The following is a 57671-nucleotide window of genomic DNA, read 5'->3' as shown; positions in this document are numbered from 1 at the left end:
GGACGACCGCCCCGTCCCGCGACACCGCGATCCGGCTCACGAACTGGAAGTCCGGGGTCTGGGTGGCCGTGATGGGGGCCCAGGCGACCGCGTCGGTGGTGCGGAAGATGCCGTTGCCCCGGATCGCGTCGAGGTTGTGGAAGGCCTCGCCCGTCCCCACGTACATCGTGGCCGCGTCGGACGGGTCCACGGCGATGCAGCCGCAGGAGAGGTTCTCCAGGAAGTCGTCGACCGGTGCCCATTGGGCACCGCCGTCCTCGGTGTGCCACACCCCGCCGCCGGCGCTCACGGCCCAGATGCTGTCCGGGTCGGCCGGGTCGATCACGATGCCGCGGGTCCGTCCGCCGATGTTCCCCGGGCCGAGCCACACCCAGTTGGACAGTTGCATGCCGGCCGTCGGGGCCGGTCCGGCCCGGCGAGTCCGGCCGTTCAGACCGGTCGGCACACCGGCGGTCATGGGCGGCGCCTCGCGACCCAGCAGGCTCTCCACCTGCACGTAGGCCTCGCCCAGACCGTGCGGCCGGACGTTCCCGTCGTCACTGCGCTCCTGCTTGACCCGGAAGAGCCCGCGGGCGGTGGGCAGGTCGGGGAAGTCGAGGCGCAGCAGGGCCCGTCGTACCGCGGTCTCGGGCAGGGCCGCGAGCGTCTCGTTCGTGGTGCCCCGGAAACGGCACAGCGCCTGCACCTGCGCGACGCTGATGTTCTTCGACTGGGCGACTTCTTCGGTTGAGATGGCCATGATGGCACCCCCGATCGGGGTGGGATGGTGCGGTGGGGACGAGAGGGCGTCTAGGGCCGGAGCCTGGGCGCCCGCCTCGGGGTCGCGCGGTCCAGTTCCACCTCCCAAGCGAGCGTGCCGGTGCGGGGATCAACGGCTCTGAGGACGACGGCGCCGGAGTCGGGGCGGAGGAGGAGGTCCATGCGTCTGTCGCCGACCAGGCTCCGGTCCAGTACGGCGGACTGCCGGTCGGAAGAAGCCGCCGGAGGTGCGGGAGCCGGCACCTCGGCGTCGGCCGTCTCCGGGAGCGCCTCTGCCTCCGCCCCGGCTTCCGCCCAGGCCCCCGCTCCGGCTTCCGCCCACGCCTCGGCCCCGGCCTCCACCTCGGGGAGCACTTCCAGCGAAGGGGTGCCGGCCAGAGTGACCCTCACAGCTCCGTGCGCCACGCGCCGGGACTCCTCCAAGACGCGTGCGCTCGGTGCGGCACCCCCGCGGTACCAGGTCCGGGCGACCCAGCGGAGCACCACGGCGTCGTCGGCCACGTCGGACCGCAAGGTGAAGGCGCGGGTGTCGTCGAGGGTGCAACGCGCCCACGGCGGCAGGCCGACGGGCTCCGAGGTCCAGCGGTCCTCGCCGGTCGCGGCGTCGAGCACCACGACCACGAGCGTCGGCGACGGGCTGATCCGCAGGGTCACGACGGAACCGGCGAGCAGTGCGCACGGTCGCAGGCTGGGCCCGTGGCGCCACAGCAGGGCGCCGGTCTCCAGGTCCAGCGCCATCAGCGCACCTTCGTGATCGTGCACGACGGCCTGCCGGCCGCGCGCATCGGCCACGCCACGCGGAACTCTCGCCATCCGGACCCCCCAGGTGGGCGTCGCAGGAACGCGGATGCTGTGTCACGGGCCGGGACGTGAGGCGTGCGGGCCGCCCGACGCGACCGAGTGCGACCGAGGACGCAGGCCCGGCCGTGGGGCGCCGCAGTGCACTTTCATCGTCCCTCCGACCGGGGAGGGCGGCAAATGGATCTGCCCTGCCGTCCCGTCGGTTGACGCATACACCATCCGGGCGGGACACCCGCGTGTGTCCGCGTGTGTCCGCCGTGCGCATCACGGCGCCGGCACCGCGCTCTCCGCCCGCTTCAGCGCGGTGCGCGCACCGCGCTCGCTGCCGAGCCCGATCGTCGTGACCCGCTGACTCCGGTCGAGCACGCCGGTCCCCGACCGGTCCCGAGAATGATCAAGGACCGGTTTCGGATGCTTCCGAAACCGGCCCTGATCTGCGACTGTCTCCAGTCGGGACGACAGGATTTGAACCTGCGACCCCTTGACCCCCAGTCAAGTGCGCTACCAAGCTGCGCCACGTCCCGGCGTACTCACACGCGGCGAACCGCGCGATCACGCGTAGAGAACTTTACCCCACCCGCCGGGCCACTCCTACGCGGGCACGGACGAGGCACAATCGGCCCATGGACAGCCCTGCCGACAGCCCCCGACACAGCGCAGACCCGCTCCGCCCGGTGGACGCGCGCGACCGCGACGGCGAGGGGCGCGCTCGTAACGCCCGGCCCCGGGACGGGCTCGGACGCCCCCTGCCGTACGGCGCGGACGGCGTCCCCCGCCAGCCGGAAGGCGTCGTGCGCGCCCCCGGGGAGACGGTCACCGAGGCGCAGCGGCTGCTCGACGCGGGGCGGCCGTTCCACGCGCACGAGGTCTTCGAGGACGCCTGGAAGTCGGGCCCCGAGGAGGAACGGGAGCTGTGGCGGGGGATGGCCCAGCTGGCCGTGGGGCTCACGCACGCGGCCCGCGGCAACGTCACCGGCGGGGCGAGGCTGCTGCGGCGCGGGGCCGGGGCGGTGACGGAGTGGGCGGCTTCGGCGTCCGGGCAGGACCGCCCTCACGGGATGGATCTGGGGCGGATCGCCGGGTGGGCCCGGGAGCTGGCGCAGGACGTGGAGGGCGGCGCGCCCGTGGACGCGGGAGCGCGGGCGCCTCGGCTGCGGGGCTGAGATCCGCCGCCCGCGGGATCGGGGAGAGCCCGGCCCCGGGATTGGGGAGAACCCGGCCACAGGATTGGGGGGAGCCCGGCCACAGGATCGGGGAGAGCCCGGCCACAGGGCTGAGGAGAGCCCGGCCGGGGCGTTGTCAGTGGCGTACGGCAGACTCGTGGCGTGCGGAAGATTCATGTGATCGGTATCGGCGCGGGCGACCCCGACCAGCTGACCCTGCAGGCGGTCCGGGCGCTGCGGAGCACGGACGTGTTCTTCGTCCTGGACAAGGGCGAGGTGAAGTCCGACCTGGTGCGGCTGCGCCTCGACATGCTGGAGACGCACGTACCGGAGGGGACGTACCGGATCGTCGAGGCACGCGACCCCGAGCGGGACCGGAGCGCGGGCGGCACGGCGTACTCCCCCGCCGTCGAGGACTGGCGCAGCGCCCGTGCCGGCATCTACGAGCGGCTGATCGCCGAGGAACTCGGCGAGGACCAGAGCGGCGCGTTCCTGGTGTGGGGCGACCCGGCGCTCTACGACAGCACGCTGGGCATCCTGGAGGAGATCACGGAGCGCGGCGCGGTGGCGTTCGAGTACGACGTCGTGCCGGGTATCAGCAGCGTCTCCTCGCTCGTCGCCCGGCACCGCACCGGGCTGAACAGGGTGGCGCGCCCGGTGCAGATCACCACCGGGCGCCGGCTCTCGGAGGGCTTTCCGGAGGGCGTGGACGACGTCGTGGTGATGCTCGACGCCCACCAGGCCTTCCGGCAGTACGCGGATCAGGACATCGACATCTACTGGGGCGCCTACCTGGGCACCCCCGACGAGATCCTCGCCTCCGGTCCGATCGCCGAGGCCGCGCCCCGCATCGAGCGGCTGCGCGCACAGGCGCGGGAGCGCAAGGGCTGGATCATGGACACGTATCTGCTGCGGCGCAACCCCGGCGACGGCTGACCGAACCGGCTGACCAGCCGGTCCGGCGGCTGTACCCGGGCGGACCGCCCCCGCATGCGTGGCCGGTGCACCGGTGTGATCGTGACCGTGTGACAGTCGCCGAGGAAACGCCACGGACCGCCGCCGCCCAGCCGCCCGTGCTGGACAGGCGCCGCCGCAACGTCGTCTTCGTCACGATCATGCTGGGCATGCTGCTGGCGGCCCTGGACCAGACCATCGTCGGCACCGCGCTGCCGACGATCGTGTCGGACCTGGGCGGCGGCGAGCACATGTCGTGGGTGGTGACCTCGTACCTGCTCGCGGAGACCGTGGCGACGGTGCTGGTCGGCAAGTTCGGCGACATGTTCGGCCGGAAGGTCGTCTTCCAGGTCTCGGCGATCGTGTTCATCACGGGCTCGTTCCTGTGCGGGCTGGCCACGACCATGCCGCTGCTGATCATCTGGCGGGCGATGCAGGGCATCGGCGCGGGCGGGCTGATGGTCACGTCCATGGCACTGATCGCGGACGTCATCCCGCTGCGGGAGCGCGGCAAGTACCAGGGCGCCATCGGCGCGGTGTTCGGGGTGGCGACCGTCATCGGGCCGTTGCTGGGCGGGCTGTTCACCGACCACCTGTCCTGGCGCTGGGCGTTCTACGTCAACGTGCCCATCGCGATCGTCGTCGTCATCGCCGCCGCCCGCACCATCCCGGTGGTGAAGTCGGCCGCCCGGCCCGTCGTCGACTATCTGGGCATCGCACTGGTCGCGGTCGGCGCGAGCGCACTGATCCTGGCGACGAGCTGGGGCGGCAACGAGTACGCGTGGGGCTCGGCAGTGATCATCGGCCTGTTCGCCGGAGGGCTGATCGCACTCGGGCTGTTCTGCTGGGTGGAGACCCGGGCGGACGAACCGATGCTGCCGATGCGGCTGTTCCGCGACCCGGTGTTCACGGTCTGCTCGGTCCTCAGCTTCATCGTCGGCTTCGCGATGCTCGGCGCGCTGACGTATCTGCCGACCTACCTGCAGTACGTCGACGGCGACTCGGCCACCGTCTCGGGCGTCCGGACACTGCCGATGGTGGCCGGACTGCTGATCGCGTCGGTCTTCAGCGGCAGCGTGGTCAGCAGGACGGGGCGGTACCGGCTGTTCCCGATCGTGGGCACCCTGGTGATGGGCGTCGGCCTGTATCTGATGTCGCTCATGGACCCGTCCACGGGCGCCTGGCTGGAGTCGCTGTACATGTTCGTGCTCGGCACGGGCATCGGCCTGTCCATGCAGGTGCTGACCATCGCCGTGCAGAACACCGTCGACTACGCCGACCTCGGCACCGCGACCTCCGGCGTCACCTTCTTCCGCACGCTGGGCAGTTCCTTCGGCACCGCGGTCTTCGGCACGATCTACGCCAACGCGCTCGGCCCCAACCTGCGGGACGGCGTCACGACCGCCGCGGAGACCGGAGCCGCCGACCCGGACGTGATCAGCGGCGCGGCGACCAGTCCGGAGGGCGTGCACCGGCTGCCGCCGGACGCGTCGGCGCCGGTCATCGGCGCGTACGCGGACACCATCCAGACCGTGTTCCTGTGGACGGTGCCGGTCGCGGCGCTCGGCTTCCTCGTAGCCCTGTTCCTCAAGCAGGTCCAGCTGCGGGACAGCGCCCGCATGGGCTCCACCGACATGGGCGAGGGCTTCGCCTCACCGCACGACGCCAGCAGCAGACGGGCGCTGGAGGCCGCCGTCGGCAGGATCATCGGCAGTACGGAGCTGGACACCGCCCGCCGGATCATCGCGGACAGCGACACCCGGCTCGACATCGCCGGCGCCTGGGCCGTCATGCAGGTCGAGCTGTTCACCCGGCTGGTCGGGCACGCCAGCCTCGGCCTGATCGCCGCTCGCCGCCGGATGCCGCCGGAGGTCCTGCTGCCGGTCTTCGACCGCATGGTCGAGGAGGGCTTCCTGACCCGTCACGGCTCCCTGCTCTCCCACACCGACGCGGGCGCCCGCGAGGCGCTGGTCATCGGACGGGCCTGGACCGCCTGGCTGGAGGACCGGGTGGAGCAGGACGTCGGCCGCCCCTCGGACGCGGAACTGCGCGCCGCGCTCGACTCCATCGCGAAGCGCCTGCTGGTCGAGGACCTGGGCAACGGCCTGCCGGGCCGCGTGCGGCAGCCGGTCACGGTCCGCTGACACCCGGCCGGTCACTCACCCGCGGCTCTCGTGCGCGCTGCGACCCGGACCGGTCACGGTCCACCGTGGCCCGGACCCCGGTCACGGCCCAGTGTGGCCCGGACCCGGTCATGGTGCGCTGAGGCCCGGGCCGGTCACCGTCCGCCGGTTCCGAGCGGTCACGGTCACGGTCCGCCGAGGCCCAGACGCTCCAGTACCGCCGGCACGTCGGGCACCACCCGCACACCCTCCGGCAGCGGGGGCCTGCGAACCATCACCACCGGCAGCACCAGTTCCCGGGCAGCCGTGAGCTTGGCCGCGGTGGCCGCTCCCCCGCTGTCCTTGGTCACCAGGACGTCGATGCGGTGATCGCGCAGGAGGGCCGTCTCGTCGGCCACCGTGAACGGGCCGCGGGCCAGCACGACACGGGTGTCCGGCGGGAGGGGCGGCTCGGGGGGCTCCACCGAGCGAACGACGAAGTGGAGGCCGGTCAGGTGCGCGAAGGCGGCCAGACCCAGGCGGCCGGTGGTCAGGAACACGCGGCGGCCGAGGCTCGGGAGCCGGTCGGCCGCCTCGGCGAGGGAGGCGACCGGATGCCAGTGGTCACCGGGGCCGGCCTGCCAGCCGGGGCGGCGCAGGATCACCGCGGGGACGCCGGTGGCCGCCGCGGCGCGGACCGCGTTCGCCGTGATGGTACCGGCGAAGGGGTGGGTCGCGTCGACGAGGGCGTCCACGTGCTGCTCGCGCAGCCAGGCGGCCAGTCCTTCCGGTCCGCCGAAGCCGCCGGTCCGCACGTCACCGGCGAGGGGGCCCGGCCGGGTCACGCGTCCCGCGAGGGAGGTGGTGACGCGGACACCGGGACACGCGGTCAGGTCGCCGGCCAGCCGACGGGCCTCGGTGGTGCCGCCGAGGATCAGCACGTGGCGGGACGGGCGGGACGGGGACGGGCGGGACGGGGACGGCAGCGGGCTGGACGACGGGACCGGACAGGACATGCGTCGAGACTACGGGCCGTCAGTGCACCAGGAGCTGAAGGCCCCCCACCACCGTCGCCGCGATCACCAACCGCTCGAACAGGCGCTGGTTGATCCGGTTCACAGCCCATTTGCCGATGAACGCACCGGGCACCACGAACACCACGAGTGCGGCGTCGAGGACCAGCGAGTGGCCGTCGATCAGGCCGAGGCCGGCGCTGAAGGGCAGCTTGGAGACGTTGACGATCAGGAAGAAGAAGGCCGACGTGCCCAGGAATCCCAGCTTCCGGAAGCCCGCGGAGAGCAGGTACATCGACATCACCGGGCCGCCCGCGTTGGCGACCATCGTGGTGAAACCGCCGAGGACGCCGTACGAGCGGGCCTTCACGCGACCGGCCCGCGACATCGTCCCGTCCGGCTGTTCGGCCGGCTGCCCGGCCGCGTCGGCCTGCCGTCGGCGCCACACCGTCACCGCGGCCATGAGCAGCAGGATCACACCGATCGAGGTCCGTACGAGCGCGTCGTTCGCCCACACCAGGAACACGGTGCCGGCGGCCACGCCGGCCCCCACGGCCGGAAACAGCCGCCACAGCGTGGGCCAGTGCGCGTGGCGCCGGTACGTGAGGACGGCCAGGACGTCACCCGCGACCAGGACCGGCAGCAGGATGCCGGTGGAGGCACGGGCGGGCAGGATCGCCGCGAAGATCGCGAGATTGACCGTGTTGGCCCCGCTCACGGCGGTCTTGGAGAAGCCGACGAGGAAGGCGGCGAGGGCGAGGGCGGCGAACTCCCAGCCGGTGAGGTGCCAGTGCGTCATGATGTCCATTGCGGGCACTGATGCTATGCGGCACCCGACCGACGCCGTAAGCACCGTCTCGCCAAGTGGCCCCTCAGCCGACCGCGTACCGCACCCGCAGCTCCCGCTTCAGCACCTTCATGCTCGGGCCCAGCGGCAGCGCGTCCGTGAACTCCACGCGGCGCGGGTACTTGTACCTGCCGAGGTACCGCTTGGACCACTCGGTGACCTCGGCGGCGTCCGGCGTCGCACCGGGGGCGGGGACGACGACGGCGCACACCTCCTCGCCGTGCAGTTCGTCCGGGAGGCCGATGACGGCGACCTGCGCGACGGCGGGGTGGCGCATCAGCACCTCCTCGACCTCGCGCGGATAGACGTTGTAACCGCCGCGGATGATGATGTCCTTCTTCCGGTCGACGATCCTGAGGAACCCCTCGTCTTCCTTGGTGCCGAGGTCCCCGGTGCGGAACCAGCCGTCGACGAGCGCCTCGGCGGTGGCCTCGGGCCGGCCCAGGTAGCCGGAGAAGACGTTGTGGCCGCGCACGACGACCTCACCCAGCTCACCGGGCGGCAGCAGCTCGATGCCGTCCTCGGCCTCCGCGCGGGCGATCTCGACGTCCACGCCCCACAGCGGGTGGCCGATCGTGCCGGGTTTGGCACCGAACACCGGCTGGTTCACGGCCGCCGCCGGGGAGGTCTCCGACAGCCCGTACCCCTCGTAGATCTTGGCGCCGAAGGCCTCCTCGAACCGCTCCAGCACGGCGACCGGCAGCGAGGCGCCGCCGGAGACGCACACCCGCAGGCCGGGCAGGGCGTCGGCCCCGGCCGCCGCGGCGGCGAGTGCGACGAACATGGTCGGCACCCCGTGGAAGGTGTTGACCTTCTCCCTCACCATCAGTTCGATCGCGCGCGCCGCGTCGAAGCGCGGCAGCAGGACGAGGGTGGCACCCGCCCGCCAGGTGGAGTTCAGGGAGACGGTCTGGCCGAAGGCGTGGAACAGGGGGAGCGCGCCGAGCGCGACGTCGTCGGGCCGGATGTCGTTGGCGTCGAAGGCGTTGACGGTCGCGTTCATCACCAGGTTGAAGTGGCTGAGCACCGCGCCCTTGGGGACGCCCGTGGTGCCGCTGGTGTAGAAGACGACGGCCGGGTCGTCGGCGTCGCGGGTGACGTACGAGGGCAGCGGCTCGGCGTCGGCCGCGAGCTTGTCGAACTCGTCGCCGAGGGTGATCACCCGTACGCCCGCCTCCCGCGCCGCGGCCGCCCCGGTCTCCGCCTGCGCCGGGTGGCACAGCAGCAGCGTGGCGCCGCTGTCGCGCAGGACGTGCTCGACCTCGGCGGGTGACAGCAGCAGGTGAACCGGTACGACGACGCCACCGGTCGCGGCGATCGCGTAGTAGGCGACGGGGAAGTCGGCGGTGTTCGGCGCCATCAGCGCGACCCGGTCCCCCGGCCGGACGCCCAGGCCGGTGAGGGCGCCGGCCCGGGCCCGGGCCCGCTGCCACACCTCGGCGAAGGTGAGCCGCAGGTCGCCCTCGACCAGCGCCTCCTTGTCGGGACGGCGTCGGGCGTTCTCGGCGAGTACGGCGGCGACGGAGAGGGTTGCCATGGGGTGTTGCTCCGTTTCCTTGCTGCGGCTCTGCGGAGGTGGGTGGTGTGCGGCTGGCCGGTCCCCCTTGCGGTTCGGCCAGTCCCTGGTGCGGTTCGGCCAGTCCCTGGTGCCGTTCAGCCAGTCCCTAGTGCCGTTCGACGAGGACCGCGCTGCCCTGCCCCACGCCGACGCACATCGTGGCGAGCCCGCGGGCCGCTCCCGTGCGGCGCATGCGGTGGAGCAGGGTGGTCAGGATGCGGGCGCCGGAGCAGCCGAGCGGGTGGCCGAGCGCGATGGCACCTCCGCTGGGGTTGACCAGGTCCGGGTCGATGCCCAGCTGGTCCACGCAGGCGAGGGCCTGGGCGGCGAACGCCTCGTTGAACTCGGCCTCCGCGAGGTCGCCGACGTTCCAGCCGGCCCGGGCGAGGACCCTGCGGGTCGCGGGGACGGGGCCGATGCCCATGACGTCCGGGTGGACGCCCGCCGAGCCGCCGGCGACGTAGCGGCCGAGGGACTCCAGGCCCAGGTCGTCGAGGGCCTCCTCGCTGACCAGCAGGAGTCCGGCGGCGCCGTCGTTCATCGGGGAGGCGTTGCCCGCGGTGACCGTGCCGCCGGGGCGGAAGACGGGCTTCAGGCGGCCCAGCTTCTCCAGGGACGTGTCCTCGCGGACGCACTCGTCGGTGTCGACGACCACGCCGTCGGGACGCTCGACGGGGAGCAGCTCGTCGGTGAAATGCCCGTTTTTGCGGGCCTCGGCGGCCAGCCGGTGGCTGCGCAGGGCGAACGCGTCCTGGCGTTCGCGCGGGACGCCGTACCGCTCGGCGACCTCCTCGGCCGTCTCTCCCATGGCCAGCAGGCCGTGCAGGTCCTTCATCGCCGGATTGACCAGGCGCCAGCCGAGTCTGGTGTCGGCGGTCTCGATGCGGTGCGGCAGGGCCTCGTCGGGGCGGGGCAGCACGAAGGGGGCGCGGCTCATCGACTCCGAGCCGCCCGCGAGGACGATGTCGGCCTCGCCGGCGGCGATGGTGCGGGCGGCGGTGGTCACGGCCTCCAGACCGGAGGCGCACAGCCGGTTCACCGTGGCGCCGGGCACGGACTCGGGCAGGCCGGCGAGCAGGGCGGCCATGCGGGCGACGTTGCGGTTGTCCTCGCCCGCCTGGTTGGCGGCGCCCCAGTAGACGTCGTCGACGCGGGCGGGGTCGAGCGCGGGCACGTCGGCGACCAGGCCCCGGATCACGGTGGCGGCGAGGTCGTCGGGCCGCACGGTGGACAGGGCGCCGCGGAGCTTGCCGATCGGGGTGCGGCGGGCGGCCGCGAAGTGGACGGGACGCACGGGGGACTCCTGACCGTCACTCGGTCGCCGGGCGGCGAGCGAACACTTAATTAGCACTGCTAGTTTTGGACTATAGACCTCCGGGCGGCTCCCTGGGAAGATCCCCCGGTGACCTTCACCGACGCAGCCGGAGGAGACATGACCGAGCCCCGCGAACACGTCCTGACCGGAACCCGGGGACGCCTCACCACCCGCGAGTGGCCCGCCGAGCGGCCCACGTACGTGGCGCTGCTGGTACACGGCTACGGCGAGCACGTCGGCCGCTACGAAGAGGTGGCCGGCGTCCTGACGGAGCACGGTGCGGCCGTGTACGGCGCCGACCACACCGGGCACGGGCGGTCGGACGGCGAACGGGTGCTGATCGAGGACTTCGAGGACGTGGTCACCGACGTGCACGCCGTGGTCGAGCGGGCCCGCACGGCCCACCCGGACCTCCCGGTGGTCATGGTCGGGCATTCCATGGGCGGTCTGATCGCCTCCCGCTACGCCCAGCGCCACCCCGGCACGCTGACCGCGCTGGTGCTGTCCGGACCGGTCATCGGCGACTGGGAGCTGCCGCGCCGGCTCCTCGCCCTGGACGAGATCCCCGACACCCCGATCAGCCCGGCCTCGCTCTCCCGGGACCCGGCGGTCGGGGCGGCGTACGCGGCGGACCCGCTGGTGTGGCACGGCCCCATGAAACGGCCGACGGCCCAGGCGTTCGTACGGACCCTGGACACCGTGACCAAGGAAGGCGACGTCGGCCGGCTGCCGCTGCTGTGGGCGCACGGCGACGACGACCGGCTGGTACCGCTGCCCGGCAGCCGCGTCGGCGTCGAGCGGCTCAGCGGCGGAGACCTGACCGAGCGGATCTATCCGGGAGCCCGGCACGAGATCTTCAACGAGACGAACCGCGCGGAGGTGTTCGCCGACGTCACACGCTTCCTGGACGGCGTGCTCGCCCGCTGACCGGCCGGGGCGTTCACCCCGGCGCCCGGACGGAGCGTTTGCCCCCGGTGCCCCATGGGCACCCGCGCCCCCATGGAGTGGTTGCGCCGCGCCGCCCGTGTGGATGCGGAACCCTGACTGTTCCTCCCGGTGGGCCGGCAGGACCGGCCCGGCGGGACACCGAGGCCACCGAGCGTCCGCGCCCGTTGCCCGGTGCGCACCCGGTGCCGGGGCCCGCCCCGGTCCGGGGCAGACGTCGGGCATCCGGGAAGGCGCCGGCGCGGACGAGCGCGTCGCCCCGCTCCGTACGACCGCGCAGTACGCACATACGCACGACGAAAAGAGGGGCACCTCATGGCCGACGCCCTCGAACTCGACGCGCTGTGGGAGGACTTCCACCGCGTCGTGAACATGACCTCCGCGGAACTCTCGGACTGGCTCCGGGTACGCGACTCCGGCGAACTGACCGAGCCGGTGCCGGACGACGCCGGCTCGCCGCTCGGTCAGCACGTCCTCGCGATCCTGCAGAAGCGGCGCACGGACCTGACGGAGGACGACCTCCGGGCGATGCGCAAGGTCGTGGACCTCGTGACGTCGCAGACCGACCTGGAGAACGAGCCCCGGGCCGAGGACACTCGGCTGCGGCACCGGCTGATGACGGTCGGCCACGACCCGCTGAAACCGTAGCCGTGAGCCGTGACCAGCGGAGCGTCGTACGGGAACTCGTCGGCGCCCACGGGCGGACGTACGCCGAGGAGGCGGGCATCCGGCTGAAGGACACCCCGCAGCCGCTGTACCGGCTGCTGGTCCTCGCCCATCTGCTGAGCGCCCGCATCCGCGGCTCGGTCGCCGTGGCCTCCGCCCGCGCCCTGAGCGAGGCGGGGCTGCGCGACCCGCGCCGCATGGCCGACGCCGACTGGCAGGAGCGGGTGGACGCGCTGGGCCGGGGCGGCTACCGGCGCTACGACGAGCGCACGGCCGCCCAACTCGGCGAGGCCGCCGAACTGCTGACCGAGCGATGGGGCGGTGACCTGCGGCGACTGCGCGAGGAGGCGGACGGCGAGGTGCCCGAAGTGCGCCGTCTGCTCCAGGAGTTCCCCGGAGTGGGCCCGACGGGCGCGGACATCTTCCTGCGCGAGGTCCAGGGCGTCTGGCCGGAGGTGGCCCCCTATCTGGACCGCAAAGCCCTCCAAGGCGCGGAACGCCTCGGCCTGCCCGCGGACCCGGACCGGCTCGTCTCCCTGGCCGGGACGACGGAGCCCGCCGTCCTCGCGGCCGCGCTGGTACGCGCGGCGGTGGACAAGGAGGTCGGCCGGGACACCCTCGACCGCGCCGGCTGAACGCACCCACCACAGGACCGGCCCCCCGACGTCCGCGACGCACTCGCGGGCGCCGGCCCCGTCGGCGGAAACAGCGCCGCACCCCCGGACACCTGCACGAGCACACTCCACATGACCGACACCGCCTTCGCCCCGACGGCACGGCGGCTTTGATCACAAACACCCCAACTTGTCATGGTCACGATACGATCACGCCAGTCCTCCGGCTTGGCGAGCCGATCTTGAGCCTGATAGAGATTCGGGTCTGGCCGTCGTCCACCGTGTGGGAGCGGTGACATCGCCGGGGGGGCTTTTCCGAGGTCCGGTCATGCCGGACCTTTTCGCACGCGACTCTTCACGCTTCCGCCCGTGTTCGCACCGGCGCGCCCTTCCGCGGTTTCACCTGCCTCCACGCACACGGGCGGCGGGGAACCGACGAAGAGGGAGTGTGCATGGGCAGAACCGCCCGCGAGAAGGCGTTCAGATGGGGGACGGCGACCGCGGCCGCCCTGGCCACGGTCGTCACCATGGCACCGATGTCGTACGCCGGCGCGGCGGACGAGCCGACCCCGCAGCGGGTCGGCGGCGCTCCGAAGATCCCGGCGGGAGCGGTGCGCGCGGCGGACCCGGCGGCGGGTCAGGCGCTCGATCTCAGCGTGGTCCTGGAGCCGCGCGACCCGGCGGCGCTGAACCGATTCCTCGCCGAGGTATCCGACCCTGGATCCCCGAACTACCGCAAGTACCTCGGCACGGGCGAGTTCGCGGGCCGGTTCGGCGCGTCGCCGCAGACTGTCGCCCAGGTCCGCGCGGAGCTCGCGGCCCGAGGGCTCGAGGTCGGCACGCTGGAGCCCGACGGTCTCACCCTGCCCGTGCACGCGACGGTCGGCAAGGCCGCCGAGGCCTTCGCGACCGACTTCGACGGCTACCGGCTCAAGGACGGCGGGACCGGGTTCACCAACACCCGCGCCCCGCGGTTCGCCGGCGAGATCGCCGGTGACGTCCGGGCGGTGGTCGGCCTGAGCACGCTCGCGGGCTACGTACCGCGCAACTCCGGCGCCAAGGGCCCGGCCCGGCTGCAGACGGTTCCGGACGGCGCCCGCCAGCCCCGGCTGACCGGCACCACCGGCACGATGTGCGCCGACATCAAGAACCTGTACGGGACCGCCTCGGACGGCTCCCCGGCCGCGTACGACAAGCAGGACTACTGGAGCGCCCGGTCGCTGGCGGCCGCGTACAACATGGCGGACCAGCCCAACGTGCAGACAGGCACCACCGTCGCCGTCTACTCGCTGGAGAACTACGACCTGCGCGACATCAACAGTTACCAGGCCTGCCACGGCACCAAGGCCTCGGTCAGCTCCGTGCGGGTCAACGGCGGCCCCTCCGAGCCGTCCGGCATCGACACCGGTGTCGGCATGGAGACCGCGCTGGACGTGCAGACCGTCATCGGTCTCGTCCCGCAGGCCAAGGTCCTCGTCTACCAGGGCGAGAACACCTGGGACGACGCCACGGCCGTGCTGCGCCGGATCGTCACCGACAACCGCGCCAAGGTCGTCTCGATCAGCTGGGGCCTGTGCGAGGCGAACACGCCCACCGAGGTGATGGACGCCGAGAACCTGCTCTACCAGCAGGCCGCCGCGCAGGGCCAGACCGTCGTCGCCGCCTCCGGCGACAGCGGCTCCACGGGCTGCTACAACCCGTACTACGACGCGCCCAACGCCGACCGGCTGGTCACCGACTGGCCGTCGAGCTCGCCGTACGTCCTCGGGGTCGGCGGCACCACCATGCGCGGAGCCGTCACCGGCCAGACCACCTGGACCGGCTCGGGCGGCGGCGTCTCCCAGCGCGCCAGGCTCGCCTCCGGCAGCTTCCAGAACCGAACCGGTACCGGCTACGCCAACGTCTGCGCCGCCGGCTCGGGCGAGACCTGCCGTCAGGTCCCGGACGTGTCCGCGGTCGGCGACCCGGCCACCGGCTACCCGGTCGCCTTCGGTCGCACCAGCACCGGCGGGCAGTACTGGCACATCATCGGCGGCACCAGCGGCGCCGCTCCGGTGTGGGCCGCGCTGATGGCGCAGGCCGACCAGGACCTCGCCTGCCAGGCCAACGGCACCGTCGGCCACGCGCACAACGCGCTGTACCGGCTGCCGGCCACCGCGTTCCGGGACGTCACCACCGGCAACAACAACCTGACCGAGTCCGGCAACCACAGCGGCCAGTACCTGGCCGGCACCGGCTACGACCTCGCCACCGGGCTCGGCACGCCCAACGGCCGCGAGATCGTCAAGGGTCTGTGCGCCGCCGTCCCGCGCTCCGCGGCCAGTACGTTCAACGCGCTGACCCCGACCCGCGTCCTGGACACCCGCTACGGCCTCGGCCGCGCCGGCACCTCCCCGGTCGCCGCGAACGGCACGGTCAGGCTGAAGGTGACCGGCGCCGGCGGCGTCCCGGCCACCGGTGTCACCGCGGTCGTCGTCAACGTCACCGCCGCCTCGCCCACCGCGACCGGCCACCTCATCGCCTACCCGAGCGGCACCACCCGCCCCCAGTCGTCGAACATGAACTGGCTCAAGGGCGAGATCATCCCGAACCTGGTGACCGTCCCCGTCGGCAAGGACGGCTCGGTCAGCCTGTTCAACGCCTCCAGCGGCACCGTCCACTTCGTCGCGGACGTCGCCGGCTACTACTCCACCGAAGCCGGCGGCGGCACCTACCTGCCCAAGGGTCCGTCCCGCGTCCTCGACACCCGTAACGCCATCGGCGTGTCCACCAGGACGCCCGTCGCGGGCAGGGGCACCGTCTCCCTGAAGGTCGCGGGCGCCGGCGGCGTGCCGGCCGCGGGGGCGACCGCCGTGGTCCTCAACATCACCGCCACCGCACCGGCCTCCACCGGCCACCTGATCGCCTACCCGAACGGCGCGACCCGCACGGAGTCGTCGAACATCAACTGGCTCAAGGGGCAGACCCGTCCGAACATGGTCGTGCTGCCCATCGGCACCGACGGCAAGGTGAACCTGTTCAACGCCGGTTACGGCACCGTCCACTTCGTCGCGGACGTCGCCGGCTACTTCACGGCCGACACGACGGGCTCGTCCTTCCACACCGCGGGCCCGAGCAGACTGCTCGACACCCGCTACGCCCTCGGCACCGCCCGCAACACCCCGGTGCCCGGCGGCGCCACGCTGGTGCTGAACGTCGACGACGGCCACACCCTGGCGAAGGCCAAGGCCGTGGTCCTCAACGTCACCGTCACCGCCCCGACGTCCAGCGGCTTCCTGACCGTCTGGCCCGACGGGACCGCGCTGCCCAACGCCTCCAGCGTCAACTGGGTCAAGGGGCAGACCGTGGCCAACCTGGTGACCGTACCGGTCGTCAACGGAAAGATCGACTTCCGTCCGAACGCCGGCAGCGTGCATGTGATCGCCGACCTGTTCGGCTACTACATGTAGCGCCTCGGCGCACAGCCCAGGGCAAGGGCCCTGTCCCCGCCACCCTTCCGGCGGCGGGGACAGGGCCCTTGTCGTGGCCGGCCGGGCACCGCGACCGGTGGTCGCGCCGTCACCCGGTCGGCCCCGCGCACTGGTGGCCCCGAGGACGCGGTGATGCCCTTGGGGCACAGTGATACGTCCCTCAGGAGGCATCCGCGATGAGCCGTCGTCCGCCCCACCCCGTCCGTCTCCTCGCCTCCGCGCTCGCGGCCGGGGCGCTGCTGGCCACGGCGGCCTGCTCGGACGACGGCGCTCCGGGCGCCGCCCCCGACACCGCGGCCGGGGAGTCCGCCCGGGCCGCGGCGAAACAGGCTCCCACCGCGTCCCCGACCGGCTCCCCCACCGGGTCCCCGACCGGCTCCTCGACGGCCTCCCCGACCGCCGCCGCGGACCTCACCGAATCCGGCGCCAGGGCCGCCCTGCTCACCGAGGCCGACCTGGAGGGCGACTGGAACCAGGTCCAGGACGCGGACAAGTGGCGCGACCGGCTGCTCGTCGGCGAGGTCGACGTGTCCGACTTCCTCACGGCCAGGACCGACGCCGCCGACTGCCAGAGACTGCTGGACTCGCTCTACCGGGACGACCTGCTGGGCGAGCCGTCGGGTCCGTCGGCGCTCACCGGTTTCGAGCAGGGCGACTCCCGCCTGCTGGAGCAGGTCGCCGGCTACGACCGCGCCGGGCTCGACGACCGCCTGAAGTGGCTGGACTCCCTGCCGCAGAAGTGCGACCAGTTCACCGCGACCGACGACAACGGGGACAAGCGCACGGTCCAGGTGACCGAGTCCTCGGTGCCCGACGTGGGCGACGCCCGCGAGGGCCTGCACGTGACCGTCCAGGGCACCGCCGCCGACAACCCGGCCACCCTCACCCTCGACATCGCAGCCGTACGCGTCGGCACCTCCGCCCTCACCGTCACGGGCGGCGGCCTGGACGGCGGCGAGCTCGCGTACGTGGAACAGGGGGTGCGACAGGGCACCGAGCGCCTGAAAACCGTCCTGCACGGCGGAACCCCGTCCCCGCAGCCCACCGACCCGGACTGACGCCGGCTCCCCGGTGGACGACGGCTGAGGGGCGTGGGACGGGTCACAGTCCTGGAGCGCCGCCCGGGAAGCGGGAGCGGCTGAAAGTATGATCAAGCGATGTCTGACACGACCGAAACCACACCGGGCTGGCTGTCGACCGACGACCTCGAGATGGCACGCGCCCGCATGCCGATCCTGTACGTCGAGGCGGTGCCCGTGCGCGTCGACGACAGCGGCGAAGTCACCAGCGTCGGCCTGCTCCTGCGCATCGGGCCCGACGGAACGGTCAGCCGGACGCTGGTCTCCGGCCGGGTGCTGCACCACGAGCGGGTCCGGGACGCCCTGCTGCGTCACCTGGAGAAGGACCTCGGCCCGGTGGCGCTGCCCCGGGTGCCGTCCTCGCTCCAGCCGTTCACCGTGGCCGAGTACTTCCCCACGCACGGCGTCACGCCGTACCACGACCCCCGGCAGCACGCGGTCTCCCTCGCCTACGTCGTCCCGGTGACCGGCGACTGCAGGCCCCGTCAGGACGCGCTGGACCTCGTCTGGTTCAGCCCGCAGGAGGCCCTGTCACCGGCGGTGCAGAGCGAGATGCCGGGCGGGCACGGGGTGCTCCTGAAGCAGGCGCTGGCGCATGTGGGCTGCGTGGTCTGAGCGCTCGGTGGCTCGCCGGATGCCGGCCGGACGCCGGTGGCGCCACACCGCCGACCGGCCGAAGGCGGCCCGCGGAGCTACTCCTCGGGCCGCTCCCCGTCGCTCAACTGCGGGTCCAGATCGTCCCGGAGCAGCCCCCGGGACCCCGTCTGGCCGGTGCGGTAGGCGGAGCGGGCCACCAGGTGGGAGGCGACCGGGCCGGTGAGGAACTGGAAGAAGACGATGAGCGCGAGGGTGCCCAGGTCGATGCCGTGACGCAGATGCAGCGCCACCCCGGCGAGGACGAGGAGCGTCCCGAGGGTCTGCGGCTTGGTGGCGGCGTGGCTGCGGGAGAGCACGTCGGGGAAGCGGAGCATCCCGATCACACCGAGCAGGCACTGCAGGCAGCCGAGGAACAACAGGGCCGCCCCGGCCAGGTCGGCGGCCTCGGCCCAGCCGCTCACCGGTGGTCCTCCTTGCCGTCCGCCCGCACCGGGGGCCGGTCGCGTACGGCGATGAACCGGGCGATGCCCACGGAGCCCGTGAAGCCGAGGAAGGCGAGCACCAGCATCACGGGGAAGTAGAAGGAGTCTCCGTCGTGGGCGGCCTTGACGGCGATGCCGGCGATGATGAGCGCCGCCGCCACGTCCAGGGCGACCGCGCGGTCCAGCATCGAGGGCCCGTACCAGACGCGGTACAGCAGCAGGGCGCCGGCGACGAGGATCATCACCAGCGAGGCGACCAGCATGGCCTGTTCGACGGCGTGCAGGGTGGTCACGGGGAGGCGTCCCCTTCCGGTACGGGCCGGGCGGCGTGGGCGATGTCCTCGGCGGTGCCGAAGGCGCGGGCGACGAGTTCCTCCATGCGCCACACCGACCGCTGGGCGCTCTCGATCTCGCCGGGGTCGTCGGCGTCGAGGACGTGCAGGAACACGGTGGCCGTCGACCGGCGCACCTCGATCACCGAGCCGCCGGGGACGTTGGAGACGGCGACTGCGGTGGCCGTGAGCATGAGGTCGCTGCGCACCCGCAGCGGGACGGCGACGACCGCGGCGTGGTAGGGGCCCTTGGCGAAGATCTGCCGGGTGACCTCGACGCTGGAGGAGAACATGTCGTACAGCAGGTAGGCCGCGAGCCGCAGGATGCCCAGCGGGCGCAGCCGCAGGCCGAGGTCTACGGCGGGCAGCGGGAAGGCCAGGCACAGGCACACCGCGACGATGACGCCGTTGACGAGGTTGGCCCAGGACGGGGTGCCCCACAGCAGGATCCAGATGACCGTGAGCCAGGCGATGAGCGGCAGGTCGAGAACGCGTCTGCCGCCGCCGATACGGAACGACCAGCTGTAGGGGGAACGGTCGCGGTAGAGGTTGCTCATCGGCCGAGCACCGCCTCGATGTAGGGGGTGCGGGCGAGGAGTTCGGCGGCGGCCGCGTCGGTGAAGGTGGTGAGGGGGCCGCCGAGCACGGTGTAGAGCAGGCCGAGGGCGACGGCGGCGCCGGTCGCCACCAGCATCGGCCAGGGCAGCCGCTTGGTGGTGGTGATGGACTGTCCCAGGAAGCCGGCGGAGACCACGGCGCCCGCCGGTACCGGCAGGCCGCTCCCGGAGCCGGTCGCCTCCCCGTCCTCGTCGTCGCCGGAATCGTCGCCCGGCTCGTCGCCGGCGGACTCCAGGACCACGCCCTCGCCCTCGGCCCCCGGCGGCGCGTCGCGCCAGAACGCGAGGTTCCAGACCTTCGCCATGACGTAGAGGGTGAGCAGGCTGGTGGCGGCGGACCCCGCGACCAGCGCCCAGGCCCAGCCGCCGCCGTTGTCGACGCCCGCCCGCATCAGGCCGAGCTTGCCGATGAACCCGGAGAGCGGCGGGATGCCGGCGAGGTTCATGGCGGGCACGAAGAACAGCACGGCGAGCAGCGGCGCCGTCTTCGCCAGGCCGCCGAGGCGGGTGAGTTCCGTGGTGCCGCCCCGCCGCTCGACGAGCCCGGCGACGAGGAAGAGGGTGGTCTGCACGGTGATGTGGTGGGCCACGTACACGATCGCACCGGCGATCGAGCCGCGCCCGGCGAGCGCGATGCCGAAGACCATGTAGCCGATGTGGCTGATGAGGGTGAAGGACAGCACCCGCTTCAGGTCGGTCTGGGCGACCGCGCCGAGGATGCCGATGACCATGGAGGCGAGCGCGGCGAGCATCAGCAGGTCACCGAGGCGGTGGCCGGGGAAGAGCAGGGTCTGGGTGCGCAGCATCGAGTACACGCCGACCTTGGTCAGCAGACCGGCGAAGACCGCGGTGACCGGTGCGGGTGCGGTCGGGTAGGAGTCGGGCAGCCAGGCCGCGAGCGGGAACACCGCCGCCTTGATCGCGAAGACCGTCAGCAGCATGGCCTCCAGCAGGGTGCGCACCCCGACCGGGACTTCCTGCAGCCGCCCCGCGAGCTGCGCGAAGTTCACGGTCCCCGCGACCGAGTACGTCATGGCGATCGCGACCAGGAACAGCACCGAGGAGAACAGCGAGATGATCACGTACGTCGATCCGGCCCGGATACGGGTCGCGGTGCCGCCGATGGTGAGCAGGACGAAACTCGCGACGAGCATGATCTCGAAGCCGACGTAGAGGTTGACGAGGTCTCCGGCCAGGAAAGTGCAGGAGACGCCTGCCACGAGGATCAGGTAGGCGGGGTGGAAGACGCCGACCGGCGTCTGGTCGTCGCGGTCGGCCATGCCCTGGCCGAGCGAGTACAGGTTGACGAGCAGGGTGACGGCGCTGGACACGGTGAGCATCAGGCCCGCGAGCCGGTCGGCGACGAGGGTGATGCCGATCGGCGGCGCGAAGTCGCCGAGGTGCACGCTGAGCGGGCCGTGGCGGTCGGCGGCCACCATGAGGAGCACGGAGAGCACGAGGACCGCGCCGAGCACGGCGAGGGTGATGAAGCGCTGGAACCGCTGGAGCCGGGGGCCGATGGCGAGCTTCAGGCCCGTGACGCACAGGGGCAGCAGGACGGGGAGGGGGACGAGCGCGTTCACCTGGTTCCTTCCGTGCCGGCGCCCTCGGGGTCGTCGGGCTGGTCGGGCGGCGGGTGGCCGGAGTCCTCGCCGGGGTGGGAGTCGGGCTCGCGGCCGGACTCCTCGGGGTCGTTGGAGGGCCCGGCGACGCGGGCCGGTGCCGGTCCGGGCCGGCCCGCCGCGTCGGTGGAGCCCAGCTCCCGGCCTTGCCGGTAGTCCTCGGGGTCGGCGCCGAGGATGTCGTTCCACAGGTTCCCGGAGACGTCGTTGGCGCGGGCCTGGTAGGCGCGTTCCTCGCGGACCCGCCGGCGCAGCCGTTTGCGTGCGGCGCGGTAGCGGGCGCCCAGTTCGGGGTCGGTGCCGGGCTCGGCCCGGGCTTCGCGGTAGCGGTCGCGCAGTTCGCCGCGCCGGTCGAGGAACTCGGCGCGCAGGGCGACCAGCCGGTCCTCGGTGTCGTCGCTGATCTCGTCGGAACCGGTGACCTGGTGGCTGCGGTAGGCCATGGCGAGCAGGAACGCGGTGGTGGCGAGGGTGATGACGATCGCGGTGAGGGCGATGGCCTGGGGCAGCGGGTCGGTGACCCGGTTGCGGATGACGTGCGGGTAGAGGAGCGGCGCGTTGCCCGCCCTGCCCGTCGAGGCGAGGACCAGCAGGTTGACGCCGTTGCCGAGGACGACCGCGCCGAGCAGGATCCGGGTCAGCGACCGGGTCAGCAACAGGCTGGCGCCGACGGCGCTGAGGACGGCGGCCGCCACCAGGAGGGAGAGGCTCACGGTCATGCGGGGCCCGCCTCCGCGCGCGGGGCGCGCCGGCCGGCGGCTCGTTCGATCTGCCGGTCGACGCGGGCGCCGAGGGCCCGCACGATGTCCAGGACCACGCCGAGCACGAGGAGGTAGACCCCGCAGTCGAAGAGGACGGCGGTGGACAGGTGGGCGTCCCCCCAGACGGGCAGGTGGCCGTGCCAGGTCCAGCCGTGCAGCACGGTGCCCTCGGCGAGGCCGCCCAGCGCGACCCCGGTGGACAGGAACAGGCCCAGGCCGGTGAACAGGCCCGCCTTGAAGGGCACGGCGTCGGCGAGCTCGTGCCGCCCGCCCGCGAGATAGCGGGCGATGAAGGCGACGCCGGCGGTCAGGCCCGCGACGAAGCCGCCGCCCGGCAGGTTCTCCGCGCACATGAGCAGGTAGACGGAGAGGACGAGGATCGGATGGAAGATGAGGCGGGCGACCACTTCCAGGACGAGGGAGCGGCGCTCGGGTGCGAGGGTGGAACTGGCCGCGAGCCAGGTCCGCTCCGGGGCGCCCTCGTCGCCGCTGGGCAGGCCCGCCAGTTCGTACGGGGTCGCCCGCCAGGCGGTGCGCAGGCCGGCGTGGGGGTGGTCCCCGGGCAGCGGCAGTACGGGCTGCTCGGCGTCGTCGGTGCGGCGGTGCAGGTAGATGAGGCTGGTGACGCCGATCGCGGCGGCGGCGAGCACCGCGGACTCCCCCATCGTGTCCCAGGCCCGCAGGTCGACGAGGATCGTCGCGACGACTTCCTTGAGGCCGTGGTGCGCGGTCTCCTCGACCATCGCCGCTCCGGCGCTGTCGGCCCGGCGGTGGCCCGCCATGATCCAGACGACGACGGCGAGGGCGGCGCCGCCCGCGAGCGCCACCGGCATCCGCAGTGCGCGTCGCCACCGGCTGTAGTTCTCCTCGAAGTACACCGGCATCCGGCGCAGCACGAGTACGAAGACGATCATCGAGACGGTCTCCACGCCGAACTGGGTCAGCGCGAGGTCGGGCGCGCCCTGCGCCACGAAGAGCAGCGCGGTGCCGTATCCGGTGAGACCGGCGAACACGACGGCCTTCATCCGGCGCCGCACCCCCAGGCACAGCAGGGCGGCCGCACAGGTCAGCAGCGCGACACCGGCCTGGGCCGGGTGGTCCCACAGCCGTGGGGCGGGCACCGAGGTCCAGGGTTCGTCCGCGATGAGGACGGCGATCTGCCCGGCGAGGACCACGCTCATGGTCGTCACGAGGTACACCGACAGCGAGCCGCGCTGCACGAAACCGGTGCACTGCAGGGCGGTGCGCTCCAGCGCGAGCAGCAGCCGTCCGAAGACCCGGTCGGCGGAGCGCCAGGCGAGGGCCTGTCCGGCCCGCCGGACGGGGCCCGCGGCGAGGAACAGCAGGACACCGCCCGCCCAGGCCGCGCAGGACAGGCCGAGGGCGAGGCCCGGCCCGTGCCACAGCGCCAGGTGGTACGGGTGGGCGGGTGCGGGGAACTGCTCGGCGTAGGTGCCGAGGAGCCCTTGGAGCCAGGGCACGCCGGGGCCGAGGACGAGGCAGGCCAGGGCGAGCACGGCGGGCGGGGCGAGGAAGGCCGGCGGGACGGGGTGCGCGTCCGTGTCGGGGACGCCGGGCTTGCGGGCGAAGGCGCCCCACAGGTAGCGCAGGGTGTAGGCGGTGGTCAGGGCCGAGCCGGCGACGGTCGCGGCGAGCGCCCAGCGGTCGGCGGTGCTCCCGTCCAGGAGGGACTGGAAGGCGGCCTCCTTGGCGGTGAAGCCGAGCAGCGGTGGTACGGCGGCCATGGACAGTCCGGCGGCCCCGGCGACCGCGCACACGGCGGGCAGCCGGCGCCCGAGCCCGGAGAGTCTGCGCAGGTCGCGGGTGCCGGTGGCGTGGTCGATGATCCCGGTGACCAGGAAGAGCGGGGCCTTGAACAGGGCGTGGGCGAGGATCATGGCGGTGGCGGCGAGGCCGGTGTCGTGGCGGCCCGCCCCGGCGAGGACGGTGAGGAAGCCGAGCTGGCTGACGGTGCCGTGGGCGAGGACGAGTTTCAGGTCGTGCAGGCGCAGCGACCGCCAGCCGCCCAGCAGCATCGTCGCGGAGCCCAGGACGAGCAGCAGCGGCCGCCAGGGCGTGACCTCCGCGAACGCGGGAGCGAGCCGGGCGATGAGGTAGACGCCTGCCTTGACCATCGCGGCGGCGTGCAGGTAGGCGCTGACCGGGGTGGGGGCGGCCATGGCGTTGGGCAGCCAGAGGCTGAACGGCCAGATCGCGGACTTGGCGAGGGCCCCGACGAGGATCAGCACGACCGCCGTGGACAGCGCCGCCGACACGGGCGGCGGGTCGGCGAGGATCGCCGAGATCCGGTAGGTGCCCGCCTCGTGACCCAGGATCAGGAAACCGACGAGCATGGTCAGTCCGCCGAGCGTGGTGACCGTCAGGGCCTGCAGGGCGCTGCGCCGGTTCCGCTTGTGGTCGCTGGTCTGGCCGATCAGCAGGTAGGAGAAGACGGTCGTCAGTTCCCAGAAGATGTAGAGCAGGATGAGATCGTCGGTGAGGACCAGGCCGAGCATCGCCCCGGTGAAGGCGAGGAGGTTCCCGGCGAACCTGCCCAGCTGCCGCGACCGGTCGTCGAAGTACGAGGCGCAGTAGACCAGGACGAGGGTGCCCACTCCCGCGGCGAGCAGCACCATCAGTTCGGCGAGGGCGTCCAGGCGCAGCGCCCAGTCCACGTGGTAGGCGGGCAGCCAGGCCCACTCGGCGGTGTCGGCACCGCCCGCGGCCGTCGTGCTCCACCGGGTGGCCGCCCAGACGGCCGCCGCCGCGGGCGGCAGGGCCAGCACGAGGAAGGCACGGGTTCCGCACCACCTCACCAGCGGCGCGGCGAACAGCGCGAGCGCGAAGTGGCAGAGGACGAGTGCGGTCATGCGGGTCCGCGCGAAGGCACGGGGGCGGCGGAAGGACAGGACACCCGACAGTGATATATCGGGCACCCGGTCTGGGCGCCCAGGCACGCCGCAGTGTCCGCGACGCCACCGGACCGGCCCCGGGCCGACCCGGCTTCCGTGACCTACTGATCGAGGGGTGCTTCCGGATCTCTCCGGAAGCACCCCTCGATCTGCGACTCTCTCGAGTCGGGACGACAGGATTTGAACCTGCGACCCCTTGACCCCCAGTCAAGTGCGCTACCAAGCTGCGCCACGTCCCGTTTCCCGTCTGACCTGGGGTTTCCCCGGCCGGACGCGCAGGAAAACCATACCGCACTCGGGCCCGTGGTCGCGCATCGCGTTTCCGGGGGCGCCGTCCGCCGGTCAGCACTTCTCCTTACGGGACCGCAGGGGCAGGGCCGCCGTGCGGCCGGAGTCGGCCGCTGCCGCGTCGACCCGCACCAGGTCGCGTACCGCCGGTATCAGGAGCAGGGCGGCGCAGACGGCGAGGCTCGTCGCGCCGGCCACGAGCAGCACATGGTCGGCGCCGACGGCCGAGGCGGCCGGCCCGGCGAGGGCCTGGCCCACGGGCATCATCGCGAGCGAGCCCGCCACGTCGTAGGCGTGGATGCGGTTGAGGACGTCCGGCGGGACCTGGGTCTGCACGCTGGTCGCCCACATCACGCCCCAGAAGGACATCCCGGCCCCGGCGACGGCGGCGCCCGCCGCCATGGCCGGTACGCCGAGACCGGCTCCGACGCTCGCGGGGAAGGCGGCGAAGCCGACGAGGGCGATCGCCCCGGCGCGCAGCATGCGGCGAGGCCGCAGCCGCAGCGCGAGGAGCCCGCCGACGACGGTGCCGGCGCCCAGGGCGGAGTTGACCAGGCCGTAGTCGCGGGGGCCGTGCTCCCGCACCACCTCGGTGGCCACCAGCGGAACGGTCGGCCCCCAGACGGCGATCATGTAGACGCCCCAGACGGCGATGACGCCCCACAGCCACGGACGGGAGCGGAACTCCCGCCATCCCTCGACCAGGTCGGCGCGGAAGGCCTTCGCCCCACGGCCGGCCGCCGCCCGGCTGCCCGGCGCGAGCGGGGGCAGCCGGAGCAGCAGCAGGCACAGCGCGCTGACCGCGTACGTGGTGGCGTGGGCCGCGAAGACCCCGCCGGGTGAGGCGAAGCCGACCAGGAGGCCGGCCACGGCGGGGCCCGCGAGCTGGGCGGCGGACTCGGCGACGCGTATCGCGCCGTTCGCGCCCTGTATGTCGGAGGCGAGCCGGGGCACGGTGCTGGCGACGCCGGGCTGGAACACGGCGCCCGCGACACCGTTGACGAACCCGATCGCGCAGATCTGCCACAGCACGACGTGTCCGGAGAAGAAGAGCACGGCTGCCAGGGCCTGGGTGCCCAGCCGCACCAGATCGGCGCCGATCATCAGCTTGCGGGTGCTGAACCGGTCGGCGAGGACACCGCCGAAGATCACCAGGCCGGCGAACGCGGCGGCCGTCGCGGCCATGGCGAGACCGACCGCGCCCGCCCCGTACCCGTGCTGGAGCAGACCGGCCGCGAGTGCGACGGGCAGCATGGTGTCGCCCAGCCTGGCGACGGCCCGCGCGGCGAAGAACAACGCGAAGTCCCGCGACCACACTGCTCGTCCCGCCCGCGGCCCGCCCGTCCCCTCACCCGCGTGCGTGGACTGCGACGACGTCCCTGTCATCCCGCGCTCCCCCTCCCCCCGGCCGGCCCGCGGCGACCACCCCCGTACCACCGCCGCGATTCCCTGCTCACGTCGTACGTCGGACAGCCGGAGCCCCCCTCCGGCTCCGGCTGCGACGCAAGCCTTCGGATCATGCCACGGGGCACTGACAACGCCCGAAGGGTTTTCAGCCCCCGGCCGGCAGCCCCAGCCGGGGGTGGGCCTCCAGCAGCCGGGGCGGGGCCGCCTGGCGCCAAGAGTCGGCGAGGATGTCACGCAGCTCCTCCTCGCCGTCGAGGGCCGCGAGGCGGGCCCGCACCCAGGCGAACTGGGCCTCGTGGCCGGCGATCCAGAACTTCTCCGGCTCGGCCAGCACGAGTTCGGCGCGCTCCTCCTTGGGACAGCGCACCGCAATGGACGTCTCGTCCTCGGGCAGCGTGGCGAACATCTTGCCCGCGACCCGGAACGTGGGCATGCTCCAGGCGATCTTCTCCGTCGTGTCCGGCAGGGACAGGGCGATACGGCGTACGTCTTCTGCGTCCGGCATGTCAGGCACCGTAGCCGCCGCCACTGACAATCACCCGGTGGCGGCCGGGGTGCCGAGCTGCTTGAAGTAGAGCGTCGTCGGCCTCAGTTCCCCGCCCGGGTCCGCCGCGTAGTCGGGGATCGTCCCGGCCCGGGTCCACCCGGCGGAGCGGTAGAGGCGTTCGGCGGGGCTGCCGGTCTCGGTGTCCAGGTGGAGCAGGGTGATGCCGGCCGCCACGGCCGCCTCCTCGGCGGCGGTCAGGAGCCCGCGGCCCAGGCCCCGGCCGCGGGCCGTGCGGGAGACCATCAGTTTGACCAGCTCGGCGCGGTGGCGGCTGTTGGGCTTGTCGGGCAGGGCGAGGCTCACGGTCCCGGCCACCCGCTCCCCCTCGCACGCCACCCAGACGGCGAGCCTCCCGGCGGCCACGGCGGCGGCCCGGCCCCGCCACCAGGCGACGGCCTCGGCCCGGTCGAGCGGCGCGAGGAAGCCGACCGAAGCGCCGCCGTCGACGGTTTCGGTGAGCAGGTCCGCCAACTCCTCCAGCAGGCCGGTCAGTCGGTGTTCGTCCACGCGGCTCACCGTCACGGCAGCACCACCGCCAGCACGTAGCGGACGTCGTCGGGGCCGGCGCACCGGAACCTCGTCGGCCCCCACACCCGCGTGCGCAGGCAGTCCCCGGTACCGATGTGGTGCTCGACATCCTGTGCCGTCACCTGCAGGGCCCCTTCCAGGACCCAGATGTGCTGCTCCAGGCCGGGCACGGGCGGCCGGTCGTAGGCGATGTCGGCGCCCGCGGCGAGCCGTCCCTCGACGAGTTCGGCGCGCAGCCCGGCGTGCGGCGGGGACACCGAGCGGCGTACGAAGCCGGCGGACCGGTCCTCCCACAGCGGCTGCTCGGCGGCCCGGACCACCGGCGTGGGTTCCGCCTCGACCTCGCTGAGCAGCCGGGACATGGTGCGTCCGTACACCGCGCAGAGGCGGTTCAGGACGGAGGCGGTGGGGCTGGTCTCCGCGCGTTCGGCCCGGGAGAGCGTGGACCGGCTCACTCCACTGCGCTCCGCCAACTCACTCAGTGACCAGCCTCGTTCGGCGCGCAGCCCGGCCAGCCGGGTGGCGAGCCGGGCGTCCACGGGATCGGGCGCGTCATCGGCGTCTCTCATATCCGGGACGCTATCCCGCGTACGAGACAGCCGTGTTACCGAAGCCTCACGCCCGGGCCGCCTCGTCGAGTGCGTCCAGGACCGGACGGATCAAGGGGTGCTCCTCGGCACCCCGGCGTACCGCCGCGAAGACCCGGCGGGTGGGCGCGACCCCGTCGACGGGACGGACGACCACGCCCGTGAGGTCCGTGCCGTGCAGCGCCGAACGCGGGACGAGCGCCACGCCGACGTCGGCCGCGGCGAGGGACACCACCGCGCGGAAGTCGTCCGAGGAGTGCTCCATGCGGGGCTGGAAGCCTGCGTTCTCGCAGGCCAGGACCACGACGTCGTGGCACGGGTTGCCGGGGTAGGGGCCGATCCACGGGTCCTTGGCCAGCTCCGCCAACGGCACCTCGTCGGCGTCGGCGAGGCGGTGGGCGACCGGAACGACCGCGTCGAAGGGCTCGGCGTACAGGGGGACGTGCGTCAGACGCGGGTCGTCGGCGGGCGGCGCCCCGCGGTACTCGACGGCGACGGCCACGTCGACCTGCCGGTCCAGCACCATCGGCAGGCTGGCGTCGCCCTCGGCGTCCTGGACGCGGATGCGGATGCCGGGCGCCGACTCGGCGAGGCGGGCCAGCGCGGGCGCGACGACCAGGGCGATGCCGGTCGCGAAGGACGCGACCGTGACCGTGCCGGCCTCGCCCGAGCTGTACGCGGCGAGCTCGGCCTCGGCCCGCTCCAGCTGGGCGAGGACGGCGTTGGTGTGGTCGAGCAGGATCTCGCCGGCCGGGGTCAGCCGTACGCCCTTGGCGCCGCGCTCGACCAGGCGGTGCCCGGTCTCCTGCTCCAGGGCGGTCAGCTGCTGGGAGACCGCCGAGGGGGTGAGGTACAGCGCGGCGGCGGCCGCCGTCACGGTGCGGTGGTCCGCCACCGCCCGGAGGATGTGCAGCCGCCGCGCTTCGATCACGGCATCGATTCTCTCATCGATGTGCGCAGGTCACGCACGTGTCAGGCGTCGAGCTCCGCACGTGCCGCCACGAAGGCGTCCACCGCGCGGTTCACGTCCTCGGTGGAGTGGGCGGCGGACAGCTGCACGCGGATGCGGGCCTGGCCCTGCGGCACGACCGGGTAGGAGAAGCCGATCACGTAGACGCCGCGCTCCAGGAGCAGCTCCGCCATGCGGCCCGCCCTCGACGCGTCGCCGATCATCACCGGCGCGATGGCGTGGTCGCCGGGGAGGATATTGAAGCCCTCCTCGGTCATCCGGCGGCGGAACAGGGCGGTGTTCTCGGCGAGCCGCACGCGCAGGTCGCCGGCCGACTCCAACAGGTCGATCACCTTGAGGGAGGCGGCGGCGATCACCGGGGCGAGGGTGTTGGAGAAGAGGTAGGGCCGCGAGCGCTGGCGCAGCAGGGCGACGATCTCGGCGCGGGCGGCGACGTAGCCGCCGGAGGCGCCGCCGAGGGCCTTGCCGAGGGTGCCGGTGATGATGTCGACGCGGTCCATGACGCCGTGCAGTTCGGGGGTGCCGCGTCCGCCGGGGCCGACGAAGCCGACGGCGTGCGAGTCGTCGACCATCACCATGGCGTCGTAGCGGTCGGCGAGGTCGCAGATCTCGGCGAGCGGGGCGACGTAGCCGTCCATGGAGAAGACGCCGTCGGTGACGATCAGCTTGCGGCGGGCGTCGCCGGCGGCCTTGAGCTGGGTCTCCAGGTCGGCCAGGTCGCGGTTGGCGTAGCGGAGGCGCTTGGCCTTGCTGAGGCGGATGCCGTCGATGATGGAGGCGTGGTTGAGGGCGTCGGAGATCACCGCGTCCTCGGAGCCGAGGAGGGTCTCGAAGACGCCGCCGTTGGCGTCGAAGCAGGAGGAGTAGAGGATCGTGTCCTCCTGGCCGAGGAACGCGGAGAGCCGGGCCTCCAGTTCCTTGTGGACCTCCTGGGTGCCGCAGATGAAGCGCACGGAGGCCATGCCGTAGCCCCAGCGGTCCAGCGCCTCGTGGGCGGCGGCGACGACCTCGGGGTGGTCGGCGAGGCCGAGGTAGTTGTTGGCGCAGAAGTTGAGGACCTCGCCGGGGCGGCCGCCGGCGGTGACGTTGACGGTCGCGGACTGCGGGGTGCCGATGACGCGCTCGGGCTTGTGCAGGCCGGCGGCGCGGATCTCGTCGAGGGTGGCGCGCAGGTCGTCGCGCACGGAGTCGAACATCGTGAAGCTCCTAGGAGTACGTACGTCTTGGGCGGTCGTCTTGCGCGGACGTCCTACGCGGTCCAGTCGAGGATGACCTTGCCACCCTTGCCGCTGGCGGCGTCGGCGAAGGCGGCCTCGTGGTCGCGGTGGCTGTAGCGGCCGGTGATGACGGGGGCGAGGTCGAGGCCGCCTTCGAGCAGCACCGACATGGCGTACCAGGTCTCGAACATCTCGCGGCCGTAGATGCCCTTGACGGTGATCATCGAGGTGACGATGCGGGCCCAGTCGACCGGGAACTCCTCGGCGGGCAGGCCGAGCATCGCGATCCGGCCGCCGTGCGTCATGTTGGCGATCATGTCGCGCATGGCCTCGGGGCGGCCGGACATCTCCAGGCCGATGTCGAAGCCCTCGCGCAGGCCGAGTTCGCGCTGTCCGTCGGCGATGGTCGCCTTCGAGACGTCGAGGGCGAGGCTCACACCGACCTTGAGCGCGAGGTCCAGGCGTTCCTCGCTCACGTCGGTGATCACGACGTTGCGCGCCCCGGCGTGCCGGGCCACGGCGGCGGCCATCAGGCCGATCGGTCCGGCGCCCGTGATGAGGACGTCCTCGCCGACCAGCGGGAAGGAGAGGGCGGTGTGCACGGCGTTGCCGAACGGGTCGAAGATCGCGGCGATGTCGAGGTCGACGGGGACGCGGTGCACCCAGACGTTGGCGGCGGGCAGGGCGACGTACTCGGCGAACGCCCCGTCCCGGCCGACGCCGAGACCGACCGTGGCGCGGCACAGGTGGCGCCGTCCGGCCAGGCAGTTGCGGCATTTGCCGCAGACGAGGTGGCCCTCGCCGCTGACCCGGTCACCGGCCTTGATGTCGGTGACGTCCCGCCCGGTGTCGACGACCTCGCCGACGAACTCGTGCCCGACGACGAGCGGGGTGCGGATGGCCTGCTGCGCCCAGCCGTCCCAGGCCCGGATGTGCAGGTCGGTGCCGCAGATGCCGGTGCGCAGCACCTTGATCAGCACGTCACCGGGTCCCATGACGGGCTCGGGGACGTCCGCGAGGCGCAGCCCGGGCTCCGCCTTCTCCTTGACCAGCGCCTTCAACGCTACGGCTCCTGACGGGTGAGGTCCCGGCGCCGGGCATGCCGAGGCAGCCCGCGTCCGGGGAGGGGAGGGAATCGCACGACAATCTGCCGTACGGTGCCGTTCCCGGTCCATCGAGGCTTTCTTAAGCCCGGTCGCAGCTTTCCTTCACGCCCTCGCGCACGTAGCGCCCATACCGCCCTGGTGCCCTTCGCACGCCTCGCGCCCGCTGTGCCGTCGCCCGGCGGTTCACAGCGGGAGTCCGTCCTCCGCACTGCGTTCGATGCGGCGTACCAGGTCGGCCGCGGTCGACTTGATCGTCGCGAGGCCCGCCTTCCCCCAGGCCCGGGGCCGCACGTCGGCCGCGGACAGGGTGCCCAGTACCGTCCCCGTGCTGTCGATGAGCGGGGCGCCGAGGTAGGAGCGGATGCCGAACTCGTCGACGACCGGGTTGCCCGCGAAGCGTGGATAGTCGCACACGTCCTCCAGGACCAGTGCCCTGCGCCGGACCACCACGTGCGGGCAGAAGCCGTGGTCCCGGGGCTGGACGCGGCCGAACTCCGGACTGGTGCCGTCCCCGCGCGTCACCGGCGGGATGTCGGGCACTCTGAGGCCCGCGAAGAACTGCCCGCCCTCGACCAGGAAGTTGACCATCGCGTACGGCGCCTCGGCGAGATGGGCGAGATGGCCCGCGAAGGCGTCGAGGGCCGGGTCCGGACGTTCCGCCAGACCGAGCCGGCGCAGTCGTCGCACCCGGGCGGGGGCCTCCCGGTCCTCGGGGGTGAGCAGCAGACGTCCGACCGGGCGCGGCGGGTCATAGCTCATGGGCGGGCTCCGTCGCTGTGGGCGTGCGTCATGTGCGGCTCCGTGGCGGTATGGGCGGGGATCACCTGGGTATGCCTGGGTATCACCTGCGGGCGCCGTACCCCGTCGTGGGGGCCGGTGTGTGGGCGATGAGGTGGCGTACGAGGGTGAGCAGGGTCTGGATGCCGGAACTGGAGATCCGGGCGTCGCAGCGGACGATCGGGATCTCGGGATGGAGGTCCATGGCGGCGCGCACCTCCTCGGGGTCGTAGCGGTACGAGCCGTCGAACTCGTTGATGGCGACGACGAAGCCGAGTCCGCGCTCCTCGAAGAAGTCGACGGCGGCGAAGGACTCCTCGAGGCGGCGGGTATCGGCGATGATCACCGCACCGAGGGCGCCCTCGCACAGTTCGTCCCACATGAACCAGAACCGTTCCTGGCCGGGTGTCCCGAACAGGTACAGCACGTGTTCCGGGTCGAGGGTGAGGCGGCCGAAGTCCATGGCCACGGTTGTTTCGAGTTTGTTCTCGATTCCGTCGAGGTTGTCGGTCGCGGCGCTGACGGTGGTGAGCAGTTCCTCCGTGCTCAGCGGTGCGATCTCGCTGACCGCGCCGACGAAGGTCGTCTTGCCCACTCCGAACCCGCCCGCCACGAGGATCTTGAGCGCGGTGGGGAAGGGGTCGGTGTCGTGGCCGGATCCTGGGCCGGATCCGTGGTCGTAGTCAGAGCTGTCGTCGTAGTCCATCGAGCACTGCCTCCAGAAGGGCCCGGTCCGTGGGGTCGTGGTGGAACGCGGCGGGGGGTTTCGTGGTCAGCGCGCCGCAGTCCACGAGGTCCGACAGCAGCACCTTGGTGACTGCCACCGGAAGCCTCAGATGAGCGGCGAGCTCGGCGACCGGGAGGGGCGCCCGGCACAGGTCGAGCGCCTGCGCGTGCTCGGGACCGAGGTAGCCGAGGGGAGTCGCTCCGGTGGCCATCACCTGGGACATCAGGTCGAGCGCGACGGTGGGCCGGGTACGGCCGTTGCTCACGGTGAAGGGGCGCACCAGCCGTCCGGCCGCGTCGTCGAGCCAGGGCCCGTCGCCGGCCGCGGCCACCTTCAAGGCCTCATCGCCGGGGGTTCGACTGCGTGCTGCCGGGGCGCGGTGACCAGGTAGGGCCGGACGCTCTTGACCAGCATCGCCATCTCGTAGCCGAGTACGGCCGCGTCGGCCTCGCGGCCGGCCAGCACGGCGAGGCAGGTGCCGGAACCGGCGGTGGTGACGAACAGCAGGGTCGAGTCGAGTTCGACGACGACCTGCCGTACGTCGCCGCCGTCGCCGAAGCGGACACCGGCGCTGCGGCCGAGGGAGTAGAGGCCGGAGGCCAGGGCCGCCATGTGGTCGGCGCTGTCCGCGTCGAGGCCGTGGACGGACTTCACCAGTCCGTCGCAGGACAGGAGCACCGCGCTGGAGGTGTGCGGTACGCGCTGCACGAGGCCGCTCATCAGCCAGTCGAGATCGGATACATGGCCGGTCGGCGCGTCGCTCGCCATGGTGGATCGACTCCTTGGGGTACGAAGGTGTGCGGGAGCGCTGGTCGTGGTGGTGGGGAGGGAACTGGGGGTGGTTGCGGGAGTGGTCATCCGGCCGGGTCTCTGTGGGTCGGCTCCATGTGCGGTGACACCATGTGGGTCGGGCCTGTGTGGGCCGGGCCTGTGTAGGTCGGCGCTGTGTGGGTCGGCGCTGTGTGGGTCGGCGCTGTGTGGGTCGGCGCTGTGTGGGTCGGCGCTGTGTGGCCCCCCTCCCCATGGGTCGGTTCCACATGGGCCGACTCCCCAGGGGCCCGCTCCACAAGGGCCGGCTCCGCACGGCGCGGCTCGATGGAGGTCGACTCCCTGCGTTGCCGCGCCTCCGCAAGGCCGATGCCGCGTTGGAAGGCCGCCATCAGTCCGGGGTCGTGGCCGACGTGCTGCTCGGGCTCCTGGCGGGGTGCGGGACCGCCGCGCAGCTGGGGTGCGATGTGCTCCTGGGCGCGGCGGCGGGGCAGTTGGGGCTTGCCCATGGTGCCGCGCACCACGCCGTGGCGCGGGACGGGCGGGGTGGCGGCGTGCTCGGCGAGGACGCCGCGGTCCTCGGCCCGGACACCGGGTACGGCGGCGGCCGGGGTGGGCCGTTCCTGGTGGGTTTCACGGACGGGCAGCGGCACGGGTTCGCCGCTGTCCACCTCCCGGAGCACGGCCGGCGCGGGCGCCGCTGGGACGACTGGGGCGGGGACGGGAGCGGCGGGAGCGGGATCGGGGGCCGCCGCCGCTGGAACCGGCGCGACGGGAACCGGCGGTACCAAGGTGACCGCGGGGCTCGGCTGCCGCGGGAGCGGCGGTACGGGCTCAGGCTCGGCCCCCGTGACCTCCGCCGGCCGGGTCACGCCCCCGGGGAGGGCGTCCGGCTCCGTACCCAGCAGGGCCTGCGGAACGACCAGTACGGCCTGGACACCGCCGTAGATGTTGCTCTGCAGGCGGACGGTGATGCCGTGCCGCTTGGCGAGCTGCGAGACGACGTACAGCCCGATGCGGCCGTCCGCGAGCAGGCGGGCGACGTTGACCTGGTCGGGGTCGGCGAGCAGGGTGTTCATCCGGCTCTGCTCGCCCACGGGCATGCCGAGTCCGCGGTCCTCGACCTCGACGGCGAGGCCCGAGGTGACGAGGCTGGCGCGCATCAGCACCTGGGTCTGCGGGGCGGAGAACAGGGTGGCGTTCTCGACGAGTTCGGCCAGCAGGTGGATGACGTCGGCGACGGCGTGGCCGCGCAGGGTGCCGTCGATCGGGGGGACCAGCCGGACCCGCGAGTACTGCTCGACCTCGGCGATGGCCGAGCGGAGCACCTCGGTCATGTCGACGGGGTTGCTCCACTGGCGGCGTGAGACGGCGCCGCCGAGCACGGCGAGGTTCTCGGCGTGGCGGCGGATGCGGGTGGCGAGGTGGTCGACGTGGAAGAGGCCCTTGAGGAGGTCGGGGTCCTCGATCTCGTTCTCCAGCTCGTCCAGGATGGAGATCTCCCGGTGCACCAGCGACTGCAGGCGCCGGGCGAGGTTGACGAAGACCTCCAGTTTCTGTTCACTGCCCGCCTGGCTGGAGAGCTGGGCGGCCCGGACGACGGCGGTGACGGCGCCGTCGTGGGCGCGGGACAGGTCGGCGGCGAGCAGTTCGAAGTCGTCGGCGTCGTCCGGCGGTCCGCTGCGCGGCCTGCGCCGGGGCGGGGTCTCGCCGCGGCGCAGAGCCTCGACCACGGCCCGCAGTTCGCCCTCTCCACGCGCGGTGCTGCGGCGCAGTGCGCCGACGCGCTGGTACACGGACCGCGCGGCGCGGTCGGCCGCGACGGCGGCGATGACCACGGCGGCGAGGGTCACCGAGACCGCGCCGGCGAGCACGACCCACAGCACGGGGCCGGGCCGCGCGCCGGTGGACCGCACGGTGAACAGGACGACCGCGCTGGCGCTGAGGGCGACCGCGACGGGCGGCAGCACGGCGAGACGCAGGAGTTGGGGCCGTATGTGGGTCTCGGGCAGCGCGGGTGCTGTCCGTGAGGCCGGCCGGCCGTGCCGCCCGCCCTCACGGCGGTCTGCTCGCGCGGCCGGGGCGCGGAGGTGAGACATCGGGGTCCTCGTACTGGTCCGTTGGTCCGTCGGGCCCGGATCGGACCCTGGTGCTCGCGCGTGGTGGCGGAGTGCCACGCGGCCACGTGACGCCACGCGGGCACGCGTCATCGCGGTGTCGGCCGAACGGACCGAGGGTGGTGAACCGGCCCTACGCCGCCCGACGGACACTGACAGTAGTCGCCTGCGCATCCTGCGCGATGGGCAGTTGGCAAAGTCCCCCGGACAACGTCCTGCTCTGGTATGAGCCCTCGTACGACAGCCCGATAAGTCGGCGAAGCTTCCGCTCCCGAAACGCTGCAGAGCGGTCCGACTCGATCAGGTTCGGTCGCCGTGAGTGACGGGCGGCGACGTACGTCCGGGCGGACGCGCGGGAGCGGCCACGGCGCGCGGCACCCCTCCCTCGCGACCGGAGTATTGACGCCCCCATGAAACAAGTTAATAGTTTTTGTATCTTCGACTCGCAGGGAGCCCGATGACCGACACCGCCCCGGACGCCGCCCCCCGCACCGCGACGTTCACCACCCGCTCCCCGGCGACCGGCGAGCCGCTCGCCGAGTATCCGGTGGACGGTCCCGAGCAGATCGCCCGTGCCGTGACCCGGGCCCGGAAGGCGCAGGCGGAGTGGACCGCGCTGCCCGCGGCCCGGCGCCGTGACCATCTGCTGCGCTGGAAGCGGGCCCTCGCCTCCGACCTGGCCACCGTCGCCCGGACCATCGCCGAGGAGACCGGCAAGCCGGCCGGCGACGCCGCGCTGGAGGTCGTCCTCACTCTGGAGCACCTGGGCTGGGCCGCGCGCAACGCCGACCGCGTGCTGCGCCGACGGCGGGTGCGCACCGGACTGTTCACCGCCCACCAGCGGGCCTCGCTGGTGCACCGGCCGCTGGGCGTGGTGGGCGTGATCGGCCCGTGGAACTACCCCTGCTACACCCCGATGGGCTCCGTCGGGTACGCCCTGGCGGCCGGGAACGCCGTGGTCCTCAAGCCGTCCGAGCTGACCCCGGGCACCGGCGTGCTGCTCGCCGAACTGTTCGACGCGGCCGTGCCCGCGCACGCCGGGCTGCTCACCACCGTCACGGGCGCCGCGGCCGCCGGAGAGGCGCTGGCCCGCTCCGGGGTCGACAGGCTGGCGTTCACCGGCTCGCCCGGGACGGCGCGCAAGGTGATGGCGGTGTGCGCCGAGACGCTGACGCCGTTCCTCGCCGAGTGCGGCGGGAAGGACGCCGTGATCGTCACCGCGGACGCGGATCTGGACGCAGCCGCCGACGCGATCGTGTGGGGCGCGCTGAGCAACGCCGGACAGACCTGTGCGGGCGTGGAACGCGTCTACGCCGTGCGCGAGATCCATGCGGCTCTGTGCGAACGGGTGGTGAAGCGCGCCGGTGCGCTGCGCCCGGGCGCCGGCGGCGACGCGGCCTACGGTCCGATGACCCTGCCGGGCCAGATCGGGACCGTGGAGCGGCACGTGACCACGGCGGTGTCGTCGGGAGCGCGACTCCTGCTGGGCGGACCGGAGTCCGTCCGGGCGCCGTACGTCGCGCCCGTCGTCCTGGCCGATGTGCCCCAGGACGCGGCGGCCATGACGGAGGAGACGTTCGGACCGGTCGTCGCGCTCAACGCGGTGGCCGACGTGGACGAGGCGGTGGCCCGCGCCGACGACTCCCGGTACGCCCTGGGAGCCGCCGTGTTCTGCGGGAACCGGCGTGCCGGAGCCGCGATCGCGGCACGGCTGCGCGCGGGAGCGGTGTCGGTGAACTCGGTGCTGGGCTTCGCGGCCGTACCGGCGCTGCCGTTCGGCGGTTCGCAGGATTCCGGCTTCGGGCGGATACACGGCGCGGAGGGGCTGCGGGCCTTCACCGCCGTGCAGTCGACGACCGTGCAGCGGTTCGCCCCGCCGGTCGCGCTGACCTCCTTCGACGTACCGGCCGCCGCACGGGAGCGCGCGGTGCGGCTGGCCCGGGCTCTGCACCTGCGGCGCTGACCCGCCGGACCGCGCCCTGACGGCCGGTCAGGCGTTCAGGAGGGGGGCCAGATAGCGACGGGCGAAGGCCCGGGCCTGGTCCTCGTCCTCCATCTCGATGCAGCTGGCGGGGTTGAGCAGGAAGGAGACGGCCACGCGCACCATGAGCTCGGCGACCGGCCGCGGGTCCGCGTCGGGGCGGCCCTCGGCCTGCTGCGCACGGCGCAGATGTCCCGTCAGGTACTCGACGGTGGCGGAGAGCGAGGAGCCGCCGTGCACGGTCAGGTAGGGCAGTACCACCTCGGGTTCCAGGCGCAGCAGGCCGCCGAAGAGCGGATGTGCGCGGGTGTGGCGCAAGGCGACGACGAATCCCTCGACGACCCGTTCCTCCATGGTCGGCAGCGCGGCCACCGCCGAGTCCAGCCGCTGGAAGAACCGGCTGTTCTCGCGCAGCAGGGTCTGCTCGACCAGCCTGTCCTTGTTCTGGAAGCGCCGGTAGACGGTGACCCGGGAGACACCGGCCCGTTTGGCGACGTCGTCGACGGAGGAACGGCGCAGGCCGAAGGCGGTGAACTGCTCCAGCGCGGCGTCGAGGATGCGCCGTGCGGTCGGGTCCTCCGTCTCGGTCTTCCAGACCGTGCTCACGAAACCGACACCCCCGTCCCGGGAAACAAGTAACAACTCTCAACACTTTGTAACACGAACTCTGGAGGGCCTGATGGGCAGTCGTCTCACCGCAGAGCAGTCCGCGTTCGCCGCGGCCGTCAGAGATTTCGCCAAGCGCGAGTGCGGTACCCGGGAGCAGCGGGACGCGCTGACCGCGGGCGGTCGCGAGGCGCACCATCCGGGGCTGTACGGCAGGCTCGCCGGCCTGGGCTGGCTCGGGGTGTGCCTGCCGGAGGAGTACGGCGGCTCCGGCGGGGGGCTGGCCGACGCCTGCCTGTTCCTGGAGGAGACCTCCTACGGGATGGTCCCGGCCGGCGGTTTCGTCACCACCGTCATCGCCGCGAAGGCGTACGAACGGTTCGGCACCGAGCGGCAGCGGCACGAGGTGCTGTCCGGCGCCGTGCGCGGCGACGTCCTGTCGATCGCCATGTCGGAGCCGGGCGCCGGTTCGGACGTCGGCGCGCTGCGCTGCCGGGCCCGGCAGGCGTCGGACGGCACCTGGGAGATCGACGGGCAGAAGACCTGGATCTCCAACGCACACTTGGCGAAGAGCATTCTGCTGGTGGCCCGCACCGGCGAGGACAAGCACGGCGGTCTGACGATGTTCCATCTGCCCGCCGACGCCCCGGGCGTGGAGGTGCGGGGCATCGAGACCATGGGCGGCCGGGAGGTCAACGACGTGTTCCTCACCGGCGTCCGGCTGCCCGCCGACGCGGTGGTGGGCCGGGTGGACGACGGCTGGCGGCAGTTGATGGCCGGGCTGAACCACGAGCGGCTCTTCCTGGCCGCGAACATGCTGGGCCTGGCGCGCCGCGTCTTCGACGACGCCCTCGCCTACGTCCGTGAACGCGAGCAGTTCGGGCGGCCCGTCGGATCCTTCCAGGCGCTGCGGCACCGGGTGGCCGACCTCGCCACCGAGATCGAGTGCACCCGGCTGCTGGTGCGCGAAGTAGCCCTGGACTGCGACGCGCAGCCGGACAGGCTGTTCCCGCGGGAGGCGTCCATGGCCAAGCTGAAGGCCACCGAGACCGCCAAGCGGGCCGCCCTGGAGGGCATGCAGATGATGGGCGGCTACGGCTACACCACCGAGTTCGACATGGAGCGCCACCTGCGGGCCGCGGTCGTCTCGACGGTCTACGGCGGGACCAGCGAGATCCAGCGGGACGTGATCGGCAAGACCTACGGCCTCTGAACCGGCCCCCGTGCGGGCTGCCGCCCGCCCCCGGCCGGGGGCGGGCGGCAGCCGGTCGCGCCGAGAGACCGGGCTCAGTCCCGGTAGAGCCCGGACAGCGCGTCGGCGTACTTGTCCCGGATCACCCGGCGCCGCAGCTTCAGCGAGGGCGTCAGCTCGCCGGTCGCCGGGCCCCACTCCTCGGACAGCAGCTCGTACCGCTTCACCTGCTCGGTGCGGTTGAGCCGGGAGTTGGCGGCCGCCACGGCGCGCTGCACCTCGGCCCGGACGGCGGGATGCCGGACGAGGCCGGCGAGTCCGCCGTCCGCCTCGACACCGTGGGCGGCGGCCCAGGCGGGGGCGGCCTCCGCGTCGAGCACCAGCAGCGCGACGAGGTAGGAGCGGCGGTCGCCGTGGACCAGCGCCTGACCGATCAGCGGGTGCTCCTTGAGCGCGTTCTCCACCAGGGCGGGCGAGACGTTCTTGCCCGACGAGGTGATGATCATCTCCTTCTTCCGGTCGGTGAGCCAGAGATAGCCGTCCTGGTCCGTCCGGCCGATGTCGCCGGTGGCCAGCCAGCCGTCGGCGTCCACGGCGGGCCGCACCGAACCGTCCGGCTGGAGGTAGCCGGAGAAGACGGACTCGCCGCGCACCTCGATCTCGCCGTCCGCGGCGATCCTGACCTCCACGGACTCCACGGGGCGTCCCACCGAACCGATCCGGAAGCCGGTTCGCGGGCTGTTGGTGGTGGCCACGCCGGTGGTCTCGGTCAGCCCCCAGGCATCCATGATCACGATGCCGAACCCGGCCCAGAAGTCCACCACGTCGACCGGCATGGGCGCCGAGGCACTGGCCGCCCAGGTCACCCGGTCCAGGCCGCCCGCGGCCAGCAGCGGCAACAGGACGTCCTGGCGGGCACGGGCGTAGCGCTCCTCCAGTTCGGCGGGCGGCGTCTTGCCCCGCTCGCGGTACCCGACGTGCTCGCGGGCCACCGCGGACGCCGCGTCGATGGCCTCCCGCTGCTCGGCCGGCATCAGGGACAGGACGGCCCGCACGGCGGCGCACAGCTTCTCCCAGATCCGCGGCACACCGAAGAACTGCGCGGGGCGCACCTTGCGCACGACCGTGCCCACGCCCGCGGGGTCGGCGCAGAGGTAGACGTGCGAGGCGCGGTGGCAGGGCAGGTAGATGCCCAGCATCCGTTCGGCGATGTGGGCGAACGGCAGGTAGCAGATGTGCTCGACGTGCGGCGGCAGCTCCACCACGGCGTCCAGCGCCAGGGCGTTGGCCATCACCTGGCGGTGGGTCAGGACGACGCCCTTCGGCTCCCCGGTGGTTCCGGAGGTGTAGACGACGGTCAGCGGGTCGTCGGGGCTCGCGGCGTCCAGCTCCTTCGCGAACCGCTCCGGCGCGGGGTCCCGGAGCAGGGCGGCGTACGGGACGTGGCCGCCCTCGGCGCCCGCCTCGGCCACCACCAGCCGGGCCAGCGGGGTGCCGGCGTCGGTCAGCAGCGGTTCCCACACCGCCACCTGCGCCGTCCCCTCGACCACCGCGAGACGGGCCCGGCAGTTGCGGGCGATATGGGTGACCTGCTCGGGGGCCGCGGTGCCGTACACGCTGACCGGGACGGCACCGAGGCGGCCGAGCGCCAGGTCGGACAGCCAGTGCTCGGGACGGTTGGCCATCATCATCAGCACGTGGTCGCCGCGGCCGACGCCGAGCGCCGCGTAGCCGGCGGCCAGGCGTCCGGTGTGCTCGTGGATCTGCGCCCAGCTGAGCGTCGTCCAGGCGCCGTCCCCGTCCGCCTGCTGCCAGGAGAGGCCGGGCAGTCCGGGGTACTCACGGGCGTTGCGGGCCAGCAGCCGCGGCAGGGTACGGTCGGCCGGGGCGTCGGGCGGTTCGCCGGTCGTACGGGGCGCTGATGTCATCGGGGCCTCCTTGCGGGTCGGATGGGAACGTCCGGGAGACCGGGGCGGTGGGGCGCCCCGGCAGGCGTGCCGGGAGGAGCGCGGCGGGGTGCGGAGGGCCGCCTGTGATCGGGAGAGGGCTCAGGAGTCGGTGGAGGTCTCGCCCTGCTCGGCCTTGCGCAGCAGCAGCGCGGGCGGTGCGAAGCGCTCGCCGTAGCGGTCGGCGAGCTCGCGGGCGCGTGCCACGAAGCCGGGCAGGCCGGCATCTGCCCCGGCGTAGTCGTCGTAGCCGTTGATGTACTGGAGGACGCCGCCGGCCCAGCCGGGGAAGCCGATGCCCTGCGGGACGAAGCCGGTGTCGTGGTTGGTGCGCGGGTCCAGCGCCCAGGCTCCGCCGTCGCTGCCCATGGGGACGCGGGACATGGACTCCACGCCGCCTGCCAGTACCAGGTCGTGCCATCCCGAACGGACCTTCATGACTGCCATGTTGACGGCTTCCGGGCCCGATGCGCGGAAGCGGTTCTCCTGGACGCCGGCCACGGTGTCCGGCAGCCCGGCCGCGATGGCCGCGGTGCGGGCGATGTCGGCGCCCTGGCCGCCGACGGGGCCGACCACGCCGAGCACGATGTCGTCGATCGCCGCCGGGTCGAGGTCCGGGAAACGGCGGAGGGTCACGTGGATCAGCCCGACGACCAGGTCGATCGGCTTGGCGCCGTGCAGGACGCCGTTCGCCTCGCCGCGTCCGCGCGGGGTGCGGATCGCGTCGTACACGTACGCTTCGGTGCTCACCTCGGGTGCCCTCCCTGCGGGTTCACGACAGGCCGCGCACGCGGCACGGGTTCGGCGTGGGCGCCTGGCGCCGGCTCAGTCGAGGAGGGAGCGGCCGATGATGTCCTTCATGATCTCGGTGGTGCCGCCGTAGAGGGTCTGGACCCGTCCGTCGAGGAACGCTCGCGCCACCCGGTACTCGCTCATGTAGCCGTAGCCGCCGTGGAGTTGCAGACAGCGGTCGGCGACCCGCTTCTGCAGTTCGGTGGCCCACCACTTGGCCATCGAGGCGTGCACGGCGTCGAGCCGGCCCCTACTGTGCTCGGCGACGCAGCGGTCCAGGAAGGTGCGGGTGACCGCTGCCTCGGTGGCCATCTCGGCGATCTCGAAGCGGATGTGCTGGAGCTTCGCCAGCGGCCGTCCGAACGCCTCGCGCTCCTTCACGTACCGCGTGGTGAGGTCGAGGAGCTCCTCGGCCGCGGCGGCGGCGCCGACCGCGATGGCCAGCCGCTCCTGGGCGAGGTTGCCCATCAGATAGGTGAAGGCGCGGTTCTCCTCCCCCAGCAGGTTCTCCTTGGGGACCCGCACGTCGTTGAAGAAGAGCTCCGCGGTGTCCTGGGCCTTCTGGCCGATCTTCTCGAGGTTGCGGCCGCGTTCGAAGCCGTCCGCGCCGCGCTCGACGACGAGCAGGCTCTGCCCCCTGCTGCCGCCCTCGGGTGCGGTACGGGCCACCACGACGACGAGGTCGGCGAGGATTCCGTTGGAGATGAAGGTCTTCGAGCCGTTGAGCAGGTAGTGGTCGCCCTGGTCGGTGGCGGTGGTGCGGATGCCCTGGAGGTCGGAACCGGCGCCGGGTTCCGTCATGGCGATGGCGGTGACGATGTCGCCGGAGACGAACCCGGGCAGCCAGCGCCGCTTCTGCTCGTCGGTGGCGAGCCGGGTCAGTACGGGCCGACGATGTCGTTGTGCAGGCTCAGTGCCAGCCCGGAGGCGCCGGCGCGGGCGAACTCCTCGATGAGCACGGCGCTGTAGCGGAAGTCCTCGGTCCCACCGCCGCCGTACTCCTCGCCGACGGCCAGTCCCAGCAGGCCCTGGCGGCCCGCCGAACACCACACCTCCCGGTCGACGACGCCGTTCCTCTCCCACCGTTCGTGGTGCGGGGCCACGTCCTTGGCGAGGAAGGTCCGCACGGTCTCGCGGAACGCCTCGTGGTCGGGGCCGTACAGGTCTCGCCGCAAAGTCACGGCCCTCGACGTCACGGCCTTCGCCGTCTCAGTCTTGGGTGTCACGGCCTTCGCCGTCTCAGTCTTGGGTGTCACGGCCTTCGGTGTCACAGCCAGCTCCTCACGCGCTCGATCAGCCGGGCGGGATCGGGACCCACGGGGGTGACGTTGAGCATCGTCACGCCGGCCTCGCGGAAGACCTCGACGCGGTCCCGGACGTAGCCCTCCGGGCCGGCCAGGCAGATCTGTTCCAGCAGTTCGGCCGGCACCGCGGCCTCCGCGTCCTTCCGGCGTCCCGCGAGGTAGTGCTCCTGGATGGCGGCGGCGGCCGACTCGTAGCCGTAGGCGCGGACCAGGTCGTGGTAGAAGTTGCGGCCCGGGGCGCCCATGCCGCCGACGTACAGGGCGACGGTGGGGCGCATCAGGTCGCGGACCGCTTCGGCGCCGTCGCCCATGGCGAGCAGGCCGCCCGCCACGACCGACAGCGGTCCGAGCCCGGGAGCGCGCTCGGCGGTGCCCTCGGCCAGGGCCGGGCCCCACACCTTGGCGGCGTGTTCCGGCGCGTAGAGGAACGGGAGCCAGCCGTCGGCCAGTCCGGCGGTCATCCGGACGTTGGCCGGGCCGAGCGCGGCGACGTACACGGGGATGGTGTCGCGGACCGGGTGGGTGAGCAGTTTCAGGGGTTTGCCGAGGGTGCCGCCCTTCTCGGGCGGCAGGGGCAGGTCGGTGATGCCGTGGTGCTCGATCACCTCGCGCCGCCAGATGCGCCGCGACAGCTCGATCACCTCGCGGGTACGGCCCAGCGGGCGGTCGTAGCGGCGGCCGTGCCAGCCCTCGACGACCTGCGGACCGGAGGCGCCGACGCCGAGGAGGGCGCGGCCGCCGGTGAGGGCGTCGAGTCCGGCGGCGGTCTGGGCGATCAGTGCGGGAGTGCGCGAGTAGACGTTCAGGATGGCCGAGCCGATCCGCATCCGCTCGGTCTTCGCGGCCAGGTATCCCAAGACCGTCGGGGAGTCGAAGCCGTAGGCCTCGGCCACCCAGACGGCGTCGAGTCCCGCGGACTCCAGGGCGGCGGCCCGGTCCGCGGCGTCGCGCGGGTCGCCCGCGTACGTGAGAGGGGAGGACAGTTCCATCAGCGGCGGTCCTTCAGCAGTTCGGGCATGTCCCAGTCACGGGCCACGTCGGCGGTGTGCGCGCCCGGGACGGCGGGTGGCAGCCGGAGGGTGCCGGGGGTGGCGGAGAAGCGGGGCGCGGGGGCGGGCTGGGTGATCCCGTGCGCCTCGGTGTAGGTGCCGCGCCCGGTCAGGTGCGGGTGGCCGGACGCCTCGCGCAGCGAGAGAACGGGCGCGACACAGGCGTCGGTGCCTTCGAAGACGGCCGTCCACTCCTCGCGGGTCGCGGTCTTGAACCGGGCGGTGAACCGGGCCCGCAGCTCCGGCCAGTTGCCCGGGTCCGCGCGGTCCGGCAGCACGTCGCCGGCCAGGCCCAGCAGGGCGACGAACACGGTGTAGAACTGCGGTTCCAGCGCGCCGACCGCCATCCAGCCGCCGTCGCCGGTCTCGTAGACGCCGTAGTACGGGCAGCCGCCGTCGAGCAGATTGTGTCCGCGCGCATCCCGCCAGGTGCCCGCGGCGAGCATGCCCCAGAAGAGTGCGGTGAGGTGGGCCGTGCCGTCGACGATCGCGGCGTCCACCACCTGGCCGCGGCCGGTGGCGCGGGCGGTGAGCAGCGCGGCCAGGACGCCGGTGGTCAGGTAGAGCGAACCGCCGGCGTAGTCACCGAGCAGGTTGGCGGGGACGGCGGGCGGCCCGTCCGGCGCGCCGATCAGGGAGAGGGCGCCGGCCGTGGCGATGTAGCCGACGTCGTGACCGGCCAGGTGCGCGAGCGGCCCCCGCTGGCCCCAGCCGGTCATCCGGCCGTACACCAGGGCGGGGTTGACGGCCATGCACTCCTCGGGGCCGACCCCGAGCCGCTCCGCGACACCCGGGCGGTACCCCTCCACCAGGATCTCCGCGCGCGCCGCCAACGCCCGCACGGTCCGCGGTCCTTCGGGCGACTTGAGGTCGACCAGGACCGAACGCTTGTTGCGGTTGGTCACGTCGTGGGCCGGGTCGCCGGCGAGCGGTGCGGGTCCCGGGCGGTCGACGCGCACCACGTCGGCGCCCAGGTCTCCGAGCAGCATCGCGGCGAACGGGCCGGGGCCGATGCCCGCCAGCTCGACCACGCGCACGCCGTCCAGCGGCCCGGCACTGCCGCGGCCCTGGACGTCAGGGGGGTGGTGGCTCATGGGTTCCTCTCTCGGGGCGCGGCGGGCTCGCCGCCGCACTACCGGGCCCTTACTGAGCGTTCGCTAAGAACGTAGAAGCGTGCGGCCGATCGGTCAACGCCTGGATACCAGTAGTTTTGGAGCCACTTACCGGGGAAGGAAGTCGAAGTCGGACGCCGTCGGCCGCTCTTCCTGATCGATCGCTAAGCATGCGAGGGGAGGGAATCCGGACTCACGGCCGTGCCATGTCGCCCGTCGACGCATGTTGCGAGGAGAGTCGTTGAACACCGAGCCGAGCCAGGACACCGCGACGCCGGCGCAGCACTGGCGCACCTACGGGCAGCTCGACCTGCACCCGATCCTGGTGCACGCCATGGAGGCCTTCAACGAGCAGGGCTACCACGGCACTTCGGTCCGGAACATCGCCGGCCGGGTCGGTGTCACCGTGCCGGCGCTGTACTACCACTACGAGAACAAGCAGGCGCTGCTCGCCACCCTGCTGGAGACGTCCATCAAGGACGTCCTGGACCGCTGCCGGGCGGCGGCCGCGGAGGCCGGGACCACTCCGCTGGCGAGGTTCTGCGGCATGGTCGAGTCGATCGTGCTGTACATGGCCCACCGCAGGTCCCTGGCCTTCCTGGACACCGAGATCCGCAGCCTGGAGCCCAGGAACCGGGCCCGCTACGTGGCCCTGCGCGACTACCTCCAGCACATGCTGCTGGACACGGTCGAAGCGGGCCGCGCCGAGGGGGTGTTCACCACACCGATACCGGCCGACGCCGTCCGCTCGGTCCTCATCATGTGCCAGGGCGTCGCCAACTGGTTCCGCCCCGACGGCCCGCTCACCGCGGAAGAGGTCGCCGAACGCCACGTCCTGCTGAGCCTCGGCACCGTGGGGTACCCCGACGTGGTCACCGGCGAAGCGACGCTTCCGTTCCACCGGCGGACTCCCCTCCGGCACCCGACACCCGCGCGGTCCGCCTCCCGGAGCCCCGCCCCGCACCCCTCCCGGTGACACGGCCGGGGCGAGGGCTCCGCGTCCCTTCCGCGCTTGCGCACCGCCTCCACGATTCTCGGCATCGACGAGAGGACACCGTATGGACCCGCTCGAAGCCCGCACCCGCTTCCGGACGCTCCGCGAGACGAAGGGACCCGTCGAAGCCACCGAACTGGACGCCGTCTGGGCCGCGTTGGAGGTCGTCCGGCCCGAGGAGATCCTCGGCGAGTGGAAGGGCGGTGAGTTCGACACCGGCCACCCCCTCAACGGCGAGCTGGCGAAGGCCGGCTGGTACGGCAAGACGTTCACCGCCGTGCACGACGCCAAGCCGCTGATCTGCCGGGACCCGGAGGGCAGGCTGTATTCCGACCGCGAGCTCGGCAAGGGCGAGGCCAGTCTGTGGACCGTCGAGTTCCGCGGCGAGTCGACGGCGACGATGGTCTACGACGGCCGGCCGGTCCTCGACCACTTCAAACGGGTGGACGACAGCACCCTCATGGGCATCATGAACGCCAAGGGTGTCCCCGCCGACGGCCCCTTCTACTACTTCTTCCTCGAACGCGTCGCCGGGTCCGCCCCCGGGGACCGGCGCCCGGGAGACGGCGCGTGAGACGCGCCCGCGCCGCGGTCACCCCGGAGCCGGGCGCACCGTTCGCCCTCCGGGACGTGGAGCTGGAGGACCCGCGCGCGCGTGAGGTGCTGGTCAGGCTGACCGCGGTCGGGGTGTGTCACACGGACCTGGGAATCCAGGCCGGCTGGCCCCGGCGGCTCACGCCCGTGGTCTTCGGTCACGAGGGCGCCGGCCGGGTCGAGGCGGTGGGCGCGGAAGTGACCGGCGTCGTGCCGGGGGACCCCGTCTGCCTGACGTTCGCCAGCTGCGGCACGTGTCCGCAGTGCGTGGCGGGCCATCCGGCGTACTGCCACTTCGCGCGGGACCTCAACCTGTCCGGCGGGCGCGGCGACGGCACCACCGCGCTCCGTCTCGACGGCGCCCCCCTGCACGGCGGCTTCTTCGGGCAGTCCAGCTTCGCCACGTACGCCGTCGTCCACGAACGCGGAGTGGTCAAGGTGCCCTCCGGTCTGCCGGACACGGTCACCGCGCCGCTCGGTTGCGGAGGGCAGACGGGGGCGGGGACCGTGCTCAACCGGTTGCGACCCGAGCCGGGGACCTCACTCGTGGTGTTCGGGGCCGGCGGGGTCGGGCTGAGTGCGCTGATGGCCGCGGTGGCCGTGGGCTGCGACCCGGTGGTGGCCGTCGACCCGGTGGCCTCCCGGCGGGCCCTGGCCGTCGGACTCGGCGCCCGGGCGGCCCTGCCCCCGGGTGACGGTCTGGTGGCGGCGCTGCGCGACCTCACCGGGGGCGGGGCGCACCGTGTCGTGGACACCACGGGCCGGCCGGAGATGCTCCACCGTGCCGTCGGGGCACTGCGTCCGCGCGGCGAACTCGCCTTCGTCGCCCTCGGCGGTGAGGTCACGTTCGACATGATGCGCCTGATGGCCAAGGGCGTTCGCGTGCACGGGGTGATGGAGGGCGACTCCGACCCGGCCCGCTTCATCCCCGAGCTGATCGGCCTGCACCGGCGCGGCCTCTTCCCGGTGGACCGGCTGATCACCACGTTCCCCTTCGAGGAGATCGACGCCGCCGTGGCCGCCATGCGTGACGGAAGCGCGGTCAAGCCGGTCCTCACCTTCACCTGACCTCACCACACCCGCCGGGTCGTGCGCACCGGGCCCGGTGGGAAGTGATGCGGGATTCACGTCCCGTGCGGTCCGTCGCGAAAGCCCGGGCCCTCCGGGCGACGTGTGATTGACTGATCCGCATGGTCCCGCCTCCGCCTCCGCCCGTTCGGCCGTGACCGCCGATCCGACCGCGGCCACCCGGCCCCGCAACCGCAAGCAGCTCATCGTCGAGGCGGCAGGCCGGGTCTTCAGCGAGCGCGGCTACCACAGGGCCTCCATGGAGGAGATCGCCGCCGGTGTGGGCATCACGGCGGCGGCCCTGTACCGGCACTTCCCGAACAAGTACGCGCTCTTCGCCGAGTGCGCCGACGTCACGGCGGAACGACTGGTCGCCGCGCTCGACGAGGTGCCTCCCGGGGCGCCCCTGACGGACGTGCTCACCGCAGTCACCCGGGTCACCGTCGCGCACCGCGCTTCGGGCGGCGTGTACCGGTGGGAGGCCCGGTACCTCAATCGTGAGGACCGGCGGCATCTCAAGGCGAAGTTCGGGCACGTCGTCGGGCGGGTCGACGAGGCGGTGCAGCGTGAGTACCCCCTGCCCGACGAGCGGCTGCGGGCGGTGGCGGCCCTCGGTGCGATCGGCTCCATCACGATGCACCACACCTCGATCGCCGGGCGCCGGGCCGAGAACCTGCTGTCGGCATCGGCGCTGCGCGTGGCCGCCACCGACCCCGCGGCGGCCCACGAGGGCGCACGCCCGGTCGAGTTGCCCGCCCAGCCGGTGCCGCGCACCCGGCGCGCGGAGATCCTCGCGGCCGCCGTCCCGCTGTTCGCACGGAACGGGTTCGCCAACGTCACGAACGGACAGATCGCGCGGGCGGTGGGACTGGCCCCGTCCGCGCTCTACCGTCACTATCCCGGCAAGGTCGACATCCTGGCGGCGGCGTGCCTCCAGGCCGCGGGTCTGCTGGCCCAGTGGGTGGAGCAGAGCCTTCACGAGGCGGCCGGCCCGCACGAGGCCGTCGTCGCGCTGGCGGCGACGTACGTGGCCTACAGCTTCGAGTACACCGCGCTCAACAGCGTCGCCGAAGCCGAGTTGGCCGGTCTGCCGACGGATCTGCGGCGGCCCCTGGTCCTCGCGCAGCGGGAGCACATCGCCGTCTGGGAACAGCAGTTGCGGCTGGCCCGTCCGGAGCTGGACCCGCGTCAGGCCCGGGTGCTGGTGCACGCGGGGTTCGGCGTGGTGTTCGAGGCCGGACGCACACTGCGCTGGCAGGACGGTCTCGACCACCGTGACGCCGTGACCGCCCTGGTCGTGGGTGCCCTGGGCCTGTGAACGGGTGCCGGAACCCGGCGCGCGACGAGACACCGTCCCGTGCGGCGCGTCGGGGGGACGTCACCGGGGTGCCGGTCCCTCGACGTGACTGCCGTGGGACGGGCACCCGCGGGACGGGGCCGGCGGCTCAGCCGGCCGGCCTGTTCCCGGTGGGGATCGTGATGGGGGTGGTGGTCGTGGAGGAGCCCTTGTTGAGAAACAGCATGGCCAGGGCGCGCACGAACTGGTCGACCATGTAGAAGGTGCCGGGCATGACGGGCGACAGCCCCTCACGGAACCTGATGTACGTCGGCCACGCGGTGCGGACCAGGGCCGCCGCCGCGTAGTCGCGTCGCAGTCCCAGCCAGTCACCGACCTCGTCGCTGAGGACGTAGCGCACGAACTCGTTCAGGAACCCACGGGTGACGCCGAAATCGATCTGCGCGGTCAGGCCGAGCAGTTCCTCGGCCAGCTTGATGCCCTCGGTCGTCGGCGCGAGGATCGGCGTGAGCACCTGCGCCGACTGCGCTTCCGCGGCCGCCCAGGTCCTGGGGATGTACTCGTCCGGCACACCGAGCAGGTGAAGCGCGACCTGCCAGGAATGCAGGAACGCCTCCTGGTCCTCCGCGGGGAACGGGACCTTCCAGTCGATCAGCTTGCTGCGTACGTAGGTTCCCAGACTGTGGAAGGTGACCAGGATGTCGGCGGCGCTGATCGGGATGTCCTGGTCGGCGCCCGACTTCCAGTGCGGCGACTGCGGCAGCAGGTGGCGCACCGCGGCATGCACCAGCCGGGTCTTGTTGGCGGTGACGACGAACTGCCCGGTCGGCTCGAAGGCTCCCAACTGGGACAGGTCGTAGCCGAACGTGAACGTCTTGGCCGCGCGGTCCTTCATGTCGGCACCGCCCGCCGACCAGTAGACACTCCTGGCCTCGCGCGGGATCACGGTGCTCATGATGCCGCTGCCGAGGCCGTACAGCATGAACAGGTAGGTGTCCCTGCGCCGGTTGAAGTCGGCCGCGCGGGCCAGTTTGGCGCGGTCGGCCCAGGAGGGCAGCCTGTTGACCTGCCTCAGGTGCGCGGTGAGTTCGGCCGGAAAACCGCTGGGCAGCGGGTCACCGTTGTCCACCCACCTCTCCATCGCGGTGTTGACCGACGGAACCAGACCCCTCTTGAGCAACGAAGCCATCAAGGGGTCCGTCGCGCTGTCCCAGACGTACTCCGGATCGGCACCCGTGCCCGTGCCGGCCACCGAGTCGGCCGACGGCCACGCCCACGCCTTGGCGCTGTCCGCCACGCTCACGAGGCCGAGCGCGACACCGAGCGACAGCACTCCTCGCCTGCTGAGATTCTCCATTGACTTACCCGCTTCTTCCCTGAGGGCCAGACGGTGCTCTGCGTCTTTCTCCCGACATGTCAGTTGAGCGACCACCACGCTTCGAGTCCCACCGAGGAATGTGATTTCTCGTTAACATAGCGAGCCGTGTCACCGTCGGCAATGGGGATGACCGAGGGTCCGTCGCCGACATCGGTCGCGGCGGGCGGAGGGGGAGGGCGTTGGCGGGGTTCCGGCGACGCGTTCGCCGCGGCGGCCGCGCGTCCCGATCGCGAACCGCCCACTGCCGCCGCCCGCCCGGGCACGGTACGGGCCGCAGCTCACGACCGCGGTTGGTCTCCCCGGACTCCTCGAAGCTGACGCCGGCCGCCGGCGCCCGGCCCCTGGGGTTCAGTACCCGGCATCGCGCTGTCTCGCGCGCCGTGTCGGGAGGACGGCCGCGGGCCGGACCGTCCCATGCGTTGTCAGTGCTGCCCCATACAGTGAAGCCATCTTCCGAACGGACCGGATTCCATGCGGGGTCGCGCGCTGCCCGGCTGAGACGTCTGCCGACGGAAGAGGGCGTTCCGTGACGCGTGCGGCGACCGTTCGCCCCCCGCTTCACACCGACGCTCGACGGCTTGGACAGGCTGGAACACCGACTGGCTCGCCTTCATCGGGGAAGCCGCGTCTCCGCAGGGCACCGTCGCGGTCCCACGGGGAAACGAACGGAAGGGGATTGGCGCGATGAGCGCAACGGTAAAGGACCGCCTCAAGAAGCACTTCGTGAACCACGTCGCTCTCGTCATCGACAAGTCCGGTTCGATGAGGGGGCATTCGGAGCAGCTCATCCGTGTCGTGGACGAGTTCGTGAAGGGACTGAAGGAGGAGTCCGACAGACTCGGCCATGAGACCCGGATCAGCCTCTACGCCTTCGACCACCTGGTCGAGAACCTGGTGTGGGACATGGACGTGAAGCACCTGCCGTCCATGCGGGGCCTGTACACCGTCGAGAACGGCGCGACCGCGCTGATCCAGGCGTCGGTGAAGGCGCTCGACGACCTCGGCCACATATGGGAGGAGTACGGCGAGCACAGCTTCCTCCAGGTCGTCGTCACGGACGGCGAGGAGAACGCCTCCGGCGCGGACGAGACGGGCTCGCGCCACGATCACCTTCCCGACGGCCGCGCCGTCCTGGACTCGTGGCGGGGCAGGATCGGGGACAAGTTGAACAGTCTTCCGGATCACTGGACCTCGGCCATCATGGTGCCGAACTCGCTGGCCAAGCGCACCGCTCAGCAGTACGGGTTCCCGACGGGCAACATCTCGATCTGGGACGCCGACTCGGCGCAGGGCGTCGAAGAGGCGATCGGCACCGTCAAGTCGGCCGCCACGAGGTTCCTGCGGGATCGCGAGCAGGGGGTGCGCGGGACCAGGAACCTCTTCTCGGTGGGTCAGGACCTCAGCACGGCCGACGTGAAGTCCAGCCTTCAGTCCCTCGACGCCGGCAAGTACGTACTGATCCCCGTGGACCAGCAGATGTCGATCCGCGATTTCGTCACCGGCGCCGGGCATCCGTACAAGACCGGCTGCGCCTTCTACGAGCTCTCCAAGCGCGAGAAGATCCAGGCCAAGAAGAAGATCGCCGTGGCGGAGAAGGATCCCACCACCGGCCGCATGACCGGGAAGGTGTTCACCGGCCCCGCCGCCCGGCAGCTCCTGGGCCTGCCGGACGCGGAGGCGACGGTGGCCCCTGGGAGCAACGCGGCATACACCGTGTTCGTCCAGTCGACCTCGGTCAATCGGAAACTGGTCCCCGGTACCAAGCTGCTCGTCCTCCTGTAGCCGGGGGTTGCGTTCGGCGCCGAGTCGCGGAGGCTGTGCGTCGGGGGCGGTCGTCCGGTACGGCGCGACCGGGTCCGCCCTCCTCGGGAGTCGTGTGGGTGGATGTCCAGGCAGGTGACATACCATCAGGTTCCGTGCCACGCCTCGGGCGTCCAGACCGGTCCCGGCCCGGGCCCGGCGCTCGCCGGGCCCGGGCGAGCGGACACGGGTGCGTGGACACGGGTGCGCGAGCGCTTCACTGCGCCGCCACCACCGCGCCGCCGGTGCTTACCGCACGAGGCAGGGCCGCTTGGCGTCGAACTCCCAGCCGGGAACCAGGTACTGCATGCCCACGGCGTCGTCCCGGGCCCCGAGGGCCTTCGCCCGGTAGAGCTCATGAGCCGCCAGGAGCCGGTCCATGTCGAGCTGCACGCCCAGCCCGGGGGCGTCGGGCACGGCGATCTCGCCGTCGATGATGCGGGGCGGTGCGGTGGTGAGGCGCTCCAGTCCCTCCTGCCATATCCAGTGCGTGTCGAGGGCGTTGTACGCGCCGGGGGCCGCGGCACCGCAGTGCGTGACCATCGCGAGGGAGATGTCGAAGTGATTGTTGGAGTGACAGCCCCAGGTCAGGCCCATCGCGTTGCACAACTGCGCCACGCGGACGGAACCCTGCATGGTCCAGAAGTGGGGATCGGCCAGCGGGATGGAGACCGACTGCAGGGCGAGGGCGTGGGTCATCTGCCGCCAGTCGGTCGCAATCATGTTGGTCGCGGTGGGCAGGCCGGTCGCGCGACGGAACTCGGCGAGCACCTCGCGCCCGGAGTAGCCGCCTTCCGCCCCGCAGGGGTCCTCGGCGTAGGCGAGCGTGCCGACCAGGGGCGCGCACAGTTCGACGGCTTCCTTCAGCGACCAGGCGCCGTTGGGGTCGAGGGTGATCCGGGCCTCGGGGAAGCGGTCCTTGAGGGCGCGTACGGCCTTGACCTCCTCGGCGCCTTCGAGGACGCCGCCCTTGAGTTTGAAGTCGCGGAAACCGTAGAGGTCGAAGGTGGCTTCGGCCTGTCGGACGATCGCCTCGGGAGTGAGGGCCTCCTCGTGACGGATGCGGTACCAGTCGACGTCGGCGTCGTGGCCGCGGACGTACTCCAGGTCGGTGCGGTCGGGGTCGCCGACGTAGAAGAGGTAGCCGAGCACCCGCACGGAGTCCCGCTGCTGTCCGTCTCCGAGGAGGGCCGCGACCGGCACGTCGAGATGCTGGCCCAGCAGGTCGAGGAGTGCGGACTCGACGGCGGTGACGGCGTGGACCGTGGTCCGCAGGTCGAAGGTCTGGGCACCGCGTCCGCCGGAGTCACGGTCGGCGAAGCGGTCCGCGATCTCGCGCAGCACACGCTTGTAGTCGCCGACCTTGGCACCGACCACGAGGGACTCGGCGTCCTCGAGGGTCTGCGTGATCTTCTCACCGCCGGGTACCTCACCGAGGCCGGTGCGCCCCTCGGAGTCCGTCAGGACGACGACGTTGCGGGTGAAATAGGGGCCGTGGGCACCGGAGAGGTTCAGTTCCATGCAGTCGCGGCCCGCCACGGGATAGACGGAGAACGCGGTGACGGTCGGCTGGTTCTTGGTCATGTCTTCTTCGGACTCCTTGAATCAGGGGGTGCGGCGGCCGGTGGTCACAGGCTGAGGACGTCGAGGGCCCACTCGGCCACCAGGACGCCGCCCAGGCCGAGGATCGCCAGCACCGTGGTGTAGGTGGTGCGGACCTTGATCGCTTGGATGACGGAAAGGTTGAAGTACTCCTTGAACAACCAGAAGCCGGGGTCGTTGACGTGTGAGAAGGCGATCGATCCGCAGGAGACGGCGAGCACCATCATCTCGGGATGCGCACCGCTGTCGGCGAGCAGCGGCAGCACCACGCCCGAGGCCGTGACGACGGCGACCGTGGCCGACCCGAGGGCCACACGGAGGATGGCGGCGATGAGCCACGCCAGGACGATGGCGGATATGGACCACGAGTCGGTGATGTCCTTGATGTAGTCGGAGATACCACCTTCGACCAGGACGTTCTTGAAGGCACCGCCGGCTCCGATGACCAGCAGGATCATCGCCATGGCCTTGACCGCGGAGGAGCAGGAGTCACTGACCTCCGACAGGCTCCGCCCGATGCGCGGTCCGAAGGCCCAGACGGCCAGGAGGAGGGCCAGCAGGAGCGCGATCGGCGCGGATCCGATGAACGCCACGGTGTTGAGCAGCGGGCTCTCGCCGGTCGCGGCCATGTCGGTCACGGCGGCCCCGGCGATCAGCACGACGGGGAAGAGCGCCACGCACAGCGACCATCCGAGTCCGGGCATCTCCTCGTCGGTGAACTGGCGCTCACTGACCAGGTCCTTGGGGATGGCGGGGTTCATCGCCCTGATGAACGGCAGCCGCGGCCAGAGCAGCGCGATGAACGCGCCGACCGGTACCGCGATGAACAGGCCGTAGAAGAGCGTCAGTCCGACGGAGGCGTCGAAGGTGGCCGCGACGGCGGTGGGACCGGGGTGCGGGGGCAGGAAGCTGTGCATCGTGGACAGGGCGATCGACATCGGCAGCCCGACCCAGAGCAGGTTCGCGCCGGTGACCCTGACCAGGGTGAACGCGATGGGCACGACGATGATGAAGGCGACCTCGTAGAACATCGTCACGCCGATGAGCATGGAGGTGACGACCATGGCGACCTGCACCCAGCGCGGCCCGAAGGCGTCGAGCAGTTTGCCGGCTATGCGCTGGGCGGCACCGGAGTCGCCCATGACGCGGCCGACCATGGCACCGAGTCCGATGGTGAGCATCGTGTCACCGATCTGGCCTCCGATGCCTTCGGAGAGGACGTCCGGGATGTCCTTCACCGGGATGCCCTGGACCACGGCGACACCGACGGCGACCAGGAGGAGGGCCGCGAAGCCGTTCAGCTTCAGCCTGGTCATGAGAAGCAGCAGAACCAGAACACTGATTCCCACTACGAGAAGTGGCATGTCAGTTCCTCTTTGAACTGTGGTTGGGGGTAGCCGGGCCCGAACGCCGCGGGGGGGTACGGCACGACTCCGGTCAGGGGCGGAGCGGGATGCGCGGACGCGGAAGGCGCGTCCGGCGGAGGGGCCGGGCGGCGGCGGAGGATCGGGGGAGGCGGCCGGCTACGGACGGCTCCGCGCACGAAAGGCGGCTTTCCGGGACCGCCACGTAGGGGGTGACGGTTCGGCGGTTCACGTTCCGCGCAGCCGGCCGGTCTCGCACCGGAGGGCCGCCCCGCGTCTCACCTCAGGCGCGACCGTGGTGCTCGACGGCGACGGCTACCGGGTGCGGGCCTTCGCTGCCGTCGTCGGCGTTGCGCAGCAGTGGTGGTTCCGAGGGCGGCTGTCGCCGCCGGCTCGCCCTGCCGGACGAGATCGAGCATGGACAAATCTCCTAGACATGGAAGGAGAGCGACAGCGGGTGCCGCCTACGGTCCTGGCCACGGAGCCGGTGGCTGAGTTGACCGTAGAGTTGGTTCTGATTCACGTCCATGTCGAATTTTGTTGGTTGCCATACCTTTCTTGTATTGCGGTTCATGACAGTTCCGTGAAACCGGCATGTCGGGCCGATGTCACAGGCGTCGCAGCAAGGCTTCGAGCGCCGGATTGTCGTTGTCGGGACGCCATACGAGGCTCAGTTCGACCGGCTTCGGGTCCGGCAGGGCCACCTGCCGGAAGACGACGCCGCCATAGCGCATCCGGGCCGCGGCCTCGGGCACGAGGGCGATGCCCCAGCCGCCGTCGACGAGGGCAAGGATGCTGTGCACCTGCGTGAGGTACTGGGTGAACACGGGGCGGGTCCGTGCGGACCGGAAGATGCTGATCAGCAGTTCGTGGAAGTAACGGGCCTCGATGGGCGAGTACATCAGGAAGTCCTCGCCGTCGAAGTCCTCGATCCGCATCGGCCCGTCCTCGGCGGCCAGCGGGTGACCGGCGGGAAGTGCGGCCAGCAACCCCTCTCGCAGTGCCGTGCGGGCGGACAGACCGGCTCCCGTGGTCGTCGGCCGCATCAGCCCGAGGTCGAGCGACCCCTCGCCGAGGGCCTTCAGCTGGTCGCGCGTGACGAGTTCCTGCAGCAGGAGCTCCACTCCGGGCAGCACCGTTCTGGCGGTCTCCAGCAGGCCGCCGAGCGCGGAGTGGGCACTGGCGGCCGTGAACCCGACGGCGATGACCCCTGCCTCACCGGTGGACACCCGGCGGACGGCGAGGGCCGCCTGCTCCGACTGCCGCAGGATGCGGCGGGCCTCCCCCAGGAAAGCGCGGCCGGCCGGGGTGAGCCGCACGCTCCGGTTCGTGCGGTCCAGCAACTGCACGCTCAGCTCGCTCTCCAGCAGCTGGATCTGCCGGCTCAACGGCGGCTGGGTCATGTTCAGCCGCTCCGCGGCACGGGTGAAGTGCAGTTCTTCGGCGACGGCGACGAAGCTCGTCAGCTGGGCGAGGGTGAACACTGATGCTCTCCAGGTATCGCGAGATCCAAAATCTATGTTGGACGTGAATCAATCGCGACCGTAGCGTCGGACGTGGACAGACGGCGACCCTGCGAGTGCCTCGGTCGCGGCCCGCGACCGGCAGGGTCGTCATGGGGAGCGCGCGACCATGGTGCGGACACGGCGTCGTCACGGTAGTGCCTCTCCCGGCCCGCCGGTCCTCGCACACGGGTGAGGCGGGGCCACCCGGGCCCGGCGTCCGCCGCATCCACCACGACGTCCGTCCACCCGTATGTCGTCGACGGCGACAGGCGGATGCCCGTCGCCCGGCCGGGCGGCCCCGTCGTACGGCGGCCGCGTGGTACCCGGCCTCCCGACCCCGGGGGGGGGGGGGGGGGGGGAGGGGGGGGGGGGGGGGGGGGGGGGGGGTGGGGGAGGGGGGGGGGGGGGGGGGGGAGGTGGTGGGGGGGGGGGAGGTCGA

48 protein-coding genes, 2 tRNA genes and 2 pseudogenes (1 of these 52 running past the window's edge) are annotated in these 57671 nt (G+C 72.5%); 16 read left to right on the top strand and 36 right to left on the bottom strand.

What is annotated here, in order from left to right; genetic code table 11:
* From ACZ7G3_RS15440 to ACZ7G3_RS15430, 3 genes are all read right to left on the bottom strand, one after another.
* A protein-coding gene (locus tag ACZ7G3_RS15440) for a WD40/YVTN/BNR-like repeat-containing protein (protein ID WP_470925952.1) crosses the window boundary here: on the bottom strand, positions 1-739 show its beginning. The gene continues 1697 nt to the left of window position 1, outside the view; the window shows 739 of its 2436 coding nt (coding positions 1-739); it begins with the start codon at positions 737-739; the stop codon falls past the left edge of the window.
* 50 nt (positions 740-789) lie between these two features.
* Positions 790-1572, bottom strand: a complete 783-nt coding sequence (locus ACZ7G3_RS15435; RefSeq protein ID WP_470925950.1) for a hypothetical protein — start codon at positions 1570-1572, stop codon at positions 790-792.
* A 438-nt stretch (positions 1573-2010) separates the two neighbouring features.
* A tRNA-Pro gene (locus ACZ7G3_RS15430) sits at positions 2011-2084 on the bottom strand.
* 99 nt (positions 2085-2183) lie between these two features.
* Between ACZ7G3_RS15430 and ACZ7G3_RS15425 the strand changes: the two genes are divergently transcribed.
* The 3 genes from ACZ7G3_RS15425 (at position 2184) to ACZ7G3_RS15415 (ending at position 5821) form a co-directional block, all read left to right on the top strand.
* Positions 2184-2723, top strand: a complete 540-nt coding sequence (locus tag ACZ7G3_RS15425) for a DUF309 domain-containing protein (protein WP_470925948.1) — start codon at positions 2184-2186, stop codon at positions 2721-2723.
* A 162-nt stretch (positions 2724-2885) separates the two neighbouring features.
* A complete protein-coding gene (gene cobF, locus ACZ7G3_RS15420) occupies positions 2886-3659 on the top strand; it encodes a precorrin-6A synthase (deacetylating) (protein WP_470925946.1) in 774 nt (257 codons plus the stop codon).
* An 89-nt stretch (positions 3660-3748) separates the two neighbouring features.
* Complete coding sequence (locus tag ACZ7G3_RS15415) at positions 3749-5821, top strand: MDR family MFS transporter (protein ID WP_470925944.1); 2073 nt, start codon at positions 3749-3751, stop codon at positions 5819-5821.
* 164 nt (positions 5822-5985) lie between these two features.
* Here ACZ7G3_RS15415 and ACZ7G3_RS15410 read toward each other — a convergent pair whose 3' ends face one another.
* From ACZ7G3_RS15410 to ACZ7G3_RS15395, 4 genes are all read right to left on the bottom strand, one after another.
* On the bottom strand, positions 5986-6795 hold the full coding sequence (locus tag ACZ7G3_RS15410) for a cobalt-precorrin-6A reductase (RefSeq protein WP_470925942.1): 810 nt from the start codon (positions 6793-6795) through the stop codon (positions 5986-5988).
* A 19-nt stretch (positions 6796-6814) separates the two neighbouring features.
* Positions 6815-7600, bottom strand: coding sequence for a sulfite exporter TauE/SafE family protein (locus tag ACZ7G3_RS15405; protein ID WP_470925940.1), 786 nt, complete (start codon positions 7598-7600; stop codon positions 6815-6817).
* A gap of 64 nt (positions 7601-7664) precedes the next feature.
* The gene (locus ACZ7G3_RS15400) at positions 7665-9176 is read right to left on the bottom strand and encodes a long-chain-fatty-acid--CoA ligase (RefSeq protein ID WP_470925938.1); all 1512 of its coding nucleotides are present in this window, start codon (positions 9174-9176) and stop codon (positions 7665-7667) included.
* 127 nt (positions 9177-9303) lie between these two features.
* Entirely contained in the window at positions 9304-10491 is a 1188-nt protein-coding gene (locus tag ACZ7G3_RS15395) for a thiolase family protein (RefSeq protein WP_426598189.1), read from the bottom strand.
* 138 nt (positions 10492-10629) lie between these two features.
* Here ACZ7G3_RS15395 and ACZ7G3_RS15390 point away from each other — a divergent pair, with 138 nt between their 5' ends.
* From ACZ7G3_RS15390 to ACZ7G3_RS15365, 6 genes are all read left to right on the top strand, one after another.
* Positions 10630-11439, top strand: coding sequence for an alpha/beta hydrolase (locus ACZ7G3_RS15390; RefSeq protein ID WP_470925936.1), 810 nt, complete (start codon positions 10630-10632; stop codon positions 11437-11439).
* 333 nt (positions 11440-11772) lie between these two features.
* Positions 11773-12105: a DUF3140 domain-containing protein gene (locus tag ACZ7G3_RS15385; RefSeq protein WP_426598191.1), complete on the top strand. Its 333-nt coding sequence runs from the start codon at positions 11773-11775 to the stop codon at positions 12103-12105.
* 2 nt (positions 12106-12107) lie between these two features.
* The gene (locus ACZ7G3_RS15380; protein ID WP_470925934.1) at positions 12108-12758 is read left to right on the top strand and encodes an HhH-GDP family DNA glycosylase; all 651 of its coding nucleotides are present in this window, start codon (positions 12108-12110) and stop codon (positions 12756-12758) included.
* A gap of 431 nt (positions 12759-13189) precedes the next feature.
* Positions 13190-16186: a S53 family peptidase gene (locus ACZ7G3_RS15375; protein ID WP_470925932.1), complete on the top strand. Its 2997-nt coding sequence runs from the start codon at positions 13190-13192 to the stop codon at positions 16184-16186.
* 197 nt (positions 16187-16383) lie between these two features.
* The gene (locus tag ACZ7G3_RS15370; RefSeq protein ID WP_470925930.1) at positions 16384-17265 is read left to right on the top strand and encodes a hypothetical protein; all 882 of its coding nucleotides are present in this window, start codon (positions 16384-16386) and stop codon (positions 17263-17265) included.
* Positions 17266-17364: 99 nt separating this feature from the next.
* Complete coding sequence (locus ACZ7G3_RS15365) at positions 17365-17901, top strand: NUDIX hydrolase family protein (protein WP_426598195.1); 537 nt, start codon at positions 17365-17367, stop codon at positions 17899-17901.
* A gap of 77 nt (positions 17902-17978) precedes the next feature.
* Here the strand turns inward: ACZ7G3_RS15365 and mnhG are convergent, their stop codons facing one another.
* The 19 genes from mnhG to ACZ7G3_RS15270 form a co-directional block, all read right to left on the bottom strand.
* Positions 17979-18344 (bottom strand): monovalent cation/H(+) antiporter subunit G, encoded by a 366-nt coding sequence (gene mnhG, locus ACZ7G3_RS15360; protein WP_426598196.1) that lies wholly within the window; start codon positions 18342-18344, stop codon positions 17979-17981.
* On the bottom strand, positions 18341-18658 hold the full coding sequence (locus ACZ7G3_RS15355) for an MrpF/PhaF family protein (RefSeq protein WP_470925928.1): 318 nt from the start codon (positions 18656-18658) through the stop codon (positions 18341-18343). Before ACZ7G3_RS15355 ends, mnhG begins: the two co-directional genes overlap by 4 nt.
* Positions 18655-19254, bottom strand: a complete 600-nt coding sequence (locus ACZ7G3_RS15350) for a Na+/H+ antiporter subunit E (protein ID WP_426598198.1) — start codon at positions 19252-19254, stop codon at positions 18655-18657. Before ACZ7G3_RS15350 ends, ACZ7G3_RS15355 begins: the two co-directional genes overlap by 4 nt.
* The gene (locus ACZ7G3_RS15345; protein WP_470925926.1) at positions 19251-20897 is read right to left on the bottom strand and encodes a Na+/H+ antiporter subunit D; all 1647 of its coding nucleotides are present in this window, start codon (positions 20895-20897) and stop codon (positions 19251-19253) included. The genes ACZ7G3_RS15350 and ACZ7G3_RS15345 overlap by 4 nt, the downstream gene beginning before the upstream one ends.
* A complete protein-coding gene (locus ACZ7G3_RS15340; RefSeq protein ID WP_470925924.1) occupies positions 20894-21655 on the bottom strand; it encodes a Na(+)/H(+) antiporter subunit C in 762 nt (253 codons plus the stop codon). The genes ACZ7G3_RS15345 and ACZ7G3_RS15340 overlap by 4 nt, the downstream gene beginning before the upstream one ends.
* A complete protein-coding gene (locus tag ACZ7G3_RS15335; RefSeq protein WP_470925922.1) occupies positions 21652-24567 on the bottom strand; it encodes a Na+/H+ antiporter subunit A in 2916 nt (971 codons plus the stop codon). The genes ACZ7G3_RS15340 and ACZ7G3_RS15335 overlap by 4 nt, the downstream gene beginning before the upstream one ends.
* 207 nt (positions 24568-24774) lie before the next feature.
* A tRNA-Pro gene (locus ACZ7G3_RS15330) sits at positions 24775-24848 on the bottom strand.
* Between the two features lie 103 nt (positions 24849-24951).
* Positions 24952-26283, bottom strand: a complete 1332-nt coding sequence (locus tag ACZ7G3_RS15325; RefSeq protein ID WP_470925920.1) for an MFS transporter — start codon at positions 26281-26283, stop codon at positions 24952-24954.
* 166 nt (positions 26284-26449) lie between these two features.
* Positions 26450-26809, bottom strand: a complete 360-nt coding sequence (locus tag ACZ7G3_RS15320) for an MmcQ/YjbR family DNA-binding protein (RefSeq protein WP_426598203.1) — start codon at positions 26807-26809, stop codon at positions 26450-26452.
* A gap of 30 nt (positions 26810-26839) precedes the next feature.
* Entirely contained in the window at positions 26840-27373 is a 534-nt protein-coding gene (locus tag ACZ7G3_RS15315; RefSeq protein ID WP_470925918.1) for a GNAT family N-acetyltransferase, read from the bottom strand.
* Positions 27370-27948 (bottom strand): helix-turn-helix domain-containing protein, encoded by a 579-nt coding sequence (locus tag ACZ7G3_RS15310; protein WP_470925916.1) that lies wholly within the window; start codon positions 27946-27948, stop codon positions 27370-27372. Before ACZ7G3_RS15310 ends, ACZ7G3_RS15315 begins: the two co-directional genes overlap by 4 nt.
* A 46-nt stretch (positions 27949-27994) precedes the next feature.
* Positions 27995-28897 carry a LysR family transcriptional regulator gene (locus ACZ7G3_RS15305; protein ID WP_426525557.1) on the bottom strand — a complete coding sequence of 301 codons (903 nt, stop codon included), beginning with the start codon at positions 28895-28897 and terminating at the stop codon, positions 27995-27997.
* Between the two features lie 41 nt (positions 28898-28938).
* Entirely contained in the window at positions 28939-30132 is a 1194-nt protein-coding gene (locus tag ACZ7G3_RS15300) for a glycine C-acetyltransferase (protein WP_470925914.1), read from the bottom strand.
* A gap of 53 nt (positions 30133-30185) precedes the next feature.
* Entirely contained in the window at positions 30186-31214 is a 1029-nt protein-coding gene (gene tdh / locus ACZ7G3_RS15295) for an L-threonine 3-dehydrogenase (RefSeq protein WP_470925912.1), read from the bottom strand.
* 228 nt (positions 31215-31442) lie between these two features.
* Positions 31443-32018 carry a GAF domain-containing protein gene (locus ACZ7G3_RS15290; protein ID WP_470925910.1) on the bottom strand — a complete coding sequence of 192 codons (576 nt, stop codon included), beginning with the start codon at positions 32016-32018 and terminating at the stop codon, positions 31443-31445.
* Positions 32019-32100: 82 nt separating this feature from the next.
* Positions 32101-32742: a GTP-binding protein gene (locus tag ACZ7G3_RS15285; protein ID WP_426558070.1), complete on the bottom strand. Its 642-nt coding sequence runs from the start codon at positions 32740-32742 to the stop codon at positions 32101-32103.
* A complete protein-coding gene (locus ACZ7G3_RS15280) occupies positions 32720-33094 on the bottom strand; it encodes a DUF742 domain-containing protein (RefSeq protein WP_019330485.1) in 375 nt (124 codons plus the stop codon). The genes ACZ7G3_RS15285 and ACZ7G3_RS15280 overlap by 23 nt, the downstream gene beginning before the upstream one ends.
* A 2-nt stretch (positions 33095-33096) precedes the next feature.
* Positions 33097-33531 (bottom strand): roadblock/LC7 domain-containing protein, encoded by a 435-nt coding sequence (locus tag ACZ7G3_RS15275; RefSeq protein ID WP_279560566.1) that lies wholly within the window; start codon positions 33529-33531, stop codon positions 33097-33099.
* A gap of 86 nt (positions 33532-33617) precedes the next feature.
* Entirely contained in the window at positions 33618-35630 is a 2013-nt protein-coding gene (locus ACZ7G3_RS15270) for an ATP-binding protein (protein ID WP_470925908.1), read from the bottom strand.
* Between the two features lie 475 nt (positions 35631-36105).
* Between ACZ7G3_RS15270 and ACZ7G3_RS15265 the strand changes: the two genes are divergently transcribed.
* On the top strand, positions 36106-37611 hold the full coding sequence (locus tag ACZ7G3_RS15265; protein ID WP_470925906.1) for an aldehyde dehydrogenase family protein: 1506 nt from the start codon (positions 36106-36108) through the stop codon (positions 37609-37611).
* 27 nt (positions 37612-37638) lie between these two features.
* Here ACZ7G3_RS15265 and ACZ7G3_RS15260 read toward each other — a convergent pair whose 3' ends face one another.
* On the bottom strand, positions 37639-38235 hold the full coding sequence (locus tag ACZ7G3_RS15260) for a TetR/AcrR family transcriptional regulator (protein ID WP_470925904.1): 597 nt from the start codon (positions 38233-38235) through the stop codon (positions 37639-37641).
* A 73-nt stretch (positions 38236-38308) separates the two neighbouring features.
* Here ACZ7G3_RS15260 and ACZ7G3_RS15255 point away from each other — a divergent pair, with 73 nt between their 5' ends.
* Complete coding sequence (locus tag ACZ7G3_RS15255) at positions 38309-39448, top strand: acyl-CoA dehydrogenase family protein (RefSeq protein ID WP_470925902.1); 1140 nt, start codon at positions 38309-38311, stop codon at positions 39446-39448.
* Between the two features lie 74 nt (positions 39449-39522).
* Here ACZ7G3_RS15255 and ACZ7G3_RS15250 read toward each other — a convergent pair whose 3' ends face one another.
* The 5 genes and pseudogenes from ACZ7G3_RS15250 to ACZ7G3_RS15230 form a co-directional block, all read right to left on the bottom strand.
* Positions 39523-41355: an AMP-dependent synthetase/ligase gene (locus tag ACZ7G3_RS15250; protein WP_470925900.1), complete on the bottom strand. Its 1833-nt coding sequence runs from the start codon at positions 41353-41355 to the stop codon at positions 39523-39525.
* A 309-nt stretch (positions 41356-41664) separates the two neighbouring features.
* A pseudogene (locus ACZ7G3_RS15245) lies at positions 41665-42123 on the bottom strand (thiolase family protein); the annotation flags it as partial.
* A gap of 75 nt (positions 42124-42198) precedes the next feature.
* Positions 42199-43340 (bottom strand): annotated as a pseudogene (locus ACZ7G3_RS15240) (acyl-CoA dehydrogenase family protein).
* A 92-nt stretch (positions 43341-43432) separates the two neighbouring features.
* Positions 43433-44458 carry an LLM class F420-dependent oxidoreductase gene (locus ACZ7G3_RS15235; protein ID WP_470925898.1) on the bottom strand — a complete coding sequence of 342 codons (1026 nt, stop codon included), beginning with the start codon at positions 44456-44458 and terminating at the stop codon, positions 43433-43435.
* Positions 44458-45612, bottom strand: coding sequence for a CaiB/BaiF CoA transferase family protein (locus tag ACZ7G3_RS15230; protein ID WP_470925895.1), 1155 nt, complete (start codon positions 45610-45612; stop codon positions 44458-44460). The genes ACZ7G3_RS15235 and ACZ7G3_RS15230 overlap by 1 nt, the downstream gene beginning before the upstream one ends.
* A gap of 259 nt (positions 45613-45871) precedes the next feature.
* Here ACZ7G3_RS15230 and ACZ7G3_RS15225 point away from each other — a divergent pair, with 259 nt between their 5' ends.
* The 4 genes from ACZ7G3_RS15225 (at position 45872) to ACZ7G3_RS15210 (ending at position 49604) form a co-directional block, all read left to right on the top strand.
* Positions 45872-46606, top strand: a complete 735-nt coding sequence (locus ACZ7G3_RS15225; RefSeq protein ID WP_470925893.1) for a TetR/AcrR family transcriptional regulator — start codon at positions 45872-45874, stop codon at positions 46604-46606.
* An 82-nt stretch (positions 46607-46688) separates the two neighbouring features.
* A complete protein-coding gene (locus tag ACZ7G3_RS15220) occupies positions 46689-47198 on the top strand; it encodes a DUF4334 domain-containing protein (RefSeq protein ID WP_426598218.1) in 510 nt (169 codons plus the stop codon).
* The gene (locus ACZ7G3_RS15215) at positions 47195-48286 is read left to right on the top strand and encodes an NAD(P)-dependent alcohol dehydrogenase (protein WP_470925891.1); all 1092 of its coding nucleotides are present in this window, start codon (positions 47195-47197) and stop codon (positions 48284-48286) included. The genes ACZ7G3_RS15220 and ACZ7G3_RS15215 overlap by 4 nt, the downstream gene beginning before the upstream one ends.
* A gap of 154 nt (positions 48287-48440) precedes the next feature.
* Positions 48441-49604, top strand: coding sequence for a TetR/AcrR family transcriptional regulator (locus ACZ7G3_RS15210; protein ID WP_470925889.1), 1164 nt, complete (start codon positions 48441-48443; stop codon positions 49602-49604).
* A 127-nt stretch (positions 49605-49731) separates the two neighbouring features.
* Here the strand turns inward: ACZ7G3_RS15210 and ACZ7G3_RS15205 are convergent, their stop codons facing one another.
* Entirely contained in the window at positions 49732-50940 is a 1209-nt protein-coding gene (locus ACZ7G3_RS15205; RefSeq protein WP_470925887.1) for an oxygenase MpaB family protein, read from the bottom strand.
* 705 nt (positions 50941-51645) lie between these two features.
* On the opposite strand from ACZ7G3_RS15205, the gene ACZ7G3_RS15200 reads away from it, so the two are divergent.
* Positions 51646-52743 (top strand): vWA domain-containing protein, encoded by a 1098-nt coding sequence (locus tag ACZ7G3_RS15200; protein ID WP_470925886.1) that lies wholly within the window; start codon positions 51646-51648, stop codon positions 52741-52743.
* Between the two features lie 267 nt (positions 52744-53010).
* Here ACZ7G3_RS15200 and ACZ7G3_RS15195 read toward each other — a convergent pair whose 3' ends face one another.
* The 3 genes from ACZ7G3_RS15195 to ACZ7G3_RS15185 form a co-directional block, all read right to left on the bottom strand.
* Positions 53011-54345 (bottom strand): enolase C-terminal domain-like protein, encoded by a 1335-nt coding sequence (locus ACZ7G3_RS15195; RefSeq protein ID WP_470925884.1) that lies wholly within the window; start codon positions 54343-54345, stop codon positions 53011-53013.
* Positions 54346-54389: 44 nt separating this feature from the next.
* Positions 54390-55727, bottom strand: coding sequence for a gluconate:H+ symporter (locus tag ACZ7G3_RS15190; RefSeq protein WP_470925883.1), 1338 nt, complete (start codon positions 55725-55727; stop codon positions 54390-54392).
* 608 nt (positions 55728-56335) lie between these two features.
* Entirely contained in the window at positions 56336-57211 is an 876-nt protein-coding gene (locus ACZ7G3_RS15185; RefSeq protein WP_426598225.1) for a LysR substrate-binding domain-containing protein, read from the bottom strand.
* Positions 57212-57671: the final 460 nt, after the last annotated feature.

The sequence above is a fragment of the Streptomyces sp. NPDC037271 genome (genome assembly GCF_055603605.1).
This window is presented reverse-complemented; position numbering and strand designations above follow the sequence as displayed.

What these genes read in the sequence shown, in the direction of transcription:
- ACZ7G3_RS15370 (WP_470925930.1), top strand. Translation starts at nt 16,384, where the DNA reads ATGAGCCGTCGTCCGCCCCACCCCGTCCGTCTCCTCGCCTCCGCGCTC.
- ACZ7G3_RS15205 (WP_470925887.1), bottom strand. Translation starts at nt 50,940, where the DNA reads ATGGAGAATCTCAGCAGGCGAGGAGTGCTGTCGCTCGGTGTCGCGCTC.
- ACZ7G3_RS15265 (WP_470925906.1), top strand. Translation starts at nt 36,106, where the DNA reads ATGACCGACACCGCCCCGGACGCCGCCCCCCGCACCGCGACGTTCACC.
- ACZ7G3_RS15340 (WP_470925924.1), bottom strand. Translation starts at nt 21,655, where the DNA reads ATGACCGTGAGCCTCTCCCTCCTGGTGGCGGCCGCCGTCCTCAGCGCC.
- ACZ7G3_RS15235 (WP_470925898.1), bottom strand. Translation starts at nt 44,458, where the DNA reads ATGGAACTGTCCTCCCCTCTCACGTACGCGGGCGACCCGCGCGACGCC.
- ACZ7G3_RS15220 (WP_426598218.1), top strand. Translation starts at nt 46,689, where the DNA reads ATGGACCCGCTCGAAGCCCGCACCCGCTTCCGGACGCTCCGCGAGACG.
- ACZ7G3_RS15325 (WP_470925920.1), bottom strand. Translation starts at nt 26,283, where the DNA reads ATGACAGGGACGTCGTCGCAGTCCACGCACGCGGGTGAGGGGACGGGC.
- ACZ7G3_RS15310 (WP_470925916.1), bottom strand. Translation starts at nt 27,948, where the DNA reads ATGAGAGACGCCGATGACGCGCCCGATCCCGTGGACGCCCGGCTCGCC.
- ACZ7G3_RS15275 (WP_279560566.1), bottom strand. Translation starts at nt 33,531, where the DNA reads ATGGCGAGCGACGCGCCGACCGGCCATGTATCCGATCTCGACTGGCTG.
- ACZ7G3_RS15335 (WP_470925922.1), bottom strand. Translation starts at nt 24,567, where the DNA reads ATGACCGCACTCGTCCTCTGCCACTTCGCGCTCGCGCTGTTCGCCGCG.
- ACZ7G3_RS15190 (WP_470925883.1), bottom strand. Translation starts at nt 55,727, where the DNA reads ATGCCACTTCTCGTAGTGGGAATCAGTGTTCTGGTTCTGCTGCTTCTC.
- ACZ7G3_RS15375 (WP_470925932.1), top strand. Translation starts at nt 13,190, where the DNA reads ATGGGCAGAACCGCCCGCGAGAAGGCGTTCAGATGGGGGACGGCGACC.
- ACZ7G3_RS15425 (WP_470925948.1), top strand. Translation starts at nt 2,184, where the DNA reads ATGGACAGCCCTGCCGACAGCCCCCGACACAGCGCAGACCCGCTCCGC.
- ACZ7G3_RS15400 (WP_470925938.1), bottom strand. Translation starts at nt 9,176, where the DNA reads ATGGCAACCCTCTCCGTCGCCGCCGTACTCGCCGAGAACGCCCGACGC.
- ACZ7G3_RS15365 (WP_426598195.1), top strand. Translation starts at nt 17,365, where the DNA reads ATGTCTGACACGACCGAAACCACACCGGGCTGGCTGTCGACCGACGAC.
- ACZ7G3_RS15195 (WP_470925884.1), bottom strand. Translation starts at nt 54,345, where the DNA reads ATGACCAAGAACCAGCCGACCGTCACCGCGTTCTCCGTCTATCCCGTG.
- ACZ7G3_RS15405 (WP_470925940.1), bottom strand. Translation starts at nt 7,600, where the DNA reads ATGGACATCATGACGCACTGGCACCTCACCGGCTGGGAGTTCGCCGCC.
- ACZ7G3_RS15350 (WP_426598198.1), bottom strand. Translation starts at nt 19,254, where the DNA reads ATGAGCAACCTCTACCGCGACCGTTCCCCCTACAGCTGGTCGTTCCGT.
- ACZ7G3_RS15285 (WP_426558070.1), bottom strand. Translation starts at nt 32,742, where the DNA reads ATGGACTACGACGACAGCTCTGACTACGACCACGGATCCGGCCCAGGA.
- ACZ7G3_RS15255 (WP_470925902.1), top strand. Translation starts at nt 38,309, where the DNA reads ATGGGCAGTCGTCTCACCGCAGAGCAGTCCGCGTTCGCCGCGGCCGTC.
- ACZ7G3_RS15435 (WP_470925950.1), bottom strand. Translation starts at nt 1,572, where the DNA reads ATGGCGAGAGTTCCGCGTGGCGTGGCCGATGCGCGCGGCCGGCAGGCC.
- ACZ7G3_RS15200 (WP_470925886.1), top strand. Translation starts at nt 51,646, where the DNA reads ATGAGCGCAACGGTAAAGGACCGCCTCAAGAAGCACTTCGTGAACCAC.
- ACZ7G3_RS15320 (WP_426598203.1), bottom strand. Translation starts at nt 26,809, where the DNA reads ATGCCGGACGCAGAAGACGTACGCCGTATCGCCCTGTCCCTGCCGGAC.
- ACZ7G3_RS15390 (WP_470925936.1), top strand. Translation starts at nt 10,630, where the DNA reads ATGACCGAGCCCCGCGAACACGTCCTGACCGGAACCCGGGGACGCCTC.
- ACZ7G3_RS15300 (WP_470925914.1), bottom strand. Translation starts at nt 30,132, where the DNA reads ATGTTCGACTCCGTGCGCGACGACCTGCGCGCCACCCTCGACGAGATC.
- ACZ7G3_RS15230 (WP_470925895.1), bottom strand. Translation starts at nt 45,612, where the DNA reads ATGAGCCACCACCCCCCTGACGTCCAGGGCCGCGGCAGTGCCGGGCCG.
- ACZ7G3_RS15410 (WP_470925942.1), bottom strand. Translation starts at nt 6,795, where the DNA reads ATGTCCTGTCCGGTCCCGTCGTCCAGCCCGCTGCCGTCCCCGTCCCGC.
- ACZ7G3_RS15250 (WP_470925900.1), bottom strand. Translation starts at nt 41,355, where the DNA reads ATGACATCAGCGCCCCGTACGACCGGCGAACCGCCCGACGCCCCGGCC.
- ACZ7G3_RS15270 (WP_470925908.1), bottom strand. Translation starts at nt 35,630, where the DNA reads ATGTCTCACCTCCGCGCCCCGGCCGCGCGAGCAGACCGCCGTGAGGGC.
- ACZ7G3_RS15290 (WP_470925910.1), bottom strand. Translation starts at nt 32,018, where the DNA reads ATGAGCTATGACCCGCCGCGCCCGGTCGGACGTCTGCTGCTCACCCCC.
- ACZ7G3_RS15385 (WP_426598191.1), top strand. Translation starts at nt 11,773, where the DNA reads ATGGCCGACGCCCTCGAACTCGACGCGCTGTGGGAGGACTTCCACCGC.